The sequence below is a fragment of the Vibrio fujianensis genome, assembly GCF_002749895.1.
Classification (GTDB): Bacteria; Pseudomonadota; Gammaproteobacteria; order Enterobacterales; family Vibrionaceae; genus Vibrio; species Vibrio fujianensis.
The window spans coordinates 27,555-76,119 of the sequence record NZ_NBUS01000043.1; the positions used below are offsets into that span (position 1 = coordinate 27,555).

A 48,565-nucleotide genomic window follows, 5' to 3' on the forward strand; every position below is an offset into this window, starting at 1 on the left:
CGCCCCTCAATCTCGGCAGAGGGACAGACATACAACACAATTGATTATGATGGGGTTGAATTCTGGCTCACTCGCGCCAAAGACAGCAGTGGCGCAGACACAGGATTTCGTGATGGCTACCCGATAGCGATTAATGATGGCGGCGCGTTCCCAACTAGCCTTACCGATCAACAATGTGTCGCTTTAATGGAAAATTTACTGCAAAACCCACCGCAAGTTGCAGTGGTTGGCGGTGATAATAAGGCTAATCTGCGTTATACCGCTCAAGCGAATGGCTCAGATTGGACGTGCACTTATCTTCAGCAAGAAGGTAAGAGTGAACATCAATTTGTTTATGATCTAAAAACCGGCCGTGTCACGGTCACCTTAAATTAATCCGATGGATTTTGATATATAAAGAGAGAGTAGCAATGAAAAAACAAGGCGGTTTCACCCTAATCGAATTAGTGGTCGTGATTGTAATTTTAGGGATTTTGGCGGTCACGGCAGCACCACGGTTTTTAAACTTACAAGGCGATGCGCGTGACGCTTCGCTACAAGGTCTAAAAGGCGCAATGCAAGGTGCGGCTGGAATAGTTTATGGTCATGCTGCTATATCTGGTAATGAAGCTAGTGCTTCTGGATCTGTAACTATTGATGGAGTCTCTGGAGCCGTGAGTTTAGTATGGGGTTATCCTGCAGCCAGTGAAACAGGTATAGCTCGAGTAGTTACAGGTTTAGAGAGTGATTGGCAGGTAGTATCGGGTTCAGATACTACAAACTCGATTGCTTATACATTTAAAACTGGTGTTAATGATGCTACTAAATGTTTTGTAAAATATGACGTGACTCCAGCAGTATCTTTTTCTGAGCCAACCATTACAATTGCAAGTTGTAAATAATAATTGATTATTTTAGCCATTAAGCAGTGAATAAGCTGCTTAATGGCTATTGATACGCAATTTATTAATATTTAGATATCCCCACTTCGGTGAGACAACGATGACCCCATCACCCCGTCGAACATTGGGCTTTACCTTAGTTGAGCTGATTGTGATTATTCTTTTGCTCGGTATTCTGTCTGCCTATGCCGCCAGCCGTTATTCGGGCACCAGCTCGCTTGCCGCGCTCACCAGCCAACAAGAAATTCTCGCCTCACTGCGCTTAACCCAAAACCGCGCCATGCAGCGTACCGGTTTCTGTAATCGCTGGGTTTTAACCGCTAATCAAGCCGGGCCTGTTTCCACTAATCAGTCGGTAGCCAATTGCGCGGAGCAGGGTTTTGAGCAGCAAGATGCTGGTTTTTTTGATGCCAAGCGCAACGGGGTAAACTTAGCGATGGTGACTGAAACCGGGCAAACCTACCTTGATTTTGATTCCCTTGGTCGGGTTGCTCAATGTGACACAGAAGTCTGTACGATTTCGATCTTTTCTGCCACCGATCAGCGCCAAGTGTGCATTAATACTGAGGGCTATATCTATGCCTGTGAAGCCCATTAAGCTAAGGCGTGCTTTGACGCGCGGTTTTACCCTGGTGGAAATGATCATTGTTATTACCCTTATCGCGATTGCCATTACTGGTTTGGCAGCAGCGCTGTATCCGCGTTCCCAGCAGAGCGCCGAGCAAGTGATTGCAGTCAAAGCCGCTGAGCTGGGCAGAGCAGTATTGGACGAAATTTTGGGGCGTCAGTTTGATCGCAATTCAGGCCCTAATGGCGGTTTGCCTGAGTGTTTATTGAGTGGTCCAGAAGAGCGTCTCTGCACGGATCCTTCTGCACTTGGGCCTGATATTACGGCAGGTGAAAACGATCGAACATTGTTTAACGACGTCGATGATTTTATCACGGGGGATCAACCTAGACCGATTCAGGATGTGCTTGGTCAGACTCTTGATAGCAGTTATCGCAATTTTACGGTTACCATTAATGTCTTTTATGAACAGGATAATAGTGGTCAGTTTACTAGCGTTAATGCCAATCAGCGTACTCATTATAAACGCATTGAGGTGGTGATTATTGATTCACAAGGCAACCGCTACCCGTTTGCTGCGATTAAGGGGAACTACTGATGCAACGTGGTTTTACCTTAATCGAGATGGTGATGGCGATTATTTTACTTGGCATTGTCGGCCTGTTTCTCGGTAATATTGCTGGTCAAGCCATGGGTATTTATGCCACCAGCACATCTCGTGAAGCGCTGATTCAGCAAGGCCAATTTATGACTGAGCGCTTAAGCCGTGAAATTCGCCAAGCGGTACCCAATAGCGTCATCGTCGAAAATGACTGCATTGAGTTTCTACCGATTATCAATAGCGGGGTTTATAGCCAATTGCCTCATCAGGCAAGCGGCATAAAAATGTTGCCACTACTTCGGTCAACTCAAGATAACTTGACGCTAGAAGCGGGAGATCGAATTGTTGTTTACCCGACAAATCCAATGATGTTACGTCAATCACTTGATCCAGTCGGCCCTCATCAGCAGGTTGCCGAATTAACCGATAAGGTGACTTTTTCTGAGGCGAATGCTCACCATGAAGTTGAACTTGATTTCACTCGTCTAACGAGCTTTGAACTGCAATCGCCAGCTCGACGCGTCTATGTCTATCGAGAACTGGTTGCGTACTGCTATCTCAAGGCTGAAAAAAAAATCTACCGTTATCAAGGTTACCCATTAACGCTCAATCAACTTCCCCCACAGCAACCCAATGCCAAGGTATTGATGGCAGAAAAGATTAGCAAAGCTAATTTCGTCGAAGCAGAGCCAGTTTTGCAACGCAACGGTTTAATTAAAATGGAACTAACCTTTGAAGATCGCGGTGAACAGGTGAGGTTTGATCACAATGCACTTATCTATAATGCGCCGTAGCCAGCAAGGCAGCGGCTTGGTGATGGTTATTTTTATCATCGTCGTGGTCGGCTTTGTTGCCGCGGTTGCCAATCGTAATCAGCAGCGCAATAGCCAGCAGTTGGTGTCGATGGTGATGGGTACTCGCGCCGAAATGGCCGCTCGATCGGCAGCGGAGATCGCCATTAGCCGCTATTATCAAGAAAATAATCAACAAAGTAGTTGTCGCGTTGCTCAGTCAAATGCTCAGCTTTCAACACCGGATTATACCCCTGTTACAAGTAACATTGAGTTTCAAGGGGATGGCTTAGCGCAATGTGCGGCGCAAGTTAGCTGTGAATATATCGGTGTATTAGATAATCAGCAAACGGTGCTGCAAATTACCAGCATCGGACAATGCAGCAGTGGCGACTGGCCATGGCAACGGACAATTCAAGTGGGGGTGCGGGGTGAGAATTAAACTATGGCGATTAGCACAAGCATTTTTGTCCTTGGTGGTAATGAGCTTTGCAAGCTATTCTTTCGCTTTCCAAGAGATTAATAATAGCATCTATTTCCCTCGGGTTGCTCAAGGTCATGGTAGTTGTAGTGGTGCACCGAATCCGCAATTTACACAAAATAACTCAGCCAAAATAACGGGAACGGGTGGTCAGGCGTTAGCGTTTTGTTCTTCTAACCTTGGGGCTGGATTACCTAGTGATGGTTGTGATGGTCAACAATGTGTGGTTACGGGGAGTTTATCGACACCGTCTTTGTCTCTTACGGGGCCAAATTCTTTCCCTATTTGGAATTCGAATGAAACTATTGAATGTTCAACCACTCAATCCACGTCAATAAATACGCTCAATCAAGTTAATTTAACTAGTGGATGTGAACTGACATTTTTGCCAAACAATAATGGATATCGAATCAAAAATTTTCAACTAAATCAAAATGCCAAAGCAATTTTAAGCAGTGGAGATTATTGGTTTGAGTCAGCAAATTTCGTCCAAAATAGTCAATTGGTCATTGATGGTGATGTACGGATTTTTATTTTAGGTAATACCCAAATCTCTGGCAGTCAACTCAATGCAACATCTACGGGCAATTTGACGATTGTTGCTTATGGTAGTATCTCATTCAATAATCAAAGTATTGTAAATGGATATATTTATGCTGCAGATCAACTGACCTTAAATAATAATTCAGTATTAAATGGCCGAGTGACCGCAAAGCAATTAACGATGTCGGGTTCGAGTCGTATTAATCAATTTGAACAACAAGGCTATACTTGCTTTAGCGATGATTTTAATCGCTCAAGCCTAGGGCAAAGCTGGGTACCTTTTACCAGTAGTGGTAACTTTACACCGAGAATAGTTAGTGACCGCTTGCGTCTTACCGAGGATATTGGAAACCAAGCGACCGCTGTGACTTATCAACGAATTTTTCCTGCAGATGGTAATTTAGTGCAAGTCGAGTTGGATTACTACGCATGGGCGGATTTAACAGGTAATGGTGCCGATGGGATTTCACTAATTTTTTCTGATGCCAGCGTAACCCCACGTACTGGTGGGTTTGGCGGTTCACTTGGTTATGCGCCTCGTAATCCAACGTCTACGACTCCAGCTGTATCTGGGTTTGCTGGTGGCTGGCTGGGTATTGGCTTAGATGAATGGGGTAACTATTCCAACCCAACCGAAGGGCGGCAAGGTGGTCCTGGTTTTCGCGAGCAAGCTGTGGCGATTCGTGGCTCTGAGTCAGCGAATTATCAATATTTAGTGGGCACTGACGCCAACCTCAATCCTAAATTAGATGTGCGTCGGACATGTCAATGGTGGGGAGGCGGATGTTCTTTTCCTGGTGCAGGCCCCGGCCATCGTTATTTCATCACTATTGATTCGCGCAGTGGTGGTGCCGTTTGGGTTCGCGTCGATCGATCTGTGAATGGCACTATGCAAACGATCATTGATTGGTATAACGTGTTGAGTAATCCCAATCAAGGGGCAACTCCCGTTGACTTTCTACTTTCTCTCGCGGGCTCGACAGGTGCATCAGTCAATCATCATGAAATCGATAATTTCCGTGTTTGTGCGTTAAAATCTCGTGAGGTTGGTGAACAGGTCGATCATTTTCGTTTTACTTTACCATCGTCAGATGCGCTAACTTGTAATGCCGCTGATGTACAAATACAAGCCTGTGCAAATAGCAGTTGTAGCGAGCTTTACCAGCAGCCAGTTAGTGTTAATTTAAGTCCTAATGCATCTCCTTCTGCTAGTGGGGGATGGGTTAATGGCCCGCAGATTAACTTTTCGAATGGCATCGCCAATCTAAAACTAAGGCGCAATACTCCAGGAAGTGTGACTGTAGGTGTACAAAATTCCACTCCTACTGCGAAACCTTTTTCTACCAACTTATGCAGATATGGCACTGGTGACTATTCAGCACAAAACTGTTCATTAGTTTTTTCTGATAGCGGTTTCATTATCGATGTCCCCCATGCTTATGCCAATCAATTAGTCACTGGAACTATCACTGCATTAAGTAAAGGAGATAATCCTGAACAATGTATCCCAAGTTTTGCTGGTGTAGACAAAGATGTTTCATTATGGAGTGAATATCTTACCCCTTCGGGAGGGCAAGGGTTTTCAGCAATGAATGTTGTCGTGGATGATTTACCGATTAGCAATAATAGCGCAGCCCCGAGTCATCGTAGCCTGTATTTTGATGAAAATGGTCAAGCGGAATTTGAACTTACCTATCGCGAAGCGGGGAGCTTAGCTTTGCACGCCCGTTTTAATGGCAGTGGCGATGAGCAAGACTTACAATTGACTGGACAAGCGAATTTTATTCGGGTGCCGCGTGCATTAGTGCTTAGTACCAATCACTCGTACAACTCTGCTCATCCCGATGGTAAGTGTCCTGCTGCTGACTTAAGCTGTTTGGTTTTTGCAAGAGCGGGGGAAGGATTTAATCTTAATATCAAAGCGGTAGCGGCTGAACCGAATGAAGATAATGACTTTACCAATAATTTGGGAGTAATTAATTATCAGCAACAGTCGATTATTCTCAATCATACGCTGGTTGAACCTTCCAATGGTTCTGCTGGTTCTATTGGTACGCTAAATTACGATCATGAGTTTGGAGAGGTTACAACCGTTCAACAGAGTGTGAGTGAAGTCGGGGTGTTTTATTTTTCATTAGTGCCGCCTACTTCTTATCTTGGCCTCAATTTAATTGAAGCTGATTTGCCGATTGCAGTGACGTCAACAGGGCCGATAGGGCGCTTTATCCCGGCTTATTTTGCTGTCTCACCGATGACGGTCACATTGACTTCTGCGTGTTCGACAGAAGGTCAACCTTTTACCTACCTAGGCCAACCGTTTGCTTATGCGAACAATCCAGGGCTTTATTTACAGCCTAAATCAGGTAGTGGCTCGGATACGCTTAATTATTTAATTGGCGATTGGTGGCGTTATAACAACCAATGGGCAGAGAGAGCTTATCATCACGCTGTTGATGATAATGACTTCCCGATCGATTTTACTAACGAATTAATCGCTCCGGTCAGTCGTCAATCCCCATCAACCAGTGGGGTGATATTAATGGGTGAAAAACTGCGCTATCAAAAACCGATAGATCCTATGGTTCCGTTTAATGCAGACTTTAACTTACAATTGTCAATCAATGATCTAAGAGACAGTGATGATGTCTGTTATCGGACGTCTTACTCAGAGGATTGCTTAGGTTACACCTTTGAAAATATCGACCAAACCATGCCGTTGTATTGGGGACGTTTAACCATTGAAGATGTGTTTGGCCCTGAAACACAAGGCTTACAGCAAAAAATCATCAGTGAGTATTATACCTCAGACGGATTTGTAACCAACACTCATGATAACTGTACTGAGTTACCTCAGCTAAGCGTTTTTGAGTTTCAATCGAATGATTTTAGTGTTAACCAAGCTGGGTCTAAGCCTCCCGTTACCGTAACCATGCAGCCAGATACAAGCCCATTGACTTTAGAGCAAGGGATGAAAAGGCTAGACTATACCGCACCGGGGGTAAGCAATCGCGGTGTGATCAAAGCGCTACTCAATTTAGAACAGCATGGGCTACCTTGGTTACGCCGTTATAATTCTCAAAGTGAAACCTGGGATGATAGTGTCTCTGGCCAAGTGCAATTTGGCTTGTACCGTGGCAATGACCGAGTCATTTGGTGGCGGGAGCTAAATTAGCAAAGAGATGTCTGTTCATTTATTCCGATTTCACTGTTTAAGTTAGGAATCTGTTAGATATTCTGGGTTTTCCTTCATATTTATGGATCAACGCCTTGCTGTGATTGCAAGGCGTTGGTACATTTAGTGCAATTTTCATTTTATTCATCTTGCAGGACGAACGAAGATTATGTTTAAGAAACTTCGTGGCATGTTTTCCAATGACCTATCAATAGATTTAGGTACAGCCAACACACTTATTTATGTAAAGGGACAAGGGATTGTTCTTGATGAACCTTCTGTCGTTGCGATTCGCCAAGACAAAGGCCGCGGTGGAAAAACCGTTGCTGCCGTGGGGCATGCAGCGAAACAAATGCTGGGTCGCACACCGGGTAATATTTCTGCGATTCGTCCCATGAAAGACGGCGTGATTGCCGATTTTTACGTGACTGAAAAAATGCTGCAGCATTTTATTCGCCAAGTGCATGACAACAGCGTACTAAAACCCAGCCCACGCGTATTAGTGTGCGTGCCTTGTGGTTCAACGCAAGTTGAACGTCGTGCCATTCGTGAATCAGCCCTCGGCGCTGGTGCGCGTGAAGTTTATCTAATTGACGAGCCGATGGCGGCGGCGATTGGTGCAGGTTTACGTGTTTCTGAGCCAACCGGCTCGATGGTGATCGATATCGGTGGTGGGACCACTGAAGTTGCGGTTATCTCACTTAATGGGGTGGTTTATTCTTCTTCCGTACGTATCGGCGGTGACCGCTTTGATGAAGCGATCATTAACTATGTGCGTCGTAACTACGGTAGCTTGATCGGTGAAGCCACCGCTGAAAAGATCAAACATGAGATTGGTTCAGCTTATCCGGGTGATCAAGTCTTAGAAATAGAAGTTCGCGGTCGAAACTTGGCAGAAGGGGTTCCGCGCAGCTTTACCCTTAATTCCAATGAAATTCTCGAAGCGCTGCAAGAACCATTAAGTGGCATTGTTTCCGCAGTAATGGTGGCGTTAGAACAGTGTCCACCAGAGCTAGCGTCGGATATCTCAGAAAATGGCATGGTGCTGACCGGCGGCGGCGCTTTATTAAAAGAGCTGGATCGTCTATTAACCGAAGAAACGGGGATCCCCGTGGTGATTGCTGAAGATCCGCTGACTTGTGTTGCCCGTGGTGGCGGTAAAGCTTTAGAAATGATCGATATGCATGGTGGCGATCTGTTCAGCGACGAATAATGGCTTTTTGGCAGGATCACTATGCCAGAATACAAATCTAGGATTGTTTAAGATGAAGCCAATATTTGGTCGAGGGCCTTCTCTTCAGCTACGTCTATTTTTTGCGATCATCGTATCAGCCAGCCTCATGCTGGCTGATAGTCGTTTAGATGCATTTTCTCAAGTTCGTTTTCTACTCAATAGCATGGTCGCTCCAATTCAATATGCCGCCGACTTGCCACGCAGTATGTTCGATGGTTTTTATGAACGATTTAGTTCTCGACAACAGTTGATGGACTCTAATCGCAGTCTAAAACGAGAAGTGTTAGCACTAAAAAGCGATTTGATCTTACTGGATCAATATCGGGAAGAAAATCAACGGTTACGTAAGCTGCTTGGTTCGTCTTTTGTGCGAGATGAGAAAAAAGTCGTGGCTGAAGTTATGGGGGTCGATACCTCGCCTTATCGACACCAAGTGGTGATCGATAAAGGGCGATTGGATGGTGTTTATGAAGGTCAACCGGTGATTAATGAGAAAGGGATCGTCGGTCAGGTGACTTTCGTGGCGGCACATAATAGTCGGGTATTATTATTAGTCGATCCCAACAGTGCTATACCCGTACAAAATATTCGTAATGATATTCGGGTGGTTGCCTCTGGTAATGGACAAACCGATGAAATCCAGTTAGAGCATATCGCAACCAGCACCGATATGGAGGTGGGAGATATGTTGGTGACTTCTGGCCTTGGTGGTGTTTACCCAGAAGGATACCCTGTCGCTTATCTTTCGCACGTTGATAAAGACACCCGACGTGAATTCGCTTCAATAAAAGCGTCACCCGTGGTGGATTTTAATCGTCTGCGCTACTTGCTATTAATTTGGCCAAATGAAGATCGCCAACAAAAAGTATTACAAGCGAATCCGGAGCAAATGACCAAGGAGAGCGATAATGGCGCACAATGATTGGACCAGTCGTAGCGTTATTTGGGGATCTTTTTTACTGGCGTTAGTGGTGCAAACCATTCCTTGGCCTGGGACGCTTGACCTATTGCGTCCTTCATGGCTGTTACTGGTGACTTGCTATTGGGTGATGGCTTTGCCACATCGCGTGAATGTTGGTACTGCTTTCACTCTTGGATTGTTTTGGGACTTACTGCTTGGTTCAACTCTGGGTATTCGCGGTATGATGATGTCGATCATCATTTATCTTGTCGCGATGAACTTTCTGGTCCTGCGTAATATGGCGTTATGGCAGCAAGCGATCATTATTGCGTTATTAGCCATGGGGTTGGAAGTTTTGATTTTTTTTGGCGAATATCTCATTCAAGATGTGGCTTTTAACCCTCTCTCTCTTTGGAGTGGCGTGATTAGCTGTATACTTTGGCCATGGATGTTTTTACTGCTGCGTCGAGTTCGACGCCATTGGCATATAAAATGAGTGAGAAAAAATTAGTATTGGCGTCCGGCTCACCGAGACGCCGTGAGTTGCTCACCCAATTGGGTTACTCCTTCGATATTGTCGTTCCGAACGTAGAGGAATCACGCCAAGTAGGGGAAACTCCCCGAGCATATGTTGAACGTTTGTCGCAAGACAAAGCCTATGCAGGTCTGACATTAGCGGGGGCTAACGCTATCGTTATCGGCTCAGATACCATTGTTGTGCTTGATGATCAGGTGTTGGAAAAACCCAGTAATTTTATTGATGCCCATCGTATGTTGCAGCAGTTATCTCAGGCTCGCCATCAAGTCATGACGGCGGTAACGGTGGCGACGATGGCGCGTCATCGTACTGTGGTTGTCACGACGGATGTTTGGTTTAAGCCGCTATCTGAACACGACATTGAACAATATTGGCAAAGTGGTGAGCCATGCGATAAAGCTGGCAGTTATGCTATTCAGGGATTGGGTGGAAAGTTTGTAACTAGGATTGAAGGTAGCTATTACGCGGTCGTTGGGTTACCGCTATATGAAACTGACCAGCTCTTGCACGAATTTTTATAATTTTAATCATTGAGGTGCGCTCATGAGTGCGGAGTTGTTGTTAAACGTGACACCGAGTGAGACTCGGGTCGCTATGATTGAAGGTGGTGTTCTACAGGAAATCCACATTGAACGTGAAGCTAAACGCGGTATTGTTGGCAATATTTATAAAGGAAAAGTGAGCCGGGTATTACCGGGGATGCAGGCGGCATTTGTTGATATCGGGCTAGATAAAGCGGCTTTTTTACATGCCTCCGATATTGTTCCTCATACTGAATGTGTGTCAGAAAACGAGAAACAGCAGTTTAAAGTTCGTGATATTTCAGAGCTGGTTCGGCAAGGGCAAGATATCGTAGTACAAGTTGTTAAAGATCCACTTGGTACGAAAGGAGCTCGCCTGACCACTGATATTACTCTTCCTTCGCGCTATCTGGTTTATATGCCAGGCGCAAGCCATGTTGGCGTTTCTCAACGGATCGAAAGTGAAAGTGAGCGAGAGCGCTTGAAAAAAGTGGTCGCTCACTATTGCGATGAACATGGCGGCTTTATTATTCGTACCGCAGCCGAAGGCGCAAATGAAAAAGAATTAGCCCAAGATGCCGCTTTCTTAAAGCGCTTGTGGAGCAAAGTGATGGAGCGCCGAGCGAAATACAAAACGCGTTCAACGCTCTATGGTGAGCTAGGGCTTGCACAACGAATTATCAGAGATTTTGTTGGTACAGACTTGACTAAAATTTTAGTCGACTCACGGATTGAATACGATAATCTGATTGAATTTACCTCTGAATTTGTTCCGGAACTGACGGATAAACTGTGTTTGTACGAAGGGGATAAACCTATCTTCGACATGTACGATACCGAAAATGAAATTCAACGCTCATTAGAGCGAAAAGTGGAGTTGAAGTCGGGTGGTTATCTGATCATTGATCAGACCGAAGCCATGACAACGATAGATATTAATACCGGCGCTTTTGTAGGGCGGCGAAACTTAGAAGAAACGATTTTTAATATCAATGTCGAAGCAACGCAAGCTATTGCTCGCCAACTACGACTACGCAATCTTGGTGGGATTATTATTATCGATTTTATCGATATGGCGTCTGATGAACATCGTAAGCGAGTGTTAATTTCTTTAGAAGCCGCATTAAGCAAAGATAGAGTGAAAACCAATATTAATGGGTTTACTCATCTCGGTTTAGTTGAAATGACCCGTAAACGTACCCGAGAAAGTATTGAACATGTGCTCTGTTCTACTTGTCCAACTTGTGAAGGTCGCGGCACAGTGAAAACCGTGGAAACCGTTTGTTTTGAAATTCTGCGTGAAGTAACACGAGTCAATCGTGCTTATGATGCGGATAAGTTTGTGGTATATGCCTCACCTGCAGTGGCTGAAACTTTACAAGGGGATGAGTCCCATTCTCTTGCTGAGCTTGAAGTTTTTATTGGTAAAGAAGTGCGCATTAAAGCGGAATCTTTGTATGTTCAAGAGCAATTTGATGTTGTCATGATGTAAGTAGGATTGTGGGTGATTTCGAGTTTAACTCGCCTTGGGCGGATGGTGTTATGGCTACTGATTAGTGTATTAGTGGTGCTGGCTTTGCTTGTCACCTTGCTACGCGTTCTGTTGCCAGAAATGAATCGTTTCAAAGACGAAATTCAACATTGGGTGAGTGACGGTACTCAAATCCAATGGGTTGTTTCAGATGTGCGTGGCTTTTGGCGCAATACTCACCCTTCGTTGTCATTAGAGGGGGTGCAGGCTAATTTGCCAGACGGAAGTCAGATCCAGTTTCAGGCTCAACGTGTGGATGTGGAATTTGATTTATTACAAAGTCTACTGCAACGTCAGCCTGTGGTTGCCAACCTTATTATCCACCAACTGAACTTAGATATTCGTTCGATTGATTGGTTAGCATTACAGCAAGCGGAATCTAACCCTTCATTTAATAGTCAAGGTGTGATCCTGCAGCGTATAGATAACCTATTTTTACGTCAACTTGATGATTTTTCTATTCAAGATTCTAGGGTTTTTTACCAAACGCTGGCGGGCGATCTGCGCCAGATTGAAATTGAAAAACTCCATTGGCAAAACCAAGAACAACAGCATCGAGCGGAAGGGATCGTTAGTTTAGCCGATAGTGAAATCAATTCATTAAATGTACGGGCCGATTTTCAGGATCATGGTTCATTGCGTGATATCTCAGGCAATTTTTACATCAGTGCTGATCAGTTAAGAGTGCGTCCATGGCTGACTCGATATTTCACCGATGAAGTCGGTATTGAGCGCGGCGTGGTGAGTTTTAATGCCTGGGTGACACTTGAGCATAACCAACCGATTGACGGCTATGTGGAGCTAAAACCCTCGGAAATTTCTTGGCATGGGCAAGAACAGCATGAATTATTATTAGAGTCAGGAATACTTAAACTATCTCCGACAGCGAAGGGATGGCAGGTGAGTGCTCATGCCTTGAATTTACGTACCGATCATACACCTTGGCCTAGCCTTGATGTGGCGTTTGATTGGCAGCCTGATCGTTGGCGAGTTAATGTTTCTCAGTTGGCGCTAGAAACGTTATCCCCCTTTATGACGCTAGTTCCAGAGAAAAATGAACTTCGAACTTGGGTTGCTAAGCTTAACCCACACGGCAGGCTCGAAGATATTCGTATTAGCAAACACATCAATCAACCGATTCATTATTCCGCTAAACTCAATCAAGGAATGATTGATCAATGGGCATTACTGCCGGAAGTTCATCACTTACAAGCTTATATTTCAGGTACGCCAGATCAAGCTGTGATTCATGCTTCATTGATCGATGACACGCTTCCTTATGGGGAAGTTTTTCAAGCTCCTTTATCTGTTCGTCAAGCCGCGCTTGATCTTGTTTGGCAGAACAATGAACAAGGTTGGTCTTTATGGGCGGATAAAATTACTGCCGCTACGCCAGATTTACAAGTATTAGGGGCTTTTCGGCTAGATTTTCCGCATCAAAGCCCACCTTTTCTCTCCTTCTATGCTGAGGCTGATTTATACAATGCCGGTGAAACTTGGCGTTATTTACCCACTTTAGCATTAGGGCAAGAGTTAACCGACTACCTCTCGACCTCAATTCAGGGCGGCAAAGTAAAAACAGCAAAGTTACTTTGGTATGGTGCATTGAATGAATTTCCTTATTCGAAGAACAATGGCGTTTTTCAAGCTTGGGTCGGATTAAAAGAGGCACAATTTAGTTTCGATACGGCTTGGCCAACGATCACCGATTTACAGCTCGATTTACTCTTTGAAAACGATGCCATGTACCTCGACTCACGTTCTGCGACCCTGATGGGAGTGAAAGCTCAGCGGATTGTTGGACAAATAGCGGAACTTGCCAGTGACGGAAAGTTAGAACTAAATGCCACTGTCGAAGGGCAAGGCAATGCCGTACGAGACTATATGACCGCCACGCCATTAGTTGATTCGGTTGGCGCAGCGTTAACAACCATTGAGGTGAATGGTTCGGTAAGTTCTGAGTTTCAACTGAGTATTCCATTTGAGCATACCCGAGATATTCGAGCTTGGGGATGGGCTGATTTAAAGCAGAATCATGTCAATATTCAAACACCCTCGATGACGCTAGAAACCGTATCTGGACGCATCCATTTTGATAATGATAGAGTGACGGCGGCTGGATTATCGGCTCAATTGTTAACCCAGCCGATCTCTTTTGACTTCAAAGGCGAAAGTGCTCAGCAAGGTTATAATGTGGCGATTGATCTGCTTGGTGACTGGGAAACATCGCGGCTTAAACCTTATGTGGGTGAGTCCTGGCTAGCCCCTGTATCTGGCCATGCCGCTTGGCAAATGGGAGTCGATATTCAGCTTAGTGATGTGGGGTTTACTTATCAGATTGATACGCAGGTAAACCTACGCTCGATAACCAGTGACTATCCTTACCCATTCACAAAATCATTCAATACGCCTGGCGTTGCACGTTTACAGGCTTCAGGTAATCAACAAACGATCTCAGCACGGCTACAGCTTCCTGAGGCCAAATATCAAGCAGAAATTGACATCACTCAGTCAATGCCTGAACTGAAGGCAAGTTATCTTTTACTTGGACAAGGTAGCTTTAAGATGAGTCCGGTTGTGGGACATCAGGCTCAAATACGGAGTGAACGGTTCAATGTCGATCAGTGGTTAGCGCTTGTTCAGCAAATATCACCCTCCTCTTCTGGTGCTAGATTGAATTCGATCAATCCCCCACCAATACCATTACCTGAGCGTATCGATGTGCATGTCAAGGAACTCACATTAGGGGAGTTAGAGTGGCATGATGTCGAATTTTCAGCTCGACAAAAAAATCTTGGCTGGCAGGCAGAGATCAATAGCCAAGAAATACAAGGACAGGCCAGCTATATTGAACCTTATGATCTCAGTATTTCGTTGCAACGTTTGCATATTTATCTCCCCCAACTTGAGATGAAACCTAGTGATGGCAGTACCTTGCTCGTGGATAGATTAAAGCAACAAGCGCCGTTAATTTCTGAATTTGATCGTCAATTCCATGCGTTGATGCCCAATTTAACCTTACTGATTGATGACTTTTGGTTACAGGGGTATAAGGTCGGTACGCTTAATATGGATTTTCAACGTCAAGGTGAAACTCTCGCGTGGAAGCGAATTGACATCGTCAGCGGGTCAAACCAAATACATATCAATGGTGAGTGGACACTCACGGAAAACGACAGTCAAACCAGTATGAATTTGGCGATGAAGGGTGAAAATAACAGCGATTTAATGGAGCGGTTCGGAATTACTTCTGGTATCCAAAAAGCTCCATTTGAGATCACTAGCCAGATGCAATGGCAAGGCTCTCCTTGGTCGATGAAGGTTAATACTTTACAAGGTCAATTGGCAACCAAATTAGGTAAAGGGGTGATCTCTAATGTCAGTGGCGCATCTAAGCTACTAGGCATCTTTAGCCTTGATTCGATCATTCGTAAAATGCAGCTAGACTTTAGTGATATTTTTGATAAAGGCATGGCATTTAGCCGCATCACTGGCAGTGGTGAGTTTTCGCAAGGTATTTTTGTCACGAATAACATCAAAATGGATGCGATTGCCGGTGAGATGACGATTAAAGGCATGGCGGACTTAAATACGCGCACGGTCGATGCTGAGGTGAATTTTATTCCAGATATTACCTCCGGACTCCCAGTGATGACCGCTTTTGCCGTTACTCCCGCTACGGCTTTGTATGTGTTGGCGATTACTACGGTTATCTCTCCTGTGGTGGAAGTCTTTACCCAAGTTAATTATCAAGTCATTGGTCCGATTGACTCGCCTACGGTGAAAGAGTTATCGCGCAGTAAAGGGGAGTTTAAGTTGCCAGAAAAACTGAAGAAATAACCGAATAAGGAGTTTAGTATGGCAAGGTTAGGTTTAATACAAATGACCTCAGGCTCATCGGTCAGTGACAATCTTCAGGCGATTGAACGGCAGTTAGCCCAGTTAGCGAAACAAAAAGTAACATGGGCGTTCACACCAGAAAACGCCATTCTATTTGGACGACATCTGGATTATCGGCAACAGGCTGAGCCTCTACTTCAAGGGCCTATCCAACAAAAATTGGCAAAGTTGGCGAGACGTTATCAAATGTGGTTTTTGGTGGGTAGCTTGCCTATTCGTCGTCAAAATGGCATCACCAGCAGCTCGATACTGTTTAATCCTCAAGGTGAACGGGTAGCTGATTATGACAAGTTACATCTATTTGATGTGGAGATCGCAGATAGCCATCATCGTTACCGAGAATCGGCCACATTTACGGCTGGTAACCGAGTGGTGGTCGTAGACACACCACTCGGTATGTTAGGCTTGTCGATCTGTTACGATCTGCGTTTTCCTCAGCTATATTGTCAGCTACGTCAGCAAGGGGCTCAAGTGTTATTGGTACCTGCCGCCTTTACTGCGGTAACCGGCAAAGCCCACTGGCAAATATTGTTGCAGGCAAGAGCGATAGAAACTCAGTGCTGGGTTATTGCCGTCGGTCAAACGGGCCGTCACCCCTGTGGTCGTGAAACATGGGGACACTCCATGGTTGTCAGCCCATGGGGAGAGGTGATCGCTTCACTTGCTCAAGAGCCCGGATGTTTAGTGGTAGAGATTGATGTCAAGCAGATAGAATCCATTCGCCGTACCATGCCTGTTATGGAACACACACGTTTTTATAATCAATTGATAGAGAAAAAGAATCCGCTATGAGTATTACCCGTATAGAAGAGGCACTACTAACCCCTACCGGCCTCAGTGAGCAAGATATTGCTGATACTTTGGCCAGTATCACCACTCGTGACATTGATTATGCAGATATTTATTTTCAGTCCAGTTGGCATGAATCTTTGGTCTTAGAAGACAGCATTATTAAAGATGGCTCGTTTAATATTGATTGTGGGTTAGGCGTCAGAGCGATCAGTGGCGAAAAAACTGGTTTTGCGTACGCTGATCAAATTCAATTAGAGGGTTTAAAGCAGAGTGCAATCGCCGCACGAGGCATTGCTCAGCAAGGAAAAAATGCGCATGTCAAAGCATTTCATCGTACCGAAAATCAGCACTATTATGCAGCCGCTAACCCGTTAGACAGTTGGGAAAAACAGAAAAAAACCGAGTTATTACAGCAGTTAGATGCTTATATCCGTACCAAAGAACCTTTGATTCAAGAGGTATCGATCAGTTTAAGTGGAGTACATGAGCAGATGCTAGTCGCCGCGACTGATGGGACGTATGCGGGTGATACCCGTCCATTAGTACGCCTATCGATTTCGGTACTGGCGACCAAAGGTGAGCGTCGCGAGCGTGGTAGCGCCGGTGGCGGTGGTCGATTTAATTACGATTACTTTCTCAATGAGGAGAATGGTCAGAAAATTGCCTTTGCTTATGCAGATGAAGCCATTCGACAAGCGTTAGTCAATTTAGAGGCGGTTGCCGCTCCGGCAGGAACCATGCCCGTGGTACTTGGTTCTGGCTGGCCGGGGGTTCTACTACATGAAGCTGTCGGACATGGGTTAGAAGGTGATTTCAATCGTAAAGGATCATCGATGTTTGCTGGAAAAATAGGCAAAAAAGTCACCTCAAACCTTTGCACAATTGTTGATGATGGCACGTTAAAAGATCTGCGAGGTTCACTTAACGTTGATGATGAAGGTGTCAATGGACAATATAATGTGTTGATTGAAAATGGTGTACTCAAAGGGTATATGCAAGATAAGTTGAACGCACGTCTTATGGGGGTTGCGCCAACAGGGAATGGTCGCCGTGAATCTTATGCGCACTTGCCGATGCCCCGCATGACCAATACCTATATGTTGCCAGGCCAACATACACCAGAAGAGATCATCGCCAGTGTCAAAAAAGGAATTTACGCCCCTAACTTTGGTGGGGGGCAAGTTGATATTACTTCAGGAAAATTCGTGTTCTCAGCATCAGAAGCTTACCTAATAGAAAACGGTAAGATCACTCAACCAATTAAAGGAGCCACCTTGATAGGATCTGGCATCGAGGCAATGCAGCAAGTTTCTATGGTTGGTAACGATCTGAGCCTTGATCGTGGTGTCGGTGTCTGTGGGAAAGCTGGACAGAGTGTGCCAGTTGGGGTTGGGCAACCGACATTGAAACTCGATGCGTTAACTGTTGGCGGAACGGAATAATCGATATTGGAGAGAGCCTCATCTATTCCTGACCGAGCGAGAGAAAAGATCGGTAGAAGATCATTTTGCTGGTGGTAATTTATGAGGAACCGTGCGATATTTCGTCGCACAAAAATTTAAGCCTATTTACTTGGAGCCACAGCTATGTCTCATGATGATGACTATCTCTCTGTTGAAGCATTTATTGACATGCAAAAAGAAGAGACTCGTGAAATTATTCAAGCGCTACTCGATGACGGCAGTGATCCAGAAGCCTTATATGAAATTGAACACCACTTCTTTTCAGAAGACTTCGATAAGTTAGAAAAAGCGGCGGTTGAAGCATTTAAACTTGGCTTTGAAGTACTGGAAGCTGAAGAAGCCGAAGATGAAGAGGGTAATAAGTTACTCTGTTTTGATGCGACCATGTCATCGGTACTAAACCCTCAAGCTATTGATGAACAAGTTGAAAAATTAGTCAATCTGGCCGAAAAATTTGACGTTATTTATGATGGATGGGGAACCTATTACGAAGGTGACGACGCGTTATACGATGAAGAAGATGACGATAACGAAGAATAGTCATTATTAATCAAGGCCTTGCCATACATGGTGAGGCTTTTGCGCTGATACCTCTCTCCGTTAAGCACTCGCTCTAACTCTTAATTACTTTTTATAAATGAAGAGATTTGGTTAACAGATAACCATTAGGATGGTGGGTCATTTGATACTGTTAACCAGCGGAGCCATGCTTAAAAACAGTGGAAAAATGATGTAGGGGCGTCACGCCGACTCACGAATAATGAGCTTTGGTGGAAGGATTAAGCTATAAGGTTCATCGTCTTCTTGTTTCAGTTGATTGATCAATCGTTTTGCGGCTTGTCTTCCCATCTCGCGCGCATTGGAATTAACAAAAGTGAGCGACGGCTCAATCAGTTCTGCTTCTTCAACATCATCAAAGCCGATTACCGATATTTGCTCACCAATAAACTGATCTTTACCGATTGAGCGTCCAGCTCGATGTATGCCATAGACAGCGCCCAGTGCTGTTGATGAATGATGGCAAAGCATTGCGGTGATTTGTGGATGTTCTAACAACAATTGCTGCACGGTTTGTGCTGCAGAGGCTTGGCTTTTCTCACATTCAACGATCCACTCTGATTTAAAGGGTAAACCAAATTGCATCAGAGAAGAACAGTACCCGCCAATACGCTCAGCACGGCACAATGAACTACTTGCACCACCGACATACGCAATTCTTCGATGACCTTGCTGAATTAGATGTTCTGTCGCGAGTTTAGCAGCGTACATATTGTCTGGGCCTACGTAGTCGATTTGCTTATCCACCGAGGCTCGTGAAATGCATACCATTGGTAGATTATGCTGTCTTAAGTTTTCTGCGTTGAACTGTTGGTTTTCACCCACTGGACAAAATGCGATTCCACCAACGCCTTGGTTTGCCATAGTGAAAATACACTTTTCAAATTTTTCTTGGCTATCACCACTTTGAGCTAAAAATAACATGTAACCTTGTTGCTCTATCTCTTCACTCAATCCTGCAGCGATTTCCGCATAGTAAGGATCGCTGATGTCTTTGAGAATCAGTCCGATAATTTCACTTGAGTTAGAGCGTAAGTTGGCAGCAGTACGGTTGCGGATATAGCCGAGTTCCTCCACCGCAGCGTTGACCTTTTCTATTGTGTCTGAAGATATCCGTCCTTTATTCCCCAGCACCATAGAGACAGTAGTAATTGATACGCCTGCATGCTGAGCAACTTCTGTGATAGTCACTTTTTTGGATAACATAGATTCACTTTATCGATTGAAAAAACGTTTTATCAGTAAACTTTAACCCTATTAGCGTTAACTTGAAAGTCCCACACGGTTTATGTAAAGAGTTATTTAACTGGATCACAGAATGTTGGTAAAACGTTTTATCAAAATTTTTATCTATGTATATTAAGCGCATAAAAATAATACTTAATGTGCACATAATGTGATGTGCATGAGCCCTACAAGCTTTTAAATTTCGGAGACAAACTATGTCTAAAAGTAATAAATCGACGATGTGGGAGTTCTTACAAAGCCTCGGTAAGACCTTCATGTTACCCGTCGCGCTGCTGGCATTCTCAGGCATTCTTCTTGGTGTCGGTAGTTCGTTTTCCAGTTCAGCCATCAAAGAAGCCATTCCATTTTTAGATAATACCCTTTTGCAATACCTGTTTATGTGGATGACTAAAATTGGTCTTGTCGCATTTATCTATTTACCCGTGATGTTTGCGGTTGCGATTCCTCTTGGTTTGGCGCGTGAAGAAAAAGGCGTGGCAGGTTTTGCAGGTTTTGTTGGTTATGCAGCGTTCAATCTAGCGATCAACTTTTTCTTAACCGTAGCAAATGTATTGGATAGTGAAACAGAACGTACAGCTTATGGTGTGAAAAGCATTATCGGCATTGAGTCGATTGATACGGGGATTCTCGGTGCGGTTATCGTTGGTGTGATCGTTGCGAAGCTTCATCAACGCTTTTATACCTTTAGAATGCCGGATGCGCTGGCATTTTTTGGCGGCGCTCGCTTTGTTCCGATCATTTCAGCATTGGTGTTGGGTGTTGTCGGTGTGTTCATCCCATTCGTATGGCCGTATTTTGCTGCGGGTATTAACGGCATCGGTCATGTAATTGAAGGTGCTGGCGATTTCGGTCCAATGCTGTTTGGTACAGGTGAACGTTTACTGCTGCCAATCGGTCTTCATCATATCTTGGTGGCGTTGATTCGATTCACAGAAGCGGGCGGTACAATGGATGTGTGTGGTCAAACGGTGTCTGGCGCGCTAAACATCTTCTACTCTGAATTGTCTTGTCCTGATACGAAGGCGTTTACACCGGAAGTCACGGCATTCTTGTCTCAAGGTAAAATGCCAACTTTCTTAGGTGGTTTACCGGGTGCGGCTCTTGCGATGTATCACTGTGCTCGCCCTGAGAACCGTTCAAAAATTAAAGCGTTGCTTATCTCTGGCGTTGTAGCTTGTGTGGTTGGTGGTATTACTGAGCCGCTTGAATTTTTGTTCCTATTTGTTGCCCCCGTGCTTTACTTCGTCCATGCGATTCTAACGGGTCTAGGTTTTATGATCATGGGCTTACTTGATGTAACCATCGGTAACACAGACGGCAATCTGATTGACTTTTTGGTATTCGGTATCTTGCAAGGCACAGCGACGAAATGGTACTTAGTGCCGTTGGTGGCAGGTGTTTGGTTTGTGGTTTATTACTCGGTGTTTAAGTTTGCGATTACTAAGTTCAACCTAAAAACACCAGGTCGTGAAATCGATACCACGGAAGTAGACAAAGAGCTTGAGGCCGCATTCATCAACGAATCCGGCAAAGGTGCTGCGGTACTGGCAGCACTCGGTGGCAAAGAGAACATTATGGCATTGGATAACTGTATTACTCGTCTTCGTTTGTCTGTTAATGATATGAGTTTGGTTGATGATGCTAAGTTGAAAGCCAACGGCGCGCTAGGTGTAGTGAAGCTTGATGAACACAATCTGCAAGTCGTAATTGGTACGCAAGTTCATCTAGTGAAGAACGAAATGCAAGCCATCATGTCAGCTAGCTAATCATTACTTTGATAGATGCTCCCCCTCGTCACAATCGAAAGAACCCCCAAATGTGATTGTGATGAGGGATCTTAATATTGGAAGATTCGTATGACTCAAAATTTCGATTTTGATACCCCCATTAATCGCACCGGAACTTACTGCACACAATGGGATTATGTTCAAGATAGATTTGGTAAAGCAGGTCTATTACCATTCACGATTTCAGATATGGATTTTGCTGCGCCAGAGCCGGTCATCAATGTGCTTAAACAACGGCTGGAACATCCGGTGTTAGGTTATAGTCGCTGGAATCATGATGATTTTAAATCAGCAATTCGTTATTGGTATCGAACTCGTTTTGAATGCGAAATTGATACTCAGCAATTGGTGTACGGCCCATCGGTTATCTATATCGTATCAAAATTGATTGAGCAGTGGAGTCAGCCTGGGCAGGGCGTAGTGTTCCATACACCTGCTTATGATGCGTTTGACAAGATGATTGAAGGGCAAGGTCGGACGTGCGTTCGTAGCCAGCTTATCCGGCAGCAAGGTCGATTTGATATTGATTGGTCAGATCTAGAAACAAAGCTTGCTGACGTGAATAACACCGTGCTGCTGTTGTGCAGTCCTCATAATCCAACTGGGCGAGTTTGGTGCCAAAGTGAGCTGGAACAAATGGCTGTACTTTGTGAAAAGTATCGAGTCAAAGTGATTTCCGACGAAATTCATATGGATGTGTGCTTTAAGCGTCATATTCCATACGTGGGATTTGGAAACACGCAAGATTGGGCTGTGGTTACTTCTGCGTCTAAATCATTCAATATTCCCGCATTAAACGGAGCTTATGCGCTGATTGCAGATTCACAAACGCGTGAACGTTATCTGCATAAACTCAAGGAAGTGGATGGACTTTCATCGCCTTCTATCATGGGCGTTCTCGCGACGATGGCAGCTTACCAGCATGGTGAAGCTTGGTTAAATGCGCTCAATAATTATGTATTAGCTAATCATAAATACGTGAAAGAAACGCTACAAAGTACATTTTCTGACGTGATCTATCTGGTGCCAGACGCGACGTATTTGGCGTGGATCGATTTGTCTGTTCTGAATCTAGATATGGTGATGCTTAATCAGGCGTTAATTGAACAATTCAATGTCGCTATTATGTCTGGTGACGTTTATGGCGATTCAGGTAAAGGTTACCTCAGACTCAATCTAGGTTGCCCAAAAAGCAAAGTCGAGCAGGGTATTTCCGCCTTGATTCAAGCCATCAAATTGCAGCGATAAATCGATCGTGGCAGTGTTTGAGAAATGGCTACTTAAACATAGAGTCTGTTATTTAAAACTGTGTTGTAGAAGAAGTAGAGTTTCAAACTATTTGGTATCGGCCATGCTAAGCATCAAGTTTAAGCTCATATTTGGCTAGTGGTATGCTGGTGTTTTTGATCTAGATCATGTATACATGGCGAAAACAGATTAACCTTGATAACCATTATGCAACTTTCTCTTGCCGGATTTTGGCAGCTTTCTCCCTTGACCGATTTATCTATTCCACAGCAGGATCTCTGTTTTCCTGCACCACTTAGTTCAGTTTTACCTGAATCACTTGATGAATCTATTATTGCGGCACAAGAATGGCATTTAATGCACGATATTGAGGTTGATGAGCAATTGCTGCGTTATCCTGCGATCGATCTGGTGCTAGAAGGGATCGATTATCATGCAGAGGTGCGGTTGAATGGGGTGGCTCTGTTTGATTGCGATGGTACTCAGGCAATCTATAAAAAAGAAATTCGCTCTTTGCTTAATCTAGGTAGAAATCGGGTCGAAATTCTATTTCTTTATCCAGAAGAAGAATCGTTGATTGATCATGATGAGGTGGAGCAGTGTGTATTAGGTGAGTTAATACCCCAGCGTTACGACGAGCGAATGGGAATATGGCGTGCGCCTTATTTACAATGCATTCGTCATGTTCGGCTTGAACACATTACCACTGAGCAAATTTGGCATCATGGTGGAGGATGTGAACTACTGATTCGCTTATTTTTTACATCGTATGCGGCTGGGTTGATTTCTGCAGTGATCAAGTTTGATCATATGACTTATCAGTTACCGATTGATGTTCGTAGTGATTGTGTGAGTGCGCTATTTCAAGTTGAGGCTCCCAAGATTTATCGGCCTGAGAACCCTGATTCTGCTGCGCTTTATACCATCAATGTTGAGTTAGATGGACAAAAAGTAGCGCTGAAATTAGGTTTAAATGAGCACCTTTGTGTCACTCACTTTCCTTTATAATCCTTGATGATTAATGGGCACAGCCCCAATGATTTTGCTCTGAACTTTTGGCCTGTGGATGCATACTTTGCCACAATCTTTCGTGGAAATAGTAAGCGCAGGTATTAAAGCTAGGTTCAATCATCGCCATCACGCCACCAACTAACCAACTGCCAGTTAATAGGTAAGCAATACTAAAGGCAACACTGAAGTGAATCACAGCGAAGCTGGCGGTTTTTAGCTGTGGCTTACTTGCATATCGTAGTAAGAATGGATGTTTGGTCCATGCTTTTTCGTGGAAATAAAAAGCAACGGTGTTCACCATCGGCTCTAACATTGCAATTAAACTTCCGAGGATAATGTCGCCAGTTAGGATGTAAGCGATAGTGAAAGCGATGGTAAAGTGTATAGCAGCAAAGCTTAATGTCTTTTTCATAATGTCTACTCGCTCCGTTTCTTTTTGATGTAATCATTATTGATAATTATTCTCAAAAAGAAAAGGGGAATTGAACAATTAATTTGATAGGTAATAACGAACAAAAAAAGGCGCATGAAGCGCCGAGGTATTATCTATCCTTGTGGTTTGACAACCAGCACATTGATGGGTGAGTGTTCAACCACTTTGCTGGCCACAGACCCCAGCATCACTTTATCCATGCGTGAACGTTTATGGCTCGGCATAATAATCAAGTCGGCGTGAAGTTTAGCGGCATGTTCCAGAATGGTCGCGTATGGTTTTCCTTCTGCGACATGCAGTTGATATTCAACGTCAGAGGCAACATTTTGCTGAGCAAATTGTGCCAACCTTTCTCGCACATCCTGCTTCATTTTTGCTGCAGCATCACGGGGAAAGTAAGTGGCCACCATCGACATATGAATACCAGGTAAAACGGTTAATAGGTGTAGTTTAGCGCCACTTTGTTGGGCGTGCCATACGGCGAGTTGGGTTGCTTTATCTGCAAAGCCCTGCTCATTTAAATCGACAGGAACCAAGATATGGTGATACATAATTCATTATCTCTGTGTTAGTACTGATGAAAACTATACCCAAGCGTGGCGTTATTGCTTGGGTATAGGTCTGATTATTATCAATATATTAAGCGGCTAAGGCTTGTTTAGCTGCTCGTCTTTTTTGGTTCCACCCTAATAGTAGAGTAAAGAAGATGGCAGGGAGGAATACCCACTCTTTCATGGGCCGGTCGCTGTCGACAATTATCGAACGAACTTCCCAATCAAAATCAATGCCTGCCGCTTCCGCGGGGCTACCAAATTCAACCATATCAATCAGCATGCGATTATTGGCTTTATTGATGATTAGCCCCATTGAAGCAATACGTTGTGCTGCATTGGTTGCTTGGTCATCAAAGGGCAGCATGACGGTTTTAGAAACGTAGTTCCCCGTTAAGGTTTCTCCTGCGACAATCATGGTAAGTGGTTGACCAACCGGGGTTTGTTCAACAAGTGATTCAAGTTGTGTTCCAGGATAAATGTGTTGTGCGGGATAAATCATATCCCACCAAAAACCGGGTCGGAAGAAGGTAAACGTTAGTAATAATAGTGCGACCACTTCCCACCATTTTGTTTTAGTAAACCACCAACGCTGTGTTGCCGCTGAAAACAGTAGCATCGCGATGATGGCGGAGGCGATGGTAAGAGCAAGATGCCACCAGGTATCAATCCCCATCAGTAATAGCTGGGTATTAAACACAAACATAAAGGGCAAAATCGCGGTACGGATATCATAAGCAAAGCCTTGAATACCTGTACGGATAGGATCGGATTGAGCGATGGCAGCAGCGGCAAAAGCGGCTAAGCCGACTGGAGGAGTATCATCCGCTAGAATACCAAAATAAAATACAAATAAATGGACTGCTATCAGTGGAATAATTAAGCCGTTTTGTGCGCCTAAAGTGACGATCACGGGGGCCATTAAGGTCGAAACTACAATATAGTTAGCCGTTGTTGGCAACCCCATTCCCAGTAAGAGGCTGATCACGGCAGTAAAGAGCAGCATTAAGATAATATTCCCGCCAGAGACAAACTCAACGAAGTCGGTCATGACTAAGCCTATTCCTGTTAAGGTGACCACGCCAACCACTGTTCCGGCAGCGGCGGTAGCGACACCAATACCAATCATATTTCTGGCACCGGAGACTAGGCTTTCAAGCAAATCATTTACCCCCACTTTGGCTTGAGTGGAAGCATTCCCCGCCTGATTAAACCAAGCCATCAAGGGACGCTGGGTCAGTAAAATGAAGATCATAAATATGGTCGCCCAAAATGCCGAAAGTCCAGGTGAAAATCGTTCAACGGTTAAGCACCAGACTAATACCACAATAGGGAGTAGATAGTGTAAGCCAGATTTAATGGTTGGGCCAACTTCAGGGATCTCTTGTATATTTTGATCGATGTTGGGTGCTTTTTCATGGTTAAACTTTGCCGCAACTCGCACTAAGAGAAGGTACGTAACCAGTAGAGCGGTTCCCACTATCGGTGTTGCAGCAGCACCAAATGCCTCTTTAGTCCAACCAATACCATAGTAAACAATGGCGCTTAATACACATAGGCCCAATATTGTACCGGTAAATGAGAGCAGGCTTTGTATTAATGTCGTGGTTTTACGTCGTGGAAGCCCCGTCATACCTGCTTTACAAGCTTCCAAATGCACAATATAGATCAGCGCAATATAGGAAATCAGCGCAGGGAGTAATGCTGCTCGAATAACTTCAACATAGGAAATACCAACATATTCCACCATTAAAAAAGCTGCAGCCCCCATGATCGGGGGTGTTAGCTGACCATTAGTTGATGCTGCAACTTCGACGGCTCCCGCTTTAGTGCCCGGAAAGCCAACTCGTTTCATTAATGGGATGGTAAAGGTGCCGGTGGTTACGACATTAGCAATGGAAGAGCCTGAAACTAAGCCGGATAAGCCGGAAGCGACAACGGCTGCTTTTGCTGGGCCACCGCGCATATGGCCAAGTAAAGAAAAAGCGACGTTGATAAAGTAAGCGCCCGCTCCGGCTTTATCAAGCATGGCTCCAAATAGCACAAATAAAAACACAAAAGAGGTAGATACGCCTAAAGCGACCCCAAAAACCCCTTCAGTGGTTAGCCATAAATGTGACATGGCTTTTTGTACGCTAGCTCCCTTATGAGCAATCACGTCTGGCATGTAAGGGCCTGCAAACGTGTAAAAGAGAAATAACCCGGCGACACACATTAGTGGAGGGCCTAATGCTCGACGAGTGGCTTCTAGTAATAACAGCATACCTGTTACCGAGATTATAATATCCGGTGTAGTGGGGGCTCCAGATCGGCCAGCTAATGAGGCATAAAACAAGTAAATGTAGGCGGCTGAAAAACTACCTGCTAATGCGAGTAACCAATCGGTGAGAGGGATATGCTCTCTCGATGAATTTTTTAATGCGGGATAAGCCGTAAATGCAAGAAAGACGGCAAAGCTTAAATGGATGGAACGTGCCTGAGTATCGTTGAGAATGGCGAAGTCAAAGATAAAAGGCAGAGGTGAGGCATACCAAAGTTGGAAGAGTGACCAACAAAGGGGCACAAACCATAAAATACGGCCGGGCAATCCTTTAGGGTTTCTTGCTCCGGTATCTGCTTGTGCAACCATCTCTTGCACATCTTGTGACGGGATATTGGCCTGCGTCATGTACGTTATCCTTATTATTGATGGTCTTAATTGGGTAGACAAAAAATGTGGCTTTACTAACGGAGTGAAAGCCAAGGGTTTATCTGAGGGAAAAAGCCCGGAAGGTTCCGAGCTTTTTCTGCTCTCGCATGAGTGCTCATTGCGAGATGGGAATGGATGTTAAGCCATTATTTCAAAAGACCCACTTCTTTATAGTACTTGACTGCACCAGGATGAAGAGGGATTGAAAGTCCGGCTTTGACCATGTCTTCTTTTTTCAGTGTCGCAAAAGCAGGGTGAAGGCGAGTAAAGGTATCAAAATTTTCAAATACTGCTTTTGCGACGTTGTAAGCCACTTCATCGGACACGTCGGTACTGGTCACTAATGTTGCTGCAACCCCAAAACTGGTTACATCAGTATCGGTTCCGCGGTACATGCCAGCAGGTACTGTGCTATAGGCATAGTATGGGCGTTCTGCAACAATTTTGGTGATTTTGGGCCCCGTGGCTGGAACGAGTTTAGCATCACAAGAAGTAGTGGCTTCTTTGATTGAACCATTTGGGTGGCCAACCATGTAGATAAAGGCATCAATTTTGTTGTCACACAAGGCTTGTGAACGCTCAGAGCCTTTAAGTTCTGCCGCAAGCTTAAAGCTGTCGTTAGTCCATCCAAAAGCCTCCATGACGACTTGCATGGTTGCGCGGTCACCCGAGCCTGGGTTACCAATGTTGACGCGTTTACCTACCAGATCGTTGACATTTTGGATTCCTGAGTCAGTGCGAGCAATAATATTAAAAGGTTCGGTATGAAGAGAGAACATCGCCCGTAGATTTTTATTTGGCCCTTGTGCCTTAAATTGGCTGGTGCCGTTATACCCATGATATTGCCAATCGGATTGAACAATACCAAAATCTAACTCGCCACTTCGAATCGTATTGACGTTATAAATAGATCCACCCGTGGATTCAACAGAGCAGCGAATATTATGCTGCTGACGATCTTTATTCACCAAGCGACAAATAGCGCCTCCAGTAGGGTAATAAACGCCTGTGACTGAGCCTGTACCTATGGTTATAAATTCCTGCGAATAGACCGTGCTTGACCCCATCACTACTGCGGCAATTGCCCCGATCTTAATGATTTTATTCAATACCATGAATGTCCCTTCCTTTTTGTTATTACCCGAACATTGAATAGAGAATGTCGGGGTGTTTCTTCAGTGAGAAACCGAAACTTTTTCAATCCATATACCGAAAAAGCGACTGAATAATAGCAAAAAATGGTAAAGTAATTATAGAATTGTAAAATAATATAGTGAGGCAAGTTAGTGAAAGAGTGGGGGGAACCTAGCTGATTAACTGGATAACTAATTGATGAATAAAGAGTTGGAAGATAAGTTATACGGCTTGATAACTTATCCGATATGTGAGGTGGATCACGTCGATTTGGTAATCAATCCACCTGTTTTCATCCTTATTTTATGCACTCATGGTATGAAATGCCATTAACCGGCATATTCAAAAAGTTCACAAACTGAGGTGAATAACTGCTTGGTTGTTATATTGAGAGTCGGGGTAATAAAGATGGTATCATCACCCGCAACGACACCTAATATACCTTCTGATTTGCCAAGCGAATCGAGTAATCTGGCGATAAGTTGTGCCGCTCCTGGGCCTGTATGAATCACAACTAAGGCATTATTGTGGTCGATATCTAGCACTAGCTCGCGTAAAGAGCTTGATACTGTCGGTACTCCCAGTTCTGCCGGAAGACAATAAACCATCTCCATTTTGGCATTACGAGTACGAACAGCCCCAAATTTGGTCAGCATGCGTGATACTTTTGATTGGTTAATATTATCAAAACCTTCATTTTTTAAGGCATCAACAATATCGCTTTGAGAGCCAAATCGCTCTTCTTTTAGTAGCGCTTTAAAAGTGCGAACTAAATTATCTTGTTTATCCATATGGCGCATTATTCTTCTTACTTTCGCTCAATCAACCATGAATTGGTATTTTCACATAGCCGATACTAGGGTGGCAAATTATGATACAAAACTGTCTAAAAGGTCACTGTAAAAATTTCCGATTTTGGTTTAGATAGAGGGTAAATTTTTGTTATTAAGTCATTATGACGTCATAATCGAACCTTAAGTTGTAGCACGGCTTCAGGGAGTTGCGCAAAGTCGCAAAGCTGAAGTTAATTGATTGTAATCAAGTTGTACTTGCTATAGCGTTTTAAATCTACCCTACTAAAACATTTATAAGAGATTAACTCTCAAGGAGAACCACGATGAAAGTTGCTGTTATTGGTGCCGCTGGCGGTATCGGTCAGGCCCTAGCTCTGTTATTGAAAAATCGTCTTCCTGCTGGTTCAGATCTTGCCCTTTATGATATCGCACCGGTAACGCCAGGTGTCGCAGCAGATTTGAGCCATATTCCAACCCCAGTTTCAATTAAAGGTTATGCGGGTGAGGATCCGACTCCTGCCCTTGATGGTGCTGATATAGTGCTTATCTCTGCTGGCGTCGCTCGTAAGCCGGGTATGGATCGAGCGGATCTCTTTAATGTGAACGCAGGCATTGTTAAATCGTTAGCTGAACGTATTGCCGTGGTTTGTCCAAATGCATGTGTTGGCATTATTACCAACCCAGTTAATACAACCGTTCCTATTGCTGCAGAAGTGTTGAAAAAAGCCGGTGTCTATAACAAAGCGAAGCTTTTTGGTGTAACAACCCTTGATGTTATCCGCTCTGAAACCTTCGTTGCTGAACTGAAAGATAAAGATCCAGGTCATGTGCGTGTACCGGTGATTGGCGGGCACTCTGGCGTGACTATCTTGCCGCTTCTTTCTCAAGTGGAAGGGGTTGAATTTACGGCTGAAGAAGTTGAAGCGCTTACAAAGCGTATCCAAAATGCAGGAACAGAAGTGGTCGAAGCGAAAGCGGGTGGCGGTTCAGCAACGCTGTCTATGGGACAAGCTGCTTGCCGTTTCGGTCTGTCTTTAGTGAAAGCACTGCAAGGCGAATCGGTCATTGAATATGCTTATGTTGAAGGGGATGGCAAACACGCTCCATTCTTTGCCCAACCGGTTAAACTTGGTAAAAATGGCGTAGAAGAAATCCTTAGCTATGGAGCGCTTAGCGAGTATGAGCAGGCCGCGCTGGATGGAATGCTAGAAACGCTAAATAAAGATATCGAAATTGGGGTCGATTTCGTTAAATAGACCAATATCCATCGTGAAAAAAAATGCCGCTGAGTTATCGCGGCATTTTTTTCATCTGATTTTATGAATTAACATAGTGATTATAAATTAACACAGTGAAAGGGCTATTTATTCCGTTTCACTGCCATATGAGCCAAAGCAATTAGTGCTTGTTTATAGTCACTTTCAGGGATGATTGCTAACTCAGCAATCGCTTTATCCGCTTCTTGTTGCGCTTTGGCAGTTGTATATTCTAGTGAGCCCGCTTGATGCATGGCGGCTAAAATAGCGTTTAGTTTGTCCATACCATTGGCTTTTTCAATCGCTTCACGGATCATCGCTGCTTGTTCTGGGCCGCTATGATGCATGGCATGTAGCAAGGGGAGCGTTGGTTTACCTTCAGCTAGATCGTCTCCGACGTTTTTACCCATCTCTTTGCCGTCGGCGGTGTAATCCATCACATCATCGATTAATTGAAAGGCTGTTCCTAGGTATCGGCCGTAGTTCTGTAGTGCTTGCTCAACTTCTGGTGAAGCAGCTGACAATACCGCACCAATCTGCGTTGCAGCTTCAAATAAGCGTGCGGTTTTTGAGTAGATCACCTGCATGTAACTTTCTTCAGTGGTATCAGGATCATTGCAATTCATTAACTGAAGTACTTCTCCTTCGGCGATCACATTAACCGAGTGGCTCATCAGTTTTAGGATCTTCATTGATCCTAATTCGGTCATCATCTGAAATGAGCGGGTATAAATAAAATCGCCGACTAAGACACTGGCAGCGTTTCCAAACATCGCATTGGCTGTCGCCTTGCCACGGCGCATATCCGACTCGTCGACCACATCATCGTGCAATAATGTTGCGGTATGAATAAACTCAATAAAAGCGGCGGCGAGCGTGTGCCCTTGGCCTTGGTAACCTAATGCTTTGGCCGATAAAATGGCGAGCAGCGGACGCAGACGTTTTCCGCCTCCGCTGACAATATAAAAACCGAGTTGATTGATCAGAGAGACATCAGAATTGAGTTGAGCAAGTATCGTTTCATTCACTTTTGCCATGTCATCGGCAGTAAGCGCTTGGATAGCTTTAAAATCCATTATAAATCCGGCTGAAGTTAGAGCTTGTAAGGCATAATGTTCTTCGTTAATTGATCAATAATACACTAAAAAATATTGATTAATATATGGCTTAAAGGCATGATTGCGCCACTTTTGTTTGGCGATTAGCTTTTCGCCAATTTTTTTCAAATATGGCTTGTCATAGGAACGCCATTCACGTAGAATCTGCGCCCTATTGATGATTAGTTTAGCGCACACCCTTTTTGCTCAAATTACAAGCATAGGCTGTGCGGAAAGAGCGGAGTAAAATATGTACGCTGTTTTCCAATCTGGTGGTAAACAACACCGTGTAAGCGAAGGTCAAACTCTTCGTTTAGAGAAATTAGACGTTGAAACTGGTGCGACAGTTGAATTTGATAAAGTTCTTCTTGTTGCTAACGGTGAAGAAATTCAAGTTGGTGCTCCTCTTGTAGAGGGCGGTAAAGTGACTGCTGAAGTGGTACAACATGGTCGTGGCGATAAAATTAAAATCGTTAAGTTCCGTCGTCGTAAACACTCTCGTAAGCAACAAGGTCACCGTCAGTGGTTCACAGAAGTGAAAATCACTGGTATCAACGCTTAAGTTATTAGGAGAGTTTAACAATGGCACACAAAAAAGCTGGTGGTTCTACTCGTAACGGCCGCGATTCAGAAAGTAAACGTCTTGGTGTTAAGCGTTTTGGTGGTGAGTCTGTATTAGCAGGTAACATCATCATTCGTCAACGTGGTACTAAGTTCCACGCTGGTAATAACGTAGGTATCGGTAAAGATCATACTCTATTCGCTCTATCTGATGGTAAAGTGAAATTCGAGACTAAAGGTCCTAAGAACCGTAAATTCGTTAGCATCGAAGCTGAATAAGTTTAGTTTCTCGCTGAATGTAAAAGCCCTGCCATTTTGGTAGGGTTTTTTGTTTATAAATAGAGCAGATAACACGTCATCTATAAGTTAGGGTGACTTGTTATGTGTTCCTAGGCAGCAAGCGGGGGAGGTGTCCAGCTACCTTAAGCTTCTGCTAAAATAGAGATCATGGGTACCCAATGATAGTGCACGCAAGTAATGCGGAGTAAGAAATGAAATTCGTTGATGAATCGGTAATAAAAGTTCAGGCCGGCGATGGTGGCAACGGGGTTGTTAGTTTTTGGCGAGAAAAATTCGTTACTAAAGGCGGCCCGGATGGTGGTGATGGTGGTGATGGCGGTGATGTTTACATGCTTGCCGATGAAAACCTCAATACATTGATCGATTACCGTTTTCAGCGCTTCTATGAAGCAGAACGGGGTGAAAATGGCCGTGGGGGGAATTGTACGGGTAAACGAGGTAAAGATAAGATTTTACGCGTTCCGGTCGGTACTCGTGCGGTTGATATTCACACGAATGAAGTGATTGGCGAAGTGGCTGAACACGGTAAGAAAGTGATGATCGCCAAAGGTGGTTGGCATGGGTTGGGTAATACTCGCTTTAAATCTTCCGTTAACCGTGCACCACGGCAGAAAACCATGGGGACCAAAGGCGAAGTTCGAGAAATTCGTTTAGAGCTATTGCTGCTGGCTGATGTAGGTATGCTTGGCCTGCCAAATGCAGGTAAATCGACCTTTATTCGTGCGGTATCGGCTGCAAAACCTAAAGTGGCTGACTATCCATTTACCACTCTAATTCCAAGCTTAGGCGTGGTGAGTGTCGTGCCAGAAAAGAGCTTTGTAGTGGCCGATATCCCAGGCTTAATTGAAGGAGCGGCGGATGGCGCAGGTTTGGGGATTCGTTTCTTAAAACATCTAGAGCGTTGTCGTGTTTTGCTACATATGATCGATATTATGCCGATTGATCAAAGTGATCCCGTGCAAAATGCACTTACGATCTTGGATGAGCTTGAGCAATACAGTGAAAAGTTAGCCCAAAAACCTCGTTGGCTTGTGTTCAATAAAGTGGACTTGATGCCAGAGGAAGAGGCGAATGAGATTATCCAAAATGTACTTGATGCATTAGGTTGGGAAGATCAATATTTCAAAATTTCCGCGCTTAACCGCCAAGGCACTAAAGAGCTATGCATGAAATTGGCTGATTTCATGGCTACTCTTCCCCGTGAGCAGGAAGTGGCCTCTGCTGAGCAAAAAGTCGAGTTCATGTGGGATGATTACCACAAAGATGCCATGTCTGGTCAAGATGTTGTCACTGAAGATGACGATTGGGACGATTGGGATGACGAAGAAGATGACGGCCATGTTATCTATGTTCGAGAGTAATCAAAGCCATATGATTAGGCTGTACTGAATATCTATTATCGTTAGCCGCAATCTTGATTGCGGCTTTTTAATATTCTAAATCATGTTGTTGTGATGAAAATTATTGCAAAATACGACAGTTATTTCTCTCGATGGTTAGGAATGGAATCATGACATCTAAACAAAGGGCCGTTTCTCGATTAATTGCTCAGGCTGGACAAATGTTACATGCACATGGTGCGGAAAGTACCTTGATCGGTGATATTATGCGCCGGATGGGCTTTGCATTGGGCATGAATGAAGTTGAAATTTCATTGTCTGCTAGCTCGTTAGTGGTCACTACCGTTTATCAACAACATTGCATTACCACCGCTCGGCGCTGTGCTGACCGAGGGATTAATATGCGGGTGATTACTCAGATCCAACGTATTTGTATTTTGATGGAAAGAGGCTTACTCGATTATTCGATGGCCCAGCATAAGCTCAATCGTATAACTCCAGAGCGCTATAATCGTTGGTTGGTGGTGGTGATGATCGGGTTGTCTTGTTCAGCATTTAGTCGATTAGCGGGGGGAGATTGGATTGTTTTTGCTATGACCTTTCTCTCTTCGGCGATCGGGATGATCGTTCGTCAGGAAATTGGTCATCGTCAATTTAATCCGCTATTAAATTTTGCCGCGACCGCTTTCGTGACTTCTCTTATTTCTGCTCAAGCGGTGATGTATCAATTGGGAAATAAACCCACGTTAGTGATGGCGTCATCGGTGTTGATGCTCGTTCCTGGTTTTCCTCTGATTAATGCCGTTGCTGATATGTTGAAAGGTTATATTAATATGGGGATCGCTCGCTTTGTGATGGCGAGTTTATTAACTTTTGCCACCAGCTTAGGCATCATCGCAGCAATGAGTGTAACCGGAATTTGGGGGTGGTAAGTATGCTGACATGGTCACTTTTTTGGGGATTACTCAACGATATGTTGTTTGCTTCTATTCCCGCAGTTGGATTTGCCCTAGTGTTTAATGTGCCGGTCCCCGCTTTAAAATATTGTGCATTAGGGGGGGCGATAGGGCATGGCTCTCGCTATCTAATGATGCATTTTGGCATTCCAATTGAATGGGCGACATTTTTTTCTGCCACTCTGGTTGGGATGATTGGTGTACAGTGGTCTCGTCGTTTTTTAGCTCATCCCAAGGTGTTTACTGTGGCGGCCTTAATTCCGATGGTTCCTGGTGTTTTTGCTTATAAGGCCATGATTGCTATGGTGGAAATTAACCATTTAGGATTTACTCCCGAGTTGCTGGGCACCTTGATGGAAAACTTTTTAAAAGCCATGTTTATTATTGGTGGTTTAGCCGTTGGTCTTGCCGTTCCTGGGCTGTTATTTTACCGCCGTAAACCCATCGTATAATATCGAAAGTAGCGCTTAAACGAGAAGAGGATCTATTGATGATTATCAGCATGATTGCCGCGATGGCCAACGAGAGAGTGATAGGTAAAGATAATCAAATACCGTGGCATTTACCCGCTGACTTTGTTTGGTTTAAGCGTTGTACGATGGGGAAACCGGTGATTATGGGGCGCAAAACTTATCAGTCGATAGGGCGTCCATTACCGGGACGGTTGAATATTGTGATTAGCCGCGATCCTCACTTGATGATTGAAGGTGTGGCGGTGGTTTGTTCACTGGAAGCCGCATTGGCGAAAGCGGGAGAGGTATCTGAAGTGATGATTATTGGCGGTGGAAGTCTCTATGCTGAGTGTCTACCCTATGCCAGTAAGCTGTATATTACCCACATTGATGCTCAGTTGGTCGGAGATACTCAGTTTCCCGATTGGGGGGATGATTGGCATGAGTGTTATCGTGAGCACTATGCTGCAGATGAGAAAAACGCCTATTCAATGGACTTTACCATTTTAGAACGGAAGTCTGTAGAACCTAGAACCTAGAACCTAGAACCTAGAACTTCTTGCCTAATGCTGGCTGCTGGAAGTACTGCTTATCTTCCCAACGCAACATGGTTAATGGGCCTCCCCATACGCAGCCAGTATCTAATCCGATCACCTGTTCATCTGCATAGCCTTCAAGCGCGGCCCAATGGCCGAATAGTACGGTCTTTTCCAGTTGGATGCGTTGTGGTAGGGCAAACCAAGGCATTAAATTTTCGGTGGGTACTTGTGCTGGAGGAAGTTTGCAGGCCATATCTAACCGTCCATCGCTAAAGCAAAAACGCATACGAGTGAAGGTGTTAATAATATAGCGGTAACGTTCAATGCCTTGTAAGTTTGTATCCCAGAGATCGGGCGTATTAGCGTACATATTCGCTAATAACCATGGAAACTTCGGGCTGCGTAACAGCTGTTCGACTTCTTGAGCTGAGGCTCTTGCCGTAGCTAAATCCCATTGTGGGGAAATGCCCGCATGTGTTACGACAAATTCAGGGTGCTCTACTAATAAGGGAAGATGGCGTACCCAATCTAAAAGTTCATCGGCATCGTCAGCTTCAAAAATAGCCAGAGTTTTGTCTTTACTTTTAACAGGGTGAATCCCTTGTGCAACCGCCAATAAATGCAAGTCGTGATTGCCTAGAACGGCTTTTGCTGAATCACCAAGCCCTTGGATAAAACGTAGTGTTTCTAATGAGTTCGGACCTCTAGCAACCAAGTCACCGGCTAACCATAAAGTATCCTGCTCGGGAGTAAAGTCGGCCAGTTTAAGCAGTTGGTGTAGTTCAGCTACGCATCCTTGTATATCACCGACAATATAGTTCGCCACAATCACTCCGTTAATTTAATACGTTAGGGACAGCCAAGCGGAATGGTTCAATTTCCGTGATAAAAGTATCGCCCACTTGGTTAAGAAATGTGTAATGTCCTTGCATGACACCAACCGGGGTTGCTAGCGCAGTACCACTGCTGTATGTGTATTCATCATTGGCGGCAATAACTGGTTGTTCACCGACGACACCTTCGCCTTCCACATGCATTTGTTTGCCATTGGAGTCCGTAATTAGCCAATGGCGATGAGTCAATTGCACCGTTTCATGACTGAGATTTCTAAGGGTAATTAAATATGCGAAGACATAACGGTGGTGGTGCGGTTCTGACTGCTCAGCGATGTATTTTGTTTGAACCTGAATCTTGATACAAGGTTGCGAAGTCTTCATAAGCGCTCCTTATTCTTCTATCCAAACGAAGAAAATAAGGATGGTGTGTTGACCATCCTTACCCTTTTAAGCTTGTTGAGCATCAAGCCAGTTAGCCATGGCAACGAATTGTGCCAACGTCAGGTTTTCAGGCCGCATGCTAGGATTGATATCCAATTTAGCAAAAGTATCATCATTCACGAGGCCTTTATAGCAATTACGCACAGTCTTACGTCGTTGGTTAAAGCCTTCTCGTACCACTCTATCTAGCCATTTTAGGCTGGTCGTTGGGTGTGGAAGTTGTTCATAAGGAACGAGCCTGACTACTGCTGACTCCACTTTTGGTGGTGGGACAAATGCGCTAGGCGGCACCTCTAATACGGGAACGACTTTGCAGTAATATTGTGCCATAACGGTTAATCGTCCGTAGGCTTTACTTCCCGGGCCCGCCGCTAAGCGATTGACTACCTCTTTTTGCAGCATGAAGTGCATATCTTGAATATCTTTGTGGTATTCAAACAAATGGAACATCAATGGCGTAGAAATGTTATAGGGTAAGTTGCCAAAAATTCGTAGCTTGTTGTTGGACTGAACCAATTGGCTGAAGTCGAAGCGCATGGCATCGCCTTCGTGAATCGTCAACTTGCTCGATAACTCAGGATGGTTGCGTAAACGCTCAGCGAGATCACGATCGAGCTCAATGACAGTAAATTTATCGACTTCACGACCCACGGGCTCAGTAATTGCCCCCAAACCTGGCCCAATCTCAACTAGGTTTTGTCCAGGCAGAGGATTGATCGCAGAAACAATACCATCGATGATATAAGGATCGTTTAAAAAGTTTTGACCAAAACGTTTACGCGCTTTGTGCCCTAAATGGACATCATTTCTCATAGTTTTCTCGAATTATTGCATTTTTATCAACAAGCGCTATTGCGTGAGCGAGAGCTGTTTTAAAACTACCCACCTCGGCTTTCCCACTTGCGGCAAGATCTAATGCTGTACCGTGGTCGACTGAGGTACGAATAAAAGGCAGGCCTAAAGTAATATTAACTGAACACCCAAAACCTTTATATTTTAACACAGGTAGCACTTGATCATGATACATGCCTAATACGGCATCAGCTTGCTGTAAATATTTGTCATTAAAGATAGTATCAGCAGGTAATGGCCCGATCAGATTGATACCTTCTTGCTGACGTAGTTTTTCCAAGGTTGGGGTGATGGTGTCGATCTCTTCATGACCAAGAACACCCTCTTCTCCCGCATGTGGATTGAGGCCGCAGACATAGATGGCTGGTTTTTCAATCGCAAACTTCTCTACTAAGTCCTTGTGGAGAATATGAATAATTTTTTCTAACCGCTCAGCAGTCACCGCTTTTGCTACATAAGCTAGTGGGATATGAGTCGTCACCAAAGCGACACGAAGCCCTTCTGTTGCTAGCATCATCACCACTAGGGGGGTATTAGATTGCTCAGCAAAAAACTCAGTGTGGCCACTAAATGCTACGCCTGACCGGTTAATTACCCCTTTATGCACAGGGCCGGTGACAATAGCATCAAATTCGTGATTCATACAGCCTAAAGCGGCTCTTTCTAATGTTTTTAAGACATAATGACCATTCGCGGTATTGAGCTGACCAGGAATAACCCTTTCGGCCACTGGAATATGTTCTACGACTAAAGAACCCGCTTGTTGAGGCTGAGGTGAGTCAGTTGGATCATAGTCAATTAGCTCGACAGCAATACCCAGAGCCTGAGCCCGCTGTATGAGCATGCTTTTATCCGCACAGACGACCACTTGATGAGGCCAACTCTCTTTAGACAGCTCAAGTACAAGATCAGGGCCTATGCCAGCTGGCTCTCCTGCCGTAACAATAATGCGCTTAATCGTCATCTTGATTATCCTCTAACACTTCGACAAAGGCGGCGGCTCTTAACTCTTGTAGCCAAGCGCTGGCTTCTTCATTGAATTTTCGGTTAAATAGAATACGATAAGCTCGATTTTTCAAGGCCGTATCGGTTCGATCGACATTACGGCGATCCAGTACTTCAACAATATGCCAGCCATGGACGGTCTTAAAGGGTTGACTAATACTTCCTACCGCGAGTGTTTCAATTTGGTGTTTAAACTCAGGAACATAGATATCAGGGGTTTGATAGCCTAATTCACCGTTTTGCGCTGCCGAGCCAGGATCTTGACTGTATTGTTGGGCTAATTCAGCAAAGCTTGCTTCTCCGGCCTGAATTCGGCGAATAAATTCCTCAAGTTGCTTCTGGGCACCTTCATCACTCAAGATAATGGTCGGTTTAATCAAAATATGTCGCGCATTAACTTCGGTTACTGCAACCGTTTCTAACCCTTTTACATCATCAATTTTCAGGATATGAAAACCGACACCACTGCGAAATGGGCCAATAATACTGCCTTTATTTTGCATTTTTATCTGGTCGGCAAAAATGGTTGGCATCTCTTCTTTACGCATCCATCCCCAATCTCCGCCTTGTAGCGCTTTAGGGCCTTTGGAGTAGGTGATCGCTAAAGTTTTGAAGTCTGAGCCGTTATTGAGTTGTTCGACCAGTTTTTTGGCTTGCTCTTCAACCTGTGATTTTTCTTGATCTTGATTGAAACGTAGTTGTATGTGGCTAATTTTATATTGAACGGCAGCGTTGGTTTCTTGGGCGAGTAATTCAGCCAATGTTTCCACTTCTGCGGGAATAATATTAATTCGGCGACGCACTAAAGCATTACGCGCTTCACTGGCGGCCATTTCTTTTCTCACTTGTTCGCGAAATTCAGCGTAGGTTAACCCTTCTTCGGCAAGGGAGGCGCGAAATTGTGTTGGGGTTTGCTGATTATTGTCAGCAATTTCAACGATGGCATCATTTAAGCGATTATCGTCAATACGTACCCCAATGCGTTGCGCTTCTTGTTGTTGTAGGGTATCTATAATCAGCTTTTCGATAACCTGTTCACGTAAGACATTTCCTGCTGGAAGTGTTTGTTGATTTTGTTTTGCGTTCGCTTTAACTGTTAGCAGCGCACTCTCAATCTCACTTTCTAAAATAACACCACTGTTGACGATGACGGCAACCCGATCTAATTCAACGGGCTGTGCCTGTACGGCGGTCGTACCAAGCAGCGTGATTAACGTGCATAATGCGGTGGTCCACAATTTCATTCCATGTCCTATCAAAATCGATGAGCCTAAAGCTAGGGTCTGTTGACCTTTCGCGGTTAAATTTTGTTCGAGATAAAAGCGTTTTAATCGCGGCGAGAGGTTTGTCGCCTAGTTATTCTAAGCAAAATACCTCTCAACAAGGAGTAAAACGCTTTTAGCCGAACCCTTCGGGCAGCATTTGTGGCTCCTTTCTACGGCGTTATCGGCTTCTCGAGTAGAGTCACTACATTTCAAAGCCTCTGCCTTGTATAAAGAAGCCACAAATTGCTGCAAAAATCAGCTCGAAAGGTCAACAACCCCTAGGTTCGTCATTAGTTATTTAAAAAGAAAGGGCGGCCATAGCCGAGCGAGTTATTTGACCCTTTGTTGCTTGCCATACCTTCACTCGATTGAACACTTGTGCCAAAGCCAATGATACCAATATTAAAGCTAAAGTTATTTTCATAGTCAGGTGTGGCATGTTCATCGGTAATAAAGTCACCTTGCCAACTTTTCAATTGATTACTATAAGCAAAGCCCATATACCAGCAGTCCGAGGTGTAGCGTAATCCGATTAGCCACTCGAGTGCTTCTCTCGTGGTTGTGTCGTAAAAATATTGCCCGTTCATTTGCCATTTTCGGGTTAATTGATAGCCACCGAGTAACCCAACTTGTGAAATACCATTTTTGGTGATTCGATTCACAGGAATCGTATCGCCAACCGTATTCTCGATATATTCTTTAGTGACATAACGGTAGTTGGTCTGTAGATAGCCATCCGTAAAACGGTATTCCAATGTACTGTTGGCTAATTGCATGGCGCTAGTATCAATATCATATTGCATGCCACCATGGTAGAAGAGGTAGTCGTTATAATTAAAATCCATTTCTACCGCCCAAGCGGAATAGCTGCTTTGTGATTCTTCTTCAGCTGGTGAAATTAGATTGCTGGCTTTTAGGCTTTTATCCAGATAGAAAATTTGCCCAAAGGCAATATTTAGCCGCTCTTTGTATTGATCATCAAAGAAACGAGTGGATGCTCCATAGCTTATTTGGTTCGCTGGCGCGATATAGTCAACACTGCTGTATTTACGGCTGCGGAACAAACCATAGTAATCGGTTTGCAGCAGGGTGGTGTCATACAGAGCGATTTTTCTCTGATCTTCTTTTGGAACATACAAATATTGAATTTGCGGCTCTAGTGTTTGGGTATAGTCATTAAATAACACGGTATCGCGCTCAAGAATAATTCCAGCATGAGTTCTGAACTCAGGAATGACTCGTGAAACCTCTTCCTCAAGATCTTGATAGTCACTGTTGTTGACTCCTTTTAAATCTTGTTTGTAATACGTGCCAAGTACCCGAGCTTCAGTTGTCCAGGTTCCCCATGTATTGCCGAGTGGAATGGTTATGCCCGGCTCGATATGAGCACGCGTTGCTGAGGGTTTTCCTGGGGCATCGGTGTCAAAACGAGAAATATGACTTTTTACATCCAAATTTAGGTAGCGTAATACTTCAGGCGCATAATAATTAAACGCAATTTGAGGCATTAAACGATAGGGTTGGTTATCGCCCGTCGTTAAGACTTGAAAATCTCTCGCGAGTAATGATGCATCCCATGTCGCACTTCGATAAGTAACTCGACCTTGTTGAATGAGCTGGCCATCTTCACGATGACCAACACCAGAGCTGAGATCTGAGAAATATTCAATATCACTTACCCGAGAGTAGTCGAGATCGAACTTCCATGCTTGTTGATAAATACCGCTATGTTTGTATTGGAAAGCCCAGCGATCGCCTTTTTCTGGGTAAAGGTTATCATCCGGTAAATACTCAGCTTTAATATCACCTTGTCCAAATGTGGTGAGATAACGAAATAGTGCATTCAATTGGGGGCCACGATTCTCCATATAGCGTACTGACGTTTCTAAGTCATAATCGGGCGCTAAGTTCCAATAAAAAGGAACATTGATCTCAAAGCCATCACGCGATCCGTATGAAAAACTCGGATAGAGGAAGCCGGTTTTTCGTGTGTCACCAATAGGAACGGTTAGGTAGGGTAAATAAAAAATAGGAATATTTTGCACTTCCAAGCGTGGATTATAAAAAGTCGCTCGCTCTTCATTTTGATCCACATCGATGCTCGATGCCCGCAGTCGCCAAGCATTATCGCCTTCAGGACACGAAGTAATCGAACCGTCATCAATTTCGTATATCGCTTTGCCTGTTTTGGCAATATAGGCAGCATGCCCTCTACCGGGCTGACATAAAAATTGATATTGGGTATTTTCCAATGTCATCTGATCGGTATTTAAATTATTGGTTGCACGATCAGAGGTCGCTTTGACTTGGCCATCACTAAATTTAACCTCACCTTCAGCAATCACAATATTGTCTTGCTGGTGTAAAGTTACGCTGTTGGCATGAATCTGCTTTTGCCCCTGAATCACCACGACGTTACCTGAATAGGTCGCTCGTTCACCATGAATTGCTTCTAGCTTATCCGCTTCGACATTGATAGGCTGTGCGCTCGGATTTTCCGATTCAGGTTGGTCAACTAAGCATTGATCGATAGTGAGCAGTTCCTGCACACTCTCATCCACCGTAGTGTCTGCTTGAGTTTGTGGCGCAAAGAGCGCGGCGCTAATGGAAGCGGCTAAAAATGTGCGGGAAAAACGTGACATCGAGTTGTACTATCCTGTTGAGCTTGTTTGATTCCGACTTTAGGAGTGATAAGTCAATAAAATGTTCCTTATCATAAAGGAATTTAACGCTCCCGGCACTATCAGACCACAGCACACCTAAAAAATTCATAGATTGAGAGCACATAAATGCATATTTTTGGCAAAATACTTGGCGCTTTCTTCGGCTTCCTGTTTGGAGGACCGTTTGGCGCAATCTTTGGCCTTTTTCTTGGCCATCAGTTTGATAAAGCTCGTCAGCGTAGCCAGAACCCATTTGGTGGTGGAAGCTTTAATACTTCAGGGCCCAGCCAATCGGAACGGCAAGAGGAGTTTTTTAAAGCTGCTTTTGCTGTTATGGGGCATGTCGCAAAAGCCAAAGGGCAGGTGACTCAACAAGAAATTCACCTTGCCAGTGTGATGATGGAGCGTATGAACTTGCATGGTGAACAGCGTCGCGCTGCACAAGAGGCGTTTCGTGAGGGGAAAAGTGCTGATTTCCCGCTGCAAGAAACCCTAGAGAATGTGCGATTTTTTACCGGGGGGCGTTTTGACTTATTACAATTCTTCCTTGAGCTTCAGATTTCAGCTGCCTTTGCTGATGGCTCATTACATCCTAGTGAGCGGCAGGTTCTGCACAAGGTTGCCCAAGGGCTTGGTTTTTCTTCGGATCAACTAGAGCGTCGTCTGCGTATGCAAGAAGCGGCTTTCCGTTTTCAATCTGGTGGTGGCTTTGGCGGTTTCGGTCGTGAACAAAACCATCATTCTGGCTCTCATCAATGGCAGCAAGCAACAAATCAAGATCGATTAGCTGATGCTTTTTCTGTTTTGGGTGTGAGTGAGGACGCGGATGCCAAAGAAATTAAGCGGGCTTATCGTAAGTTGATGAATGAACATCACCCTGACAAGTTGATGGCAAAAGGGTTACCGCCTGAAATGATGAATATGGCAAAAGAAAAATCACAAGAAATCCAACATGCTTATGATCTGATAAAAAAAGAGAAGGGGATCAAATAAGGTTTGATACTCTATTTTAGTGATAGGTTCAATTCTCGGTAGCCGGTGACCGAGAATTGATTATTGTCGATTTAGCTGAAAACAAAAAAAGCCCAGTCATTGACTGGGCTTTAAAATTTGGCTCCTCCTGCTGGGCTCGAACCAGCGACCTGCGGATTAACAGTCCGTCGCTCTACCAACTGAGCTAAGGAGGAATAAATTTTAATGGTGCCGACTACCGGAATCGAACTGGTGACCTACTGATTACAAGTCAGTTGCTCTACCTACTGAGCTAAGTCGGCTTAATTAAACAAGGTAGTTACCCTATTTAATAAGATTTGGCTCCTCCTGCTGGGCTCGAACCAGCGACCTGCGGATTAACAGTCCGTCGCTCTACCAACTGAGCTAAGGAGGAACAAACTTTTAGATAAATGGTGCCGGCTGCCGGAGTCGAACTGGCGACCTACTGATTACAAGTCAGTTGCTCTACCAACTGAGCTAAGCCGGCGCATATTTATCTTTTCATGATATCGGTATTGCACCCATATTCATTTGAATAATGGTGCCTCGAGGCGGAATCGAACCACCAACACGAGGATTTTCAATCCTCTGCTCTACCGACTGAGCTATCGAGGCAACGGGGTGTATTAAACGAGTTTTCCGATTCTTCGTCAACAGTAAAATGCAAAAAAAAACTCGTTTGGTGATTTTCTATACTCAGTGGGCTGTTTTTATCCATTTTTAATCGGAATCGTTAGGGAAACGGGCCACTAAAGATAAGCAGAATCAAGCAAGAGGCAGCAAAATTTACCCAGCAAATAGAGAAAAGTCACCTAACGAGGCTTTTCTTTTTATCAGAAAGCTTAGTTTCTCTAACGTCATTATTGATGTTGATTTATTGAGCAAGCAGGAAAGTACATCAAGGCGATGATGGAAGCGTTGAGCAACGAAGGAATAAGCGATTGAGCGGGCGTCATAAAGAATAAAAAAAACAAAAGCCCAGTCAGTGACTGGGCTTTGAATAGTGGCTCCTCCTGCTGGGCTCGAACCAGCGACCTGCGGATTAACAGTCCGTCGCTCTACCAACTGAGCTAAGGAGGAACAGCTTTAATATGGTGCCTCGAGGCGGAATCGAACCACCGACACGAGGATTTTCAATCCTCTGCTCTACCGACTGAGCTATCGAGGCAATAAATGGTGCCGACTACCGGAATCGAACTGGTGACCTACTGATTACAAGTCAGTTGCTCTACCTACTGAGCTAAGTCGGCGCACTTAATTTATTGCTTGTTGCTACTGAAAACAGCACCAACAATAAAATTTGTGGTGCCCGGAGGCGGAATCGAACCACCGACACGAGGATTTTCAATCCTCTGCTCTACCGACTGAGCTATCCGGGCAACGGAGCGCTATTAAACGGATTTTCCTCTGCCACGTCAACTGGTTTTTAGAAAAAAACTGAAAAACCGCTTCAAGCGTCGCTATTTTAGGCAATTTTGTGGTTTTTCTTATTTCTTATGAAAATCTTGTTTATAGCGAGTAACTTTTTCAAGGTAGCGTCTTGCTTCTGCATTGGGATGTTTTTTAGTTAATGCCCAATAAACTTGATTGGGTTGTAAACGATTTAAATCATTCATTGCTCGTTGTCGATCTCGATGGAATGTTCGGAGTACCCCGCCAGCGCCTCCGTTGTAAGCAGAAATCATGCTGTATTCAAGAGAAAGGGGATGACGAACATCTTTCAAATAACGATTTTTAAGGAGGTAGAAGTAGGCTGTGCCGGTATCAATATTATTTTCAGGGTTAAACAGATATTCTGGTGAAGGTTCTCCAGCACGATTTTTGACTAAATTAAATACGTCACGCCCTGCGGTTTTAGGTACAACCTGCATCAAACCATAGGCATTGGCCCAGCTGACCGCGTAAGGGTTAAAACTACTTTCGGTTTTAATGATCGCGTAGATCAAATCTTCTGGGATGTCGTATTTACGTGAAGCGCGACGAACAATATCGGCATATTGATAGCTGCGGATCTGCATTTGGTCTTCAACCATTGGAATTTCTACGTAATAGGATTTTTTAAAGTCGACTTGCTTGACTTTGAGATGATGCGCTATCAAGTAATCAGCAAAGCGGTTTGCGCGCCAGCGCCATTGGATCGGTTTTTTATCTTGATCGAGCACTTGTTGGTATAAAAAAGGCTGGCCCTTTAATTCAATATTTTTGGAAGAAAAAAGATCGACACAGGCTGGATCGTCGGGTGTTAGTAGTGTGGTGATGATCGCTTGTTTTAAATGTTCTTTTGGATCAGTCGGTGAGATGGTTTCGACTAAAATTTTACCGTCACTAAAATTCACTTCGGTACGACTGAGGTAGTTATCTATGTATTTAACATAGTTGCTTTTTCCCGCAATCTTGATTGCGTTGTGTCCCCAACGTTTTTCGATATTACCAGAAAAGGAATGAATCAGTGCATCCAGTGCTGCGGTGTCTTTTTCAAATTGACCGGGTAATTGGGCAAGATTTTTCGCAAATCGATTGGTTGGTTCATAATTAATATCATAAATACGTTCGATAAACTCTCGGCTACAACCGACCAATACCAATAGCGTGGCCAGACAATAAAGACACTTTTTCATGCATTTCTCAGGTAAATATAGCGAGGAAATTAGGGCGATAGCCCAAATTTCCAACGGTGATCAATGAAGATTATGCTTCGCTTGGTGGGGTATAGCCTTCGATATGGACTTCTTTTCCTTCAAAGAGAAAGTTGACCATCTCTTGCTCAAGCAGTTTGCGATGTTCAGCATCCATCATATTTAATTTTTTTTCGTTGATGAGCATGGTTTGTTTGGTTTGCCATTGGGCCCAAGCTTCTTTAGAGATGTTATCGAAGATGCGTTTGCCCAATTCTCCTGGATAAAGCTGAAAATCCAGACCGTCAGCTTCTTTTTGTAAACGAGCACAAAATACCGTGCGACTCATAATTATTTCCTCTTGATGAATTATGAATGAATTTCAAACGGCAGGCCGCTGATTAACTGCTTAACGGGGGCAGCTAAACCGACTTCTTCCGGACGAGTTAAGTTATACCAAAGACCTTTGTTTCCTTCCATGATGATGTTGGGTTTATCGGTCAATTCTAATAGAACAGGGGTGATATCCAAATGGTAATGACTAAAAGTGTGTCGAAAGGCAATTAAGGTTTTTTGATGCTGGATTTGAGTATTGCTGATTCCACGCATTGCTAGAGTGTGTTTTATATCCATATCACTGTGTTGTGGAAAGCAAAATAATCCGCCCCAAATCCCGATTTGTGGGCGTTGTTCAAGCCATACATCCCCTTGATGATAAAGTATAATGAAGCAAGTTTGTTTGGTCGGTTTGTCCGTTTTTGGTTTTTTCGCTGGGTAATCTAGTGGGTTACCTTGTTGTTTGGCGATACAGAATGACGCGACAGGACATAGTGTGCACTTAGGTTTGCTGCGAGTACAAATCATTGCCCCCATATCCATCATTGCTTGGTTATATTTATCAACATCCGTAGTTGGTGTATGTTGCTCTGCGTATTGCCATAGCTGATTTTCTACGTTTTTTTTACCTGGCCAGCCTTCAACAGCAAAGCAACGAGCTAAGGTTCGTTTTACATTACCATCTAAAATCGCGTGGGGTTTGTTAAAGACAGAGGAAAGTACCGCTGCTGCGGTGGAACGACCCACTCCCGGTAACGCATTCATCTGTTCAAGTTGGGTTGGGAAATGTCCATTATATTCTTCCACCACGATTTTAGCGGTTTTGTGCAGATTACGAGCTCTAGCGTAATAACCAAGCCCTGTCCAATAATGAAGCACTTCATCTTGTTCAGCCCGTGCCAATTCTTCTACGCTGGGGAAGCGAGTGATAAACTTTTGATAATAAGGAATTACGGTTGTTACTTGCGTCTGTTGAAGCATGATTTCCGATATCCAGACACTATAAGCGCTTTTGTTCTGTTGCCAGGGAAGGTCTTTACGACCGTAAGCGTTGTACCAAGTAATAATAGCCTTAGCAAATGGAGTCACAACTTACTCAATGATAATAAAATAATGGGACAAAATTGCACCATAGAATGGTATCAAAGTACAACCGATAAATTATAGGGTTATCAATTTGGCGATTAAGGATAGTGATTACTCCCCTCTTATTTTTATGAACTATGGTTATTCACGAACCATGGTTATTCACGAGTGAAGAATAACACTTGCACGACACGCAATTCTTTGGATAATCACACTCCCTTTCAGTCAAGATTAAAAAATAGACAGGCAATATCAATGAGTGAAGTCACCACGAACGAACGGAATGAAGACGGTAAAGTAATGCGTAGAATTCGCAGTTTTGTCCGTCGTGAAGGTCGGTTAACCAAAGGTCAAGAAGCCGCAATGAAAGCGTGTTGGCCAACCATGGGTATTGATTATCAGGATCAGCGGCTCGATTGGGTTGAGGTCTTTGGTAATGATCATCCTGTTGTATTGGAAATCGGTTTTGGGATGGGCGCTTCTTTGGTTGAAATGGCCAAAAATGCGCCAGAGAAAAACTTTATTGGTATTGAAGTACATAGCCCAGGTGTAGGGGCTTGTTTAGCGTCGGCTCGTGATGCCGGGGTAACTAATCTCCGTGT

General features: G+C 44.1%; 43 protein-coding genes, 9 tRNA genes and 1 pseudogene. 28 read left to right on the top strand and 25 right to left on the bottom strand.

What is annotated here, in order from left to right; all coding sequences use genetic code 11:
* The 16 genes and pseudogenes from B7C60_RS10910 to rraB all read left to right on the top strand — a co-directional run.
* A pseudogene (locus B7C60_RS10910) lies at positions 1-375 on the top strand (prepilin-type N-terminal cleavage/methylation domain-containing protein); the annotation flags it as partial.
* A gap of 35 nt (positions 376-410) precedes the next feature.
* Positions 411-881, top strand: coding sequence for a type II secretion system protein (locus B7C60_RS10915; RefSeq protein WP_099611683.1), 471 nt, complete (start codon positions 411-413; stop codon positions 879-881).
* A 100-nt stretch (positions 882-981) separates the two neighbouring features.
* Positions 982-1,479, top strand: a complete 498-nt coding sequence (locus tag B7C60_RS10920) for a prepilin-type N-terminal cleavage/methylation domain-containing protein (protein WP_099611684.1) — start codon at positions 982-984, stop codon at positions 1,477-1,479.
* Positions 1,460-2,047 carry a prepilin-type N-terminal cleavage/methylation domain-containing protein gene (locus B7C60_RS10925; RefSeq protein ID WP_099611685.1) on the top strand — a complete coding sequence of 196 codons (588 nt, stop codon included), beginning with the start codon at positions 1,460-1,462 and terminating at the stop codon, positions 2,045-2,047. Before B7C60_RS10920 ends, B7C60_RS10925 begins: the two co-directional genes overlap by 20 nt.
* Positions 2,047-2,844: a PilW family protein gene (locus B7C60_RS10930; RefSeq protein ID WP_099611686.1), complete on the top strand. Its 798-nt coding sequence runs from the start codon at positions 2,047-2,049 to the stop codon at positions 2,842-2,844. Before B7C60_RS10925 ends, B7C60_RS10930 begins: the two co-directional genes overlap by 1 nt.
* Positions 2,819-3,283 (top strand): MSHA biogenesis protein MshP, encoded by a 465-nt coding sequence (locus tag B7C60_RS10935; protein WP_099611687.1) that lies wholly within the window; start codon positions 2,819-2,821, stop codon positions 3,281-3,283. The genes B7C60_RS10930 and B7C60_RS10935 overlap by 26 nt, the downstream gene beginning before the upstream one ends.
* A complete protein-coding gene (locus B7C60_RS10940; RefSeq protein ID WP_425445511.1) occupies positions 3,279-7,037 on the top strand; it encodes a DUF6701 domain-containing protein in 3,759 nt (1,252 codons plus the stop codon). The genes B7C60_RS10935 and B7C60_RS10940 overlap by 5 nt, the downstream gene beginning before the upstream one ends.
* 169 nt (positions 7,038-7,206) lie before the next feature.
* Positions 7,207-8,250 (top strand): rod shape-determining protein, encoded by a 1,044-nt coding sequence (locus B7C60_RS10945; RefSeq protein WP_099611689.1) that lies wholly within the window; start codon positions 7,207-7,209, stop codon positions 8,248-8,250.
* Positions 8,251-8,302: 52 nt separating this feature from the next.
* A complete protein-coding gene (mreC, locus tag B7C60_RS10950; RefSeq protein ID WP_099611690.1) occupies positions 8,303-9,193 on the top strand; it encodes a rod shape-determining protein MreC in 891 nt (296 codons plus the stop codon).
* Entirely contained in the window at positions 9,180-9,668 is a 489-nt protein-coding gene (gene mreD / locus B7C60_RS10955) for a rod shape-determining protein MreD (protein ID WP_099611691.1), read from the top strand. Before mreC ends, mreD begins: the two co-directional genes overlap by 14 nt.
* A complete protein-coding gene (locus B7C60_RS10960; RefSeq protein ID WP_099611692.1) occupies positions 9,665-10,231 on the top strand; it encodes a Maf family protein in 567 nt (188 codons plus the stop codon). Before mreD ends, B7C60_RS10960 begins: the two co-directional genes overlap by 4 nt.
* Before the next feature lie 22 nt (positions 10,232-10,253).
* Positions 10,254-11,723, top strand: a complete 1,470-nt coding sequence (gene rng / locus B7C60_RS10965; RefSeq protein WP_099611693.1) for a ribonuclease G — start codon at positions 10,254-10,256, stop codon at positions 11,721-11,723.
* A gap of 12 nt (positions 11,724-11,735) precedes the next feature.
* On the top strand, positions 11,736-15,602 hold the full coding sequence (locus tag B7C60_RS10970; protein WP_099611694.1) for a YhdP family protein: 3,867 nt from the start codon (positions 11,736-11,738) through the stop codon (positions 15,600-15,602).
* Positions 15,603-15,620: 18 nt separating this feature from the next.
* Positions 15,621-16,454 (top strand): carbon-nitrogen hydrolase family protein, encoded by an 834-nt coding sequence (locus tag B7C60_RS10975; protein ID WP_099611695.1) that lies wholly within the window; start codon positions 15,621-15,623, stop codon positions 16,452-16,454.
* Positions 16,451-17,896: a metalloprotease TldD gene (gene tldD, locus B7C60_RS10980; RefSeq protein ID WP_099611696.1), complete on the top strand. Its 1,446-nt coding sequence runs from the start codon at positions 16,451-16,453 to the stop codon at positions 17,894-17,896. Before B7C60_RS10975 ends, tldD begins: the two co-directional genes overlap by 4 nt.
* 144 nt (positions 17,897-18,040) lie before the next feature.
* The gene (gene rraB, locus B7C60_RS10985) at positions 18,041-18,457 is read left to right on the top strand and encodes a ribonuclease E inhibitor RraB (RefSeq protein ID WP_099611697.1); all 417 of its coding nucleotides are present in this window, start codon (positions 18,041-18,043) and stop codon (positions 18,455-18,457) included.
* Positions 18,458-18,658: 201 nt separating this feature from the next.
* On the opposite strand, the gene malI is transcribed toward rraB, so the two are convergent.
* Positions 18,659-19,681 carry a Mal regulon transcriptional regulator MalI gene (malI, locus tag B7C60_RS10990; protein ID WP_099611698.1) on the bottom strand — a complete coding sequence of 341 codons (1,023 nt, stop codon included), beginning with the start codon at positions 19,679-19,681 and terminating at the stop codon, positions 18,659-18,661.
* Between the two features lie 236 nt (positions 19,682-19,917).
* Here malI and malX point away from each other — a divergent pair, with 236 nt between their 5' ends.
* From malX to B7C60_RS11005, 3 genes are all read left to right on the top strand, one after another.
* Positions 19,918-21,489 carry a maltose/glucose-specific PTS transporter subunit IIBC gene (gene malX, locus B7C60_RS10995; RefSeq protein ID WP_099611699.1) on the top strand — a complete coding sequence of 524 codons (1,572 nt, stop codon included), beginning with the start codon at positions 19,918-19,920 and terminating at the stop codon, positions 21,487-21,489.
* 90 nt (positions 21,490-21,579) lie between these two features.
* Positions 21,580-22,758: a MalY/PatB family protein gene (locus tag B7C60_RS11000; protein WP_099611700.1), complete on the top strand. Its 1,179-nt coding sequence runs from the start codon at positions 21,580-21,582 to the stop codon at positions 22,756-22,758.
* A gap of 207 nt (positions 22,759-22,965) precedes the next feature.
* The gene (locus tag B7C60_RS11005) at positions 22,966-23,766 is read left to right on the top strand and encodes a glycosyl hydrolase 2 galactose-binding domain-containing protein (protein WP_099611701.1); all 801 of its coding nucleotides are present in this window, start codon (positions 22,966-22,968) and stop codon (positions 23,764-23,766) included.
* 10 nt (positions 23,767-23,776) lie between these two features.
* Here the strand turns inward: B7C60_RS11005 and B7C60_RS11010 are convergent, their stop codons facing one another.
* The 5 genes from B7C60_RS11010 to argR all read right to left on the bottom strand — a co-directional run bounded on the left by B7C60_RS11010 (position 23,777) and on the right by argR (position 29,376).
* Positions 23,777-24,181 carry a DUF2061 domain-containing protein gene (locus B7C60_RS11010; protein WP_099611702.1) on the bottom strand — a complete coding sequence of 135 codons (405 nt, stop codon included), beginning with the start codon at positions 24,179-24,181 and terminating at the stop codon, positions 23,777-23,779.
* A gap of 134 nt (positions 24,182-24,315) precedes the next feature.
* Positions 24,316-24,753 (bottom strand): universal stress protein, encoded by a 438-nt coding sequence (locus tag B7C60_RS11015; protein WP_099611703.1) that lies wholly within the window; start codon positions 24,751-24,753, stop codon positions 24,316-24,318.
* 88 nt (positions 24,754-24,841) lie between these two features.
* Complete coding sequence (locus B7C60_RS11020; RefSeq protein ID WP_099611704.1) at positions 24,842-27,421, bottom strand: TRAP transporter permease; 2,580 nt, start codon at positions 27,419-27,421, stop codon at positions 24,842-24,844.
* A 167-nt stretch (positions 27,422-27,588) separates the two neighbouring features.
* The gene (locus tag B7C60_RS11025; RefSeq protein WP_099611705.1) at positions 27,589-28,557 is read right to left on the bottom strand and encodes a TAXI family TRAP transporter solute-binding subunit; all 969 of its coding nucleotides are present in this window, start codon (positions 28,555-28,557) and stop codon (positions 27,589-27,591) included.
* A gap of 348 nt (positions 28,558-28,905) precedes the next feature.
* Positions 28,906-29,376, bottom strand: a complete 471-nt coding sequence (argR, locus tag B7C60_RS11030) for a transcriptional regulator ArgR (protein ID WP_099611706.1) — start codon at positions 29,374-29,376, stop codon at positions 28,906-28,908.
* Between the two features lie 317 nt (positions 29,377-29,693).
* Between argR and mdh the strand changes: the two genes are divergently transcribed.
* Positions 29,694-30,626: a malate dehydrogenase gene (mdh, locus tag B7C60_RS11035; protein WP_099611707.1), complete on the top strand. Its 933-nt coding sequence runs from the start codon at positions 29,694-29,696 to the stop codon at positions 30,624-30,626.
* Between the two features lie 104 nt (positions 30,627-30,730).
* On the opposite strand, the gene ispB is transcribed toward mdh, so the two are convergent.
* Positions 30,731-31,702 carry an octaprenyl diphosphate synthase gene (gene ispB / locus B7C60_RS11040; RefSeq protein WP_099611708.1) on the bottom strand — a complete coding sequence of 324 codons (972 nt, stop codon included), beginning with the start codon at positions 31,700-31,702 and terminating at the stop codon, positions 30,731-30,733.
* A gap of 271 nt (positions 31,703-31,973) precedes the next feature.
* On the opposite strand from ispB, the gene rplU reads away from it, so the two are divergent.
* The 6 genes from rplU (at position 31,974) to folA (ending at position 35,871) form a co-directional block, all read left to right on the top strand.
* Entirely contained in the window at positions 31,974-32,285 is a 312-nt protein-coding gene (gene rplU, locus B7C60_RS11045; protein WP_078926510.1) for a 50S ribosomal protein L21, read from the top strand.
* Positions 32,286-32,305: 20 nt separating this feature from the next.
* The gene (gene rpmA / locus B7C60_RS11050) at positions 32,306-32,563 is read left to right on the top strand and encodes a 50S ribosomal protein L27 (protein ID WP_078926511.1); all 258 of its coding nucleotides are present in this window, start codon (positions 32,306-32,308) and stop codon (positions 32,561-32,563) included.
* A gap of 212 nt (positions 32,564-32,775) precedes the next feature.
* Positions 32,776-33,945, top strand: coding sequence for an Obg family GTPase CgtA (cgtA, locus tag B7C60_RS11055; RefSeq protein WP_099611709.1), 1,170 nt, complete (start codon positions 32,776-32,778; stop codon positions 33,943-33,945).
* A 149-nt stretch (positions 33,946-34,094) separates the two neighbouring features.
* Entirely contained in the window at positions 34,095-34,856 is a 762-nt protein-coding gene (locus B7C60_RS11060; protein WP_099611710.1) for a threonine/serine exporter family protein, read from the top strand.
* Positions 34,857-34,858: 2 nt separating this feature from the next.
* Positions 34,859-35,332, top strand: a complete 474-nt coding sequence (locus B7C60_RS11065) for a threonine/serine exporter family protein (RefSeq protein WP_161427220.1) — start codon at positions 34,859-34,861, stop codon at positions 35,330-35,332.
* Between the two features lie 38 nt (positions 35,333-35,370).
* Positions 35,371-35,871 (top strand): type 3 dihydrofolate reductase, encoded by a 501-nt coding sequence (folA, locus tag B7C60_RS11070; protein ID WP_099611712.1) that lies wholly within the window; start codon positions 35,371-35,373, stop codon positions 35,869-35,871.
* Between the two features lie 10 nt (positions 35,872-35,881).
* On the opposite strand, the gene apaH is transcribed toward folA, so the two are convergent.
* From apaH to lptD, 6 genes are all read right to left on the bottom strand, one after another.
* Complete coding sequence (gene apaH, locus B7C60_RS11075; RefSeq protein ID WP_099611713.1) at positions 35,882-36,697, bottom strand: bis(5'-nucleosyl)-tetraphosphatase (symmetrical) ApaH; 816 nt, start codon at positions 36,695-36,697, stop codon at positions 35,882-35,884.
* Positions 36,698-36,707: 10 nt separating this feature from the next.
* Positions 36,708-37,088, bottom strand: coding sequence for a Co2+/Mg2+ efflux protein ApaG (gene apaG, locus B7C60_RS11080; RefSeq protein WP_099611714.1), 381 nt, complete (start codon positions 37,086-37,088; stop codon positions 36,708-36,710).
* Between the two features lie 66 nt (positions 37,089-37,154).
* Positions 37,155-37,961 (bottom strand): 16S rRNA (adenine(1518)-N(6)/adenine(1519)-N(6))-dimethyltransferase RsmA, encoded by an 807-nt coding sequence (rsmA, locus tag B7C60_RS11085; protein WP_099611715.1) that lies wholly within the window; start codon positions 37,959-37,961, stop codon positions 37,155-37,157.
* Entirely contained in the window at positions 37,951-38,964 is a 1,014-nt protein-coding gene (gene pdxA, locus B7C60_RS11090) for a 4-hydroxythreonine-4-phosphate dehydrogenase PdxA (protein WP_099611716.1), read from the bottom strand. Before pdxA ends, rsmA begins: the two co-directional genes overlap by 11 nt.
* Positions 38,954-40,249, bottom strand: a complete 1,296-nt coding sequence (gene surA / locus B7C60_RS11095; RefSeq protein WP_099611717.1) for a peptidylprolyl isomerase SurA — start codon at positions 40,247-40,249, stop codon at positions 38,954-38,956. The genes pdxA and surA overlap by 11 nt, the downstream gene beginning before the upstream one ends.
* Positions 40,250-40,560: 311 nt before the next feature.
* Positions 40,561-42,912: an LPS assembly protein LptD gene (gene lptD / locus B7C60_RS11105; RefSeq protein ID WP_099611718.1), complete on the bottom strand. Its 2,352-nt coding sequence runs from the start codon at positions 42,910-42,912 to the stop codon at positions 40,561-40,563.
* A gap of 147 nt (positions 42,913-43,059) precedes the next feature.
* Here lptD and djlA point away from each other — a divergent pair, with 147 nt between their 5' ends.
* Positions 43,060-43,926: a co-chaperone DjlA gene (gene djlA, locus B7C60_RS11110; protein WP_099611719.1), complete on the top strand. Its 867-nt coding sequence runs from the start codon at positions 43,060-43,062 to the stop codon at positions 43,924-43,926.
* Positions 43,927-44,044: 118 nt separating this feature from the next.
* On the opposite strand, the gene B7C60_RS11115 is transcribed toward djlA, so the two are convergent.
* The 12 genes from B7C60_RS11115 to mutY form a co-directional block, all read right to left on the bottom strand.
* Positions 44,045-44,120: transfer RNA gene (locus B7C60_RS11115), tRNA-Asn, on the bottom strand.
* An 11-nt stretch (positions 44,121-44,131) separates the two neighbouring features.
* Positions 44,132-44,207, bottom strand: a tRNA-Thr gene (locus B7C60_RS11120).
* 37 nt (positions 44,208-44,244) lie between these two features.
* Positions 44,245-44,320: transfer RNA gene (locus tag B7C60_RS11125), tRNA-Asn, on the bottom strand.
* A gap of 17 nt (positions 44,321-44,337) precedes the next feature.
* Positions 44,338-44,413 (bottom strand) — tRNA-Thr (locus B7C60_RS11130).
* A gap of 52 nt (positions 44,414-44,465) precedes the next feature.
* Positions 44,466-44,541: transfer RNA gene (locus B7C60_RS11135), tRNA-Phe, on the bottom strand.
* Between the two features lie 389 nt (positions 44,542-44,930).
* Positions 44,931-45,006, bottom strand: a tRNA-Asn gene (locus B7C60_RS11140).
* A gap of 12 nt (positions 45,007-45,018) precedes the next feature.
* Positions 45,019-45,094, bottom strand: a tRNA-Phe gene (locus B7C60_RS11145).
* A gap of 6 nt (positions 45,095-45,100) precedes the next feature.
* Positions 45,101-45,176 (bottom strand) — tRNA-Thr (locus B7C60_RS11150).
* 53 nt (positions 45,177-45,229) lie between these two features.
* Positions 45,230-45,305: transfer RNA gene (locus B7C60_RS11155), tRNA-Phe, on the bottom strand.
* Positions 45,306-45,413: 108 nt separating this feature from the next.
* Entirely contained in the window at positions 45,414-46,544 is a 1,131-nt protein-coding gene (gene mltC / locus B7C60_RS11160; RefSeq protein ID WP_099611720.1) for a membrane-bound lytic murein transglycosylase MltC, read from the bottom strand.
* Between the two features lie 70 nt (positions 46,545-46,614).
* Complete coding sequence (locus tag B7C60_RS11165) at positions 46,615-46,890, bottom strand: oxidative damage protection protein (protein ID WP_099611721.1); 276 nt, start codon at positions 46,888-46,890, stop codon at positions 46,615-46,617.
* A gap of 20 nt (positions 46,891-46,910) precedes the next feature.
* Positions 46,911-47,966, bottom strand: coding sequence for an A/G-specific adenine glycosylase (gene mutY, locus B7C60_RS11170; protein ID WP_099611722.1), 1,056 nt, complete (start codon positions 47,964-47,966; stop codon positions 46,911-46,913).
* 252 nt (positions 47,967-48,218) lie between these two features.
* Here mutY and B7C60_RS18950 point away from each other — a divergent pair.
* Positions 48,219-48,565: tRNA (guanine(46)-N(7))-methyltransferase TrmB (locus B7C60_RS18950; RefSeq protein WP_483887760.1), on the top strand; the 347-nt coding region annotated here is incomplete at its 3' end.

What these genes read in the sequence shown, in the direction of transcription:
- B7C60_RS10915 (WP_099611683.1), top strand. Translation starts at nt 411, where the DNA reads ATGAAAAAACAAGGCGGTTTCACCCTAATCGAATTAGTGGTCGTGATT.
- B7C60_RS10920 (WP_099611684.1), top strand. Translation starts at nt 982, where the DNA reads ATGACCCCATCACCCCGTCGAACATTGGGCTTTACCTTAGTTGAGCTG.
- B7C60_RS10925 (WP_099611685.1), top strand. Translation starts at nt 1,460, where the DNA reads ATGCCTGTGAAGCCCATTAAGCTAAGGCGTGCTTTGACGCGCGGTTTT.
- B7C60_RS10930 (WP_099611686.1), top strand. Translation starts at nt 2,047, where the DNA reads ATGCAACGTGGTTTTACCTTAATCGAGATGGTGATGGCGATTATTTTA.
- B7C60_RS10935 (WP_099611687.1), top strand. Translation starts at nt 2,819, where the DNA reads ATGCACTTATCTATAATGCGCCGTAGCCAGCAAGGCAGCGGCTTGGTG.
- B7C60_RS10945 (WP_099611689.1), top strand. Translation starts at nt 7,207, where the DNA reads ATGTTTAAGAAACTTCGTGGCATGTTTTCCAATGACCTATCAATAGAT.
- mreC (WP_099611690.1), top strand. Translation starts at nt 8,303, where the DNA reads ATGAAGCCAATATTTGGTCGAGGGCCTTCTCTTCAGCTACGTCTATTT.
- mreD (WP_099611691.1), top strand. Translation starts at nt 9,180, where the DNA reads ATGGCGCACAATGATTGGACCAGTCGTAGCGTTATTTGGGGATCTTTT.
- B7C60_RS10960 (WP_099611692.1), top strand. Translation starts at nt 9,665, where the DNA reads ATGAGTGAGAAAAAATTAGTATTGGCGTCCGGCTCACCGAGACGCCGT.
- rng (WP_099611693.1), top strand. Translation starts at nt 10,254, where the DNA reads ATGAGTGCGGAGTTGTTGTTAAACGTGACACCGAGTGAGACTCGGGTC.
- B7C60_RS10975 (WP_099611695.1), top strand. Translation starts at nt 15,621, where the DNA reads ATGGCAAGGTTAGGTTTAATACAAATGACCTCAGGCTCATCGGTCAGT.
- tldD (WP_099611696.1), top strand. Translation starts at nt 16,451, where the DNA reads ATGAGTATTACCCGTATAGAAGAGGCACTACTAACCCCTACCGGCCTC.
- rraB (WP_099611697.1), top strand. Translation starts at nt 18,041, where the DNA reads ATGTCTCATGATGATGACTATCTCTCTGTTGAAGCATTTATTGACATG.
- malI (WP_099611698.1), bottom strand. Translation starts at nt 19,681, where the DNA reads ATGTTATCCAAAAAAGTGACTATCACAGAAGTTGCTCAGCATGCAGGC.
- malX (WP_099611699.1), top strand. Translation starts at nt 19,918, where the DNA reads ATGTCTAAAAGTAATAAATCGACGATGTGGGAGTTCTTACAAAGCCTC.
- B7C60_RS11000 (WP_099611700.1), top strand. Translation starts at nt 21,580, where the DNA reads ATGACTCAAAATTTCGATTTTGATACCCCCATTAATCGCACCGGAACT.
- B7C60_RS11005 (WP_099611701.1), top strand. Translation starts at nt 22,966, where the DNA reads ATGCAACTTTCTCTTGCCGGATTTTGGCAGCTTTCTCCCTTGACCGAT.
- B7C60_RS11010 (WP_099611702.1), bottom strand. Translation starts at nt 24,181, where the DNA reads ATGAAAAAGACATTAAGCTTTGCTGCTATACACTTTACCATCGCTTTC.
- B7C60_RS11015 (WP_099611703.1), bottom strand. Translation starts at nt 24,753, where the DNA reads ATGTATCACCATATCTTGGTTCCTGTCGATTTAAATGAGCAGGGCTTT.
- B7C60_RS11020 (WP_099611704.1), bottom strand. Translation starts at nt 27,421, where the DNA reads ATGACGCAGGCCAATATCCCGTCACAAGATGTGCAAGAGATGGTTGCA.
- B7C60_RS11025 (WP_099611705.1), bottom strand. Translation starts at nt 28,557, where the DNA reads ATGGTATTGAATAAAATCATTAAGATCGGGGCAATTGCCGCAGTAGTG.
- argR (WP_099611706.1), bottom strand. Translation starts at nt 29,376, where the DNA reads ATGCGCCATATGGATAAACAAGATAATTTAGTTCGCACTTTTAAAGCG.
- mdh (WP_099611707.1), top strand. Translation starts at nt 29,694, where the DNA reads ATGAAAGTTGCTGTTATTGGTGCCGCTGGCGGTATCGGTCAGGCCCTA.
- ispB (WP_099611708.1), bottom strand. Translation starts at nt 31,702, where the DNA reads ATGGATTTTAAAGCTATCCAAGCGCTTACTGCCGATGACATGGCAAAA.
- rplU (WP_078926510.1), top strand. Translation starts at nt 31,974, where the DNA reads ATGTACGCTGTTTTCCAATCTGGTGGTAAACAACACCGTGTAAGCGAA.
- rpmA (WP_078926511.1), top strand. Translation starts at nt 32,306, where the DNA reads ATGGCACACAAAAAAGCTGGTGGTTCTACTCGTAACGGCCGCGATTCA.
- cgtA (WP_099611709.1), top strand. Translation starts at nt 32,776, where the DNA reads ATGAAATTCGTTGATGAATCGGTAATAAAAGTTCAGGCCGGCGATGGT.
- B7C60_RS11060 (WP_099611710.1), top strand. Translation starts at nt 34,095, where the DNA reads ATGACATCTAAACAAAGGGCCGTTTCTCGATTAATTGCTCAGGCTGGA.
- B7C60_RS11065 (WP_161427220.1), top strand. Translation starts at nt 34,859, where the DNA reads ATGCTGACATGGTCACTTTTTTGGGGATTACTCAACGATATGTTGTTT.
- folA (WP_099611712.1), top strand. Translation starts at nt 35,371, where the DNA reads ATGATTATCAGCATGATTGCCGCGATGGCCAACGAGAGAGTGATAGGT.
- apaG (WP_099611714.1), bottom strand. Translation starts at nt 37,088, where the DNA reads ATGAAGACTTCGCAACCTTGTATCAAGATTCAGGTTCAAACAAAATAC.
- rsmA (WP_099611715.1), bottom strand. Translation starts at nt 37,961, where the DNA reads ATGAGAAATGATGTCCATTTAGGGCACAAAGCGCGTAAACGTTTTGGT.
- pdxA (WP_099611716.1), bottom strand. Translation starts at nt 38,964, where the DNA reads ATGACGATTAAGCGCATTATTGTTACGGCAGGAGAGCCAGCTGGCATA.
- surA (WP_099611717.1), bottom strand. Translation starts at nt 40,249, where the DNA reads ATGAAATTGTGGACCACCGCATTATGCACGTTAATCACGCTGCTTGGT.
- lptD (WP_099611718.1), bottom strand. Translation starts at nt 42,912, where the DNA reads ATGTCACGTTTTTCCCGCACATTTTTAGCCGCTTCCATTAGCGCCGCG.
- djlA (WP_099611719.1), top strand. Translation starts at nt 43,060, where the DNA reads ATGCATATTTTTGGCAAAATACTTGGCGCTTTCTTCGGCTTCCTGTTT.
- mltC (WP_099611720.1), bottom strand. Translation starts at nt 46,544, where the DNA reads ATGAAAAAGTGTCTTTATTGTCTGGCCACGCTATTGGTATTGGTCGGT.
- B7C60_RS11165 (WP_099611721.1), bottom strand. Translation starts at nt 46,890, where the DNA reads ATGAGTCGCACGGTATTTTGTGCTCGTTTACAAAAAGAAGCTGACGGT.